Raw genomic sequence first — 57671 nt, 5'->3', positions numbered from 1 at the left:
GACCAATGGATTAAACAGTATGTATGATGCACGGTGCCGCAGGCATGTTCACGGCCAGCCTGCGGCGTCTCCGCTCTTATGCCTCTTTGGTTTTCAGCGACGGCAGTTTTGATACCAGACGCAGTGAGACAGTCAGTCCTTCCAGTTGATAATGCGGACGCAGGAAGAATTTCGCGGTGTAATAACCGGGGTTATCTTCAATCTCCTGCACCTGCACTTCGGCGGCGGCCAGCGGTTTGCGCGCTTTGGTCTCCTGAGAGGAGTTTGCCGGGTCGCCATCGACATAGTTCATTACCCAGTCGTTCAGCCAGCGCTCCATTTCATCACGCTCGCGGAAAGAGCCGATTTTGTCGCGCACAATGCACTTGAGATAGTGCGCAAAACGGCAGCAGGCGAAGAGGTACGGCAAACGCGAGGCCAGACGCGCGTTTGCGGTCGCATCGGCGTCATGGTATTCCGTCGGTTTTTGCAGCGACTGGGCACCGATAAAGGCGGCAAAGTCAGAGTTTTTGCGGTGAATCAGCGGCATAAAGCCATTTTTCGCCAGCTCGGCTTCACGACGGTCGCTGATGGCGATTTCAGTCGGGCACTTCATGTCCACGCCGCCGTCATCGCTCGGGAAGGTGTGGCATGGCAGGTTTTCCACCGCCCCGCCGGATTCGACACCGCGAATCGAGGTACACCAGCCATACTCTTTGAAGGAGCGGTTGATGTTCGTCGCCATCGCATACGCCGCGTTCGCCCACGAGTAGTTGCTGTGGTTAGCGCCATCGGTCTCTTCTTCAAAGTCGAAGCTATCAACCGGGTTAGTGCGAATACCGTACGGCAGACGTGACAGGAAGCGCGGCATCACCAGCCCCAGGTAGCGGGAGTCTTCCGATTCACGCAGCGAACGCCAGGCGGCGTACTCGGTGTTCTGGAAAATTTTGGTCAGGTCGCGCGGGTTCGCCAGCTCCTGCCAGGATTCCATCTGCATCACACTCGGTGCGGTACCGGTAATAAACGGACAGTGCGCCGCCGCGCCGATACGCGCCATCTCGCCCAGCAGTTCCACATCCTGCGGACTGTGATCAAAATAGTAGTCGCCAACCAGGCAGCCAAAGGGTTCGCCACCGAACTGACCGTACTCTTCTTCGTAGATTTTTTTGAAGATAGGGCTCTGGTCCCAGCCGACACCTTTGTAGCGTTTCAGAACGCGGCCCAGTTCCGGCTTCGAAATGCTCATAAAGCGGATTTTCAGCATTTCGTCGGTTTCAGTGTTGTTGACCAGATAGCTCAGCCCACGCCAGGCGCTTTCCAGTTTCTGAAACTCTTCGTGGTGAATAATCTCATTGACCTGTTGAGAGAGTTTTTCATCAATCCCGGCAATCAGATTCTGAATCGTGCGATAAGTGTCCGAGGAGAAGGTGACGGTGTTAGCCAGCGCCTGCTGGGCCAGCGTCTGTACCGCAGACTCGACCGCTGAACGCGCCTGTTCCGTTTTCGGGCGAAACTCTTTGCTGAGCAGCGCGCTAAACTCGTCCTGGCTGAATGTTTCGCCCTGCGGCAAGTCTTGCTGTTGGGTTACATTGCTCATGATTTACTCCTCTTTACCTGACGTGCTATCGCGGTTGTCCGGCATCTGGCTCAGCGATTTCAGCAGTGTCGGATCTTTCAGGATTTTAGCAATCAGCTCTTCCGCGCCGTTTTTACCGTCCATATAGGTCAGCAGGTTGGAGAGCTGAGTACGGGCTTCGAGCAGGGAATTCAGCGGCTCGACTTTGCGTGCCACCGCATCCGGCAGGAAATCTTCCATGCTGTCGAAGGTCAGATCGACGTTCAATTTGCCTTCCCCGGTCAGCGTGTTGTCCACCTGGAAAGCCACGCGCGGTTTCAGCGCTTTCATGCGTTCATCGAAGTTGTCGATATCGATATCAAGGAACTTACGTTCGTCAACAGAGGGCAGATTCTCAACCGGTTTACCCACCAGGTCGGCCATCACCCCCATCACAAACGGAAGCTGAATTTTGCGCTCCGCGCCATACACTTCCACGTCGTATTCAATCTGAACGCGTGGCGCGCGGTTACGCGCGATAAATTTTTGTCCACTGTTACTCGTTGCCATGATGTTCTCCATCGAAGATGCGCGGTGACGCTATCGGGATTGTTTCACCCTGTCGTCAAAGGTTATGGGTGACGCCCAAATATGTTTTCCAGTTGCTGCACGCCATCCGGCGCCAGATCGCGAACGATCGCCATAAAATCCAGTTCGATCAGCCGCTGTACGCGGTCAATCATCAGCGGGGCGGGATGGCTTGGTTCATGCTGAGCAAAATAGAGCTTCACTTTTTCCAGCATTAGTTGCGCATCGGCGCGGCTGTTAAGCTGCACGCTCCGCCAGTCCGTGTGATTGACAGGCGCTGCGGCGGGTGTCGTCGCCGTCGCCTGAGGAATAGAAGTTGTTGCTGTCTCGTCGGGCTGCGCCTCGTCGCCTGCACGACCTGCGCGGTTAATCAAGGTTGCGGTCTTAATGAGTTGTTCCATTTCCGGCGCACCACTCTCCCCAAGACGTTCCACCAGCCAGCTACGGATGGTGAGCAACCGTCCCTCGATTTGCATCATGACGCTGGTGGCCTCTTTTCCGGCGCGCGCCAGTTCGTCAACCAGCCGTACGCGTCCGCCCGGAAAATTGGGGTACTCTGTTTTGCTGCCGTCGAGTAGCGCCTGAGCGTCGCGGACTGTCAGCTCATCGCCATTGCTACGCAGTAAAATGGACTGGCGCAGTGTGGCGGTGAGTGTGGATTTATCACTGAGTTCTGCCAGCGCGTTAATACGGTAAAACGGATCTTCTTCACCGTTTTCTGTCAACGCGGGCCACAGATCATCCCAGTAGAGGGCCAGTGCCTGGCCGATAAGTGAAAGCCCGTCTGCATACCCTTCCAGACCACGGCGACGCGTCCAGGCATGGGTCAGCGCCAGCATGACGCGCAGATCTTTGGTGCGTGACAGCAGCGCGGTGGCAAGCTTTTCAACACGCGTCCAGTCTGCCGGCTCCGCGGGAATAATGGTGTCACCAAATTGCTGTTCCGCTTTGCCCTGGCTTGCCTGTTCCAGCGCCTGAAACTCAGCGTCATACTCCAGGTTTTCACCACAGGGCTGCGTCGGGCTGATGGGTTCAAGTAAGGTTTCAAGAGTCATACACAGATTCGCTTAATCAAACATCGGAGGATAAAGACCATGGCGCCCCGGTCGTGCACCGCCTGCCGGATCGAACAGCATGGTAAAAAGCTGCCCGGTGAAATTGCCGCTGTGCACATGCGTATAGAGCGGATAGCCATCGCTACGGTTGGTCCACCAGAAACTGGTCTGGCGCAGCGGGTCAAAACATTCTGCGGCCTGACGCCAGCTCAACGTCGGCGCCGCGTCGCCTTCGTAACCGATAACATCGAGGATTTCCGAGCGGTTTTCTTCTACCACGGGCTGCGGCGTGGGAATCGACAGCAGCGCCTGATCAAGTTGTTCTGCGGAGTAACTGTTGCGGATCGCATGCAGCAGGGTTCGCCCCAGTTGCTCATACCAGTCCCCCGACTGCGCCAGTTGGCGTGGAGACCACTCCAGCGGGTTTATCGCCAGCAGTGCGCACAGCGGATATTGCCGCCCGACGCTGTCGCGACCGGGTAACAAACAGCCCATCTGCACCTGCTGGCCACCTAACATTGGCGGAACGACAAAATTCCATATCGGCGCATTGCCGAATTGCCTGTCCGCCGCACGCTCTTGCTCTTTTTGCCAGTTCAGTAGCCCCACCTGAAACCAGTGGGACCATTGACGCTGGAGCGCGTCCGGGAAACGTCGCTGTAAGAAGTCGCCGGCACTGGGCAATTTTCCATACCAGCTAATTGCACTCGTCGTAGTCATTCGACTTTCCTTGCGGTTAAGGGCATGCGAAACGGGGAAGCTGAAACGGGTTGCGAATGCTGCCAGGGATGAACTCAAGCGTGACCTGGTGTCCATCAACATTGTAGGTTGCCTGGCGGCTCAGGCTACTGCTGCCCGGTGTCACACGCGCCTTGTCAACAAAGCGGTTCAGCGCCCATGCTCCATTGGTCACCAGCGTCGAGGTGGTGCCGTTCGTCAGCCCAAGCTGCATCCGTACCTGGTTGGTTCCGCCCGGCCCTGGCCAGTTCACCAGTTGCACCGCCTGTGGACCGTGGCTGTAACGGAGAATCTGCCCATCCACATCCAGCGTGAGGTTCAAAATCGCGTTGTCCATGCTCACGGTACGCACCGTCACACGGTAAGAGGGCGTCGTGCTTCCCCCGGCAAAAAACGCATCACGAATAGATTGCGCCTGTTGAAACGGCGCCAGTAATCCTTCGCTACCTGGCAAGGTCTTACCATCAATGCCCGGCATAAAGCGCCAGGGTGACTGGGTGGTATCCACTTTGCTGGTCAGGTTGTCACGAAAGAAACTGTCCATCAGGCCGGTGCCCGGGGCAAACATGCGCGCCAGGTCGTCTGGCGTCACTTCACTGCTGGCGTTCCGAACCAGCGGGTAGCGACCGGCGATGGCCTGGCGGCAAAAACCGCCCACTTCGACGCTGATGCGCTTGCGGACATTTTCCAGCTCGCGGCTTTGCGTATCGCTGCTGGCGCCCACCGCCATATTGCTGAACATGGACTGCAACCCGCCGGGCAGACGCCCTGCGCTGGCCTGCAGGCGACTGATGGCTTCACCGCCGGGGGCAGGCATGCCGCTGTTGGCCGCATCCTGTACCGCTGTCAGATAGCGATAAAGTTCATCAACCTGCTTTAAAAAATCATCAAACACGATGGTTTTGCCGCCTTTTTCCAGCGGCTGAGCCAGTTCGATAATCGGCGCGTAGTGTTCCGTTACCCGCTGTTCCGGCGTCTGCGCCGTAGCGGCGGCAGGCGCAGCGTTCGTGTTATCACGATTGCCAAACAACACGTTGAGTGTGCGGCTGGTGCTGTTGCCCTCCTCCGGCTTTTTTTCGCCCTCTTCCGGGGTTTCACGGGTCAGCGTCAATACCTGGCTTAAATTGACCACCAACTGACGCAGCGGCGAACTGTTGCCCGAGAGCAGCCGTGCTGTATTAATACGCTGTGAAAGATTGGCACTGTTGTTGAGCGCGATATCACTCAGGAAGCTGTCCCACTGGCTGATAAAATCCCGCGCGTAAAGCTGGCGTACCGCGTTATCCGTCTGCTGCTGATCTTCTTGTTTGACGGTGGAACCGAGTACCCAGGCATCATCGGTATGCAGCGCGTTGGTCACAGTGCCAATCTGCTTATCGAAATGCTGCCAGTAACCGTCCGGGGTATATAAACCGGGGATACCGTCATTAAGCGACTTACCGCTCTTGCGCGAGAACACCAGCTCACTTTGCGGGCCACCCAGCGAGGCCAGCGAAACCGGCTTGAGGTTTTCATCCGCCGCGAGCAGACGTTTCAGGCGTCCGTAGACGCGCGCCGCGAGCGGTTGCTGGTTGATTAACGCCTGCTCCCTGGCAATCAGCGCTTCATCTTTGGCAAACGGCGACGACTGAATTTGCGGCTCCAGCAGTTGGGTCAAATGCCATTCCAGACGACGAAGCTGGGCCTGCGTCATGTTCTGCGGCAGATTGCGTTCCAGGTTGAGCATGACCCACTGATGCAGGAACTTGCCGTCATAATGTTTCGGCTGGTAGAGCATCTGATACGCTTTTAACGCTTCGTAGCTGTATTCCACATCGCTGCCGTTATCATTTCGCAGCCAGGTGGTGATGCGTGACGCCACATCCGGTAACAGCAACTCCTGCAACGCTTTTTGGTACAACGCCTGCGATGCGTCAGAGACGTCATAGCCACGATACAGCCCCATACGGCGGGTCAGTGGCGGGCTGTTAACGTCAAAGTCCTCACTTTGCGGCAGCGCCGCGAGGCTGTTTAGCAGCGGCAGTAAGGCAAAGACATCGCCTTGCGGACGCTCGCGCAGCGCTTTAATCTCCTGGCTGATACCAGGCACTTTGGCTTCGACTTCCTGCAAATAGGTTTTGTTGTTGCTGTAACTTGTCAGCCACAGACCGCTAATCACCACCAGCAGAACCAGCAGCGCGGCATAACCGGCCCACATGACCGCCCGGTTGCGCATTTCCCACCAGCGATTCTGCCCGGCAATACCGGCTTCCTGAAAAATAACGTTTTGCAGCAGGTTTTTGATAAAGAAGCTTTGTCCTTTACCGCCGGGTACCGGCTCCTCTTTGCTGACGCTATCCCAACTGTCACCGGTATTACCACGAGGAAGCGAGAGCGAACGTCCCAGTTCTCCCATCACCCGGTCAAACGGCAACCCTTCCTGGGTACCGCTCGCCAGATAGATACCGCGCGGTGAAAATTCGGTTTCAAAGTTCGAGCGGGCAAACAGCGTTTGCAGATAATCGGCCAGTAGCGGACGCAGCGCGGCAAATTCCTGAGGGAACAGGTAGCTTTCGGCTCTCGCTTTCGGATCGCTCTCGTGCAGTAAAATATCCGGTAAGGCCGCATCGAGGCGCTGTTGCAGTAACGCGTACTCCTGGGTAAAACGCCCCATCAGGTCAAAATCGGCCTGCTTGCCCTCCTGCCAGGGGAAGGTAAAACCCCAGATCTGGTCACGCTGGGCTTTATCGAACCCGGCAAAATAGGCACGAAAGCCTTTCAGGAGATCCGCTTTCGTCACCAGCACATAGACCGGAAAACGGATGCCCAGTTGCTCATGCAGTTCAGTCAGGCGTTTGCGTAAATTAAGCGCCTGTTCGCGTGAGGCATCGCCTGACTGGGTGAGCAGGTCGGCAACGCTCACGGTGACAATCACCCCGTTGATGGGCTGACGGCGACGGTATTTTTGCAGAAGGCCGAGGAATTTCAGCCATTCGCTGGCATCCTGCGCCTGCTCGCTCTCCTGGGTGCTGTAACGCCCGGCGGTATCCAGCAGAACCGCTTCATTGGTAAACCACCAGTCACAGTTGCGCGTACCGCCAATCCCACGCAGCGCCGTTTTACCAAATTTGTCGGCCAGCGGAAATTGCAGCCCGGAGTTGACCAGCGCGGTGGTTTTCCCGGCGCCCGGCGCACCAATGACGACATACCAGGGCAACTGATACAGGTACTGCGTGCTGAAACGCTGGGTCCATTGCCCGCCACGCTGACCCGGCTGGTTGAAATGCGCTTTTTTCAGCACCTGAGACGCTTCTTCAAAACGGTCAGCAAGGATTTGCTCTTCGCTGTTCAACCGTTTGTGATCCGCCGTCTCTTTCGGCGCATTGTCGCTTTTCAGGTTGTCCATCAGTTTGCGGTTCAGCCACGCGTTGTAAAGACGCGGAATAATGTGGCTTTGCACCCAGATGAAATACATCACCGCGATGGTGATAATTCGGTTTTGTTCAGATTCCAGCGGGCGTGAATCAACGACAGAGAGCAGCGGACCTATCATCCATATCACCGCTGCCAGCGCTGTCATCCCAAGAAAACCCCACAATATGCGGTTCGTCAGAATTGAAAGCAGACTATTCATCCTTAGTTTCCTTGTGGCAATCCGTTCAGTTCGGCTGCCGTATTACCCGGCGAAACCAGTAACGTTATCTCCACGCGGCGGTTGCGGGCGCGGTTTTCCGCCGTATTGTTCGGCGCGATGGGGTTCATTTCACCCCGCCCTTCCGCTTTCACGCGATCCGGCTGACTTAAATGTTTTTGCAACAGCGACTGTACGGAGCGCGCGCGTTCGAGGGACAGTTCATAGTTGGAAGCAAAGCGTGCGCTGCGGATCGGCACGTTATCGCTGTAGCCCACCACCAGAATTTTGCCGCTGACGTTGTTCATGGCCTGCGCGACGCGATCAATCACCGGCGCGTAGTTTTCACGTGCCACCGTTGACCCCGACGCAAACAGTCCGTCGCCTTTTAGGGTGACAACGCTGCGATCCGTTTCATCGCGCACCGCGACAAGCCCGGCGTCGATCTCCGGTTTCAGGAAGCCGCGCAGGTTAAGCACAGGCGGCAACGATGGCGCAGGTTGGGCAATGGACGCTTCTGGCAATGTGGTCTGGTAAATTTTTGCCAGTACCGGGTTCGTGTTATCGCCAAGTCGCCAGTTAAGAACGATATAAAACAGGCAGGCAAGAAACCCGGCCAGCGCCACACAGGCCCACAGCGGGATCATTGGGCGCCAGAGTTTGCGCAGCACCGGCTGATCTTCCGGATGCGGCGACAACGGCGGCGGATAATTTCCCCGTACGCCGCGAATCATCTGCCACAAACGCTGCTTGATGGTTTCAAGCTGGGTTCGGCCATTGTCCATGACCCGATAGCGACCTTCGAAGCCCAGCAACAGGCAAAAATTAATCAGCTCCAGCAGGACGATATGCTCACGCGGGTTTTGCGACAGGCGCGCCAGCAACTGGAAAAATTTCTCGCCACCCCAGGTTTCGTTGTGAAAGGTCACCAGCAGGCCGCTGCCGGACCAGACGCCACGGCTTCCCCAGGGTGTCAGCGCCGCCGCTTCATCCAGCGCGGTACACAGGCAATAACGCGCCCCGACAATCACTTCATACGCAAGACCCGATTGCTGGCAGCGCACTTCAAAACGGCGAATTTCATCAATCAGTTGCTGGCGCAGACCGGCCTGGTCGTCGTGTGAAACAGAGTGGCGAATCTGCGGTATCGCGTTAAGCAGCGGGTTAGCGGCGGTCACCAGAGGGTTGTTACCCCCCGCGCCCGCAACATCGGCATCACGGCCGTTAGCGTATTGTTCCTGCATATCTTGCGCTCGCTATTAATCTTTCGGGCTACGGACGGCCCAAAATTCCATGTCCAGTCCTGGAAATTCACCTGCCAGATGCAGCGCAAAGGCGCCGGATTTCTCCATTTCGCTCCACAGCTCGCCCCCTTTTTCCAGTTCGAAGTAGTTGTAGCCCGCATGCCAGGGAATTTGCGGCGGCGCGACGGGCATTGCCCGCAGCTTCATACCGGGAAGCTGGAGTTGCACCAGATCGCGGATTTTGGTGACCGGGGCGACTTTCATCTGCGCCGGGAAATGGGTTTGCAGCATCTCGCCCGGCACATTGGCTTTCACCGCCAGGACAAAACCAAACTCCCGCGCCATGCTGGTGGACGGCAGCGTCGCGACATTGAGTCCGTGGGTGCGTTCGGTAAGCGGCAGTTGAATGGCATGCTCTTCCAGCACCAGCGACAGCCCCTGACGTAACATCAGCACCAGACGGCTAAAGCAGCCGGCGAGGTTGTCGTGGTCATAAACCGGTAGTACCTCTTCCGGCGCACGCGCGGATGTCCAGGTGGTTAATTCGGTGGCAAAGGCCAGCCATTCGCGCCACAGCTCTTCCGGGTGCAGCAGCGGCAAGGTTTTCAGATGCGAAATCAAGCCGACGTGGTGATTGATCAACGCCAGCAGAGAGAATTCGACCATCTCCGTGGTATTGAAGCGGCCAGGCTGGCGCAGACGCTGGGCAAACTGCTGGCTACGCTGGGAGAGCAGGCTTTGCAGGTCGTTGATCATCGCGTACAGCGGCGCGCTGTTGGTGGCGTTGAGCATCGGCGGAATATAGGCCGAATCATGACGAATGTGATTATCGTTTCGCTTTTCCAGTATCTGAACCACACCCATCGCCGTCCACTCGGCGGTCAGATCTTTTTCCAGCATCAGTTTCAGGCGTAAACGACCAAACTGCACGGCCGCCGGGCCAACGGAAATGGCGTTGTCATCATCCACTTCGGCTTCCCAGGCCACGTAGCGCGCCAGTGACTCTTTATCTTCGCTGAAGATAACTTCTTCACGCCCACCCCGGCGGGCAGGTAAGGCCAGCACGACACGCTCATTGGTCACGTTATCCCCAATGGCTAATGGCGCGGGCGCATGGCGCGGATCGTGAAAGGAAAAAAAGGTGCCATCCGGTAGCAGACCGCTGGCATAACTCAGCGCGATACAGCCCTGGCGCAACATTGCGTCATCCAGTTCAAGGTCCAGAAAGCCCCATAGCCAGGGCCGTTGTAACGCCCCCCATTCGCGAATGTGGCTATGCAGGTGGCTTTCCGCACGTTGAAAATGATGAGGACGCAGAAACATACCCTCGGTCCAGACGACCTTTTCTGCTTTGTTCATGCTGTTTTCCTGTTAAGACTGGGCGCTATCTGGAAACGACGCGGATCCCGTTCACGTCGAGAAAAACGCTGGCTTCAAGTGAGTCAGACGACCATTTCCAGAATTCATAAAAGCGACTTTCACCCTGCACGGGAAGCGGAATGGAGATCCGCCATTTTTTGCCATCCAGCGCCTGATACTCCGCCATCACGCCGATATAGCGTGCTTCCGGGGTAGCCTGGCCGGTGAGTGTTTTTGTCAGTTGACCGGGCAGTAAGAAGAACTCATCGCTGTTGAGCAGGTTACCCCCAAGGGTGTTTCCCGCATTGTTTTGTAGCGACCAGAAATCGGCGGACATAAATGTCGCGTCGGATTTCAACAGCAAAACCCTGACTTTGAGCGGCGCGGATGCGTTGACCTGCGGGTGCGCCTGGAACTGAAGGGTGTAACTGGCAGGTACGCTATGTGAAGTCGATCCACAACCGCTGACCAGGGTGGTCAGCGTAAGGAAAAACGCCAGGATGAGCTGGCGTACCACGAAGTTAGTTTTCATATCCATCGCTCATGATGGCGAATTAGTTAAGAATCCAGGTACCTGAGTTGCTGTTTTTACACGCTTTGCTGCTACCATCAACCGACACGCAGGTCTGTTTCTGGCGGGTTCTCAGGCGCGGGGTTTGCTTGCGTACCGTTTCGTCGTACAACTCGCTTTTCACCACAGCACGCATCGGGACATAACCAATCAACTCTTCCTGACCTTCATCGGCCAGAGCCATCCAGAAGTGTTCAACCTGGCCCAGTACAATGTAGGTTTTACCGGTTTGCAGTTGACGGATCATTTTGCCGCCGTAATCCGGCGTGCTCATCAGCGACGCAGGATAGAGTGCACGGTAGTTCTCTTTGATGGGTTGAAACTCTTTCGGTGGTTTTACCGCATAGCGGTGGGTAAGCGTGGTGCCATTCACCTCGCTGGTCACAATCGTGTCGTCTGTGGGCGTCGCCGGCGGTGGTGCTTTACATGCGGAGAGTGCAAAAACAAACAGAAGGGCTAATACATTTCGCATTTTCATAACGGTGATTTCCATTGCAAATATATTACTGTGTGGAACTGGAACGTTTAGGAAAGAACTTTTTCATTCTTTCAAAATAAGTCTCTCCCTTACCCTGCAAACCGATCAAATAATGAATTAAAGGCATAGCTACCGCACGAGCCGTTGCACCAGCAAGGCAGCGAAATATGACTTCATCAATGATAATCGTGTCTAAATTTTACAGACGAGACGATACAATTCAATATCATCTCAGCCTTAATGAAAAATGAATATTTAAAATTTATCTAAATTAAGATAATTCTCAAGAAACAATTTCACTTAGGTCTTCTGATAGTAGAAATCATAGCCAGGCAGAGCCGAAAGCCCCTTCGAATGAAGATCAAGCCACTGTATTTAATGATTTTATCCATCAAACCGCAGTGAGAACATATCAAACCCTCCCTGTTATCAGATAAATCCTAAAAAGCTAATTTTGCATATTTAACCCCTCATTATTAGTAGCCAAAAAGCCACATTTACTGTGCGGAATATTGAATGACGCCTGATAAGTCAAGACCCGTCAGGTCGATAAAGTGAAATATTAAAACCGTGCAAAGTGAATATTATTCACCTGGTCTGACCATAGCGAAATAATCAACTGCGAAAATATTTTATCCCCGCTAAATAAATTGTTTTCAGTGCGACACTATTTAGCATCGCTAACTCAATGTGAACGGCCAGTAAATGAATCAATTCAGCTTATTTGATGCAAAACAAATATGACAATTCGTTTTCAATAAGAAAAACTGATCAATCACCGTTATTTTATTTGACGGAAATCTTATTTATTTGCGGAAATACCTGTTTTCTACCTAATTTGAGTTAAATAAATGATCAAAATGCGTGCAAAGAGCTATTAAGGCATAATTTTTACTTATAGGGATGGGCAACAAGGTAAATTGTCTGGAAGGGCGGAAAATGCCACACAGGGCACGCCGTTCGACTGATATTCGACTAAGGTTTTCACAAGGTTGGCTACTGCGGCCTCGCTTTTCACCCGCTAAGGAGAACATTTAATGACAAGACCAGATTTGCGCCGTCAGCGCACCTTGTATCTTGCTATGCATATCGCACTGGGTGGCGCCCTGCTTTCACTTATCCCGTCGGCTCTGGCGGCAGATGCGCCCAACACCCCACAGTCGCCGGATATCCTGCTCGGCCCTTTGTTTAGCGATGTGCAAAGCGCCAAACTCTTTCCCGATCAAAAAACCTTCGCCGATGCCGTTCCCAAGGGTGACCCCTTGATGATCCTTGCGGATTACCGTATGCAGCGAAACCAGACCAGCTTTGATCTTCGCCACTTTGTTAACGTCAACTTTGATCTGCCAAAAGAAGGGGAAAAGTATGTTCCCCCGGAAGGGCAAAACCTGCGTGAGCATATTGATGGCCTGTGGCCCGTGCTGACGCGCACGACGGACAAAGCCGGTAAGTGGGACTCTCTCCTCCCCCTGCCGAAACCTTATGTGGTGCCGGGAGGCCGTTTTCGCGAGGTCTACTACTGGGACAGTTATTTCACCATGCTGGGCCTGGCGGAGAGCGGACACTGGGACAAAATTGAAGATATGGTGGCTAACTTCGCCTATGAAATTGATACCTGGGGCCACATTCCCAACGGCAACCGTAGTTACTATCTGAGCCGCTCCCAACCGCCTTTCTTTGCATTTATGGTTGAATTACTGGCATCCCATGACGGTGATGACGTGCTCAAGACCTACCTGCCAGAGATGGAAAAAGAGTACCACTACTGGATGGACGGGCTGGAGGGGCTGCAAAACGGTCAGGCCAGCAAGCGGGTCGTTAAGCTTGATGACGGTTCGGTGCTGAACCGCTACTGGGATGATAAAGACACTCCGCGCCCGGAATCCTGGCTGGATGACGTTACCACCGCGAAGAACAACCCCAATCGTCCGGCAACAGAGATCTACCGGGATCTGCGCTCCGCTGCGGCATCGGGCTGGGATTTCAGCTCACGCTGGATGGATAACCCCGAACAACTGGGGACTATCCGCACCACCAGCATCGTACCGGTGGATTTGAATGCGCTGATGTTCAAGCTGGAAAAAATGATCGCCCGCGCCAGCCAGGCATCCGGCGACAGCGCTAAAGCGAGCCAGTATGAAGCGCTGGCCTCGGCCCGCCAGAAAGCCATAGAAGCCAACCTGTGGAATGATAAAGAGGGCTGGTATGCCGATTACGACCTGAAAACCAAAAAGGTTCGTAATCAGTTGACGGCGGCCGCCCTCTTCCCACTGTATGTGAATGCGGCGGCGAAAGATCGCGCGACGAAAGTAGCGGCAGCCACGCAGTCGCGGCTGTTGAAACCAGGCGGGATCTCCACAACCACCGTCAACAGTGGTCAACAATGGGATGCACCAAATGGCTGGGCGCCCCTGCAATGGGTCGCGGTCGCCGGTTTGCAAAACTACGACCAGAAAAAACTGTCGATGGATGTCACATGGCGCTTCCTGTCAAACGTTCAACATACCTATGACCGCGAGAAAAAGCTGGTTGAGAAGTATGATGTCAGCAGCACCGGGACAGGTGGCGGCGGCGGAGAATACCCGTTGCAGGATGGTTTCGGCTGGACAAACGGCGTGACGCTGAAAATGCTCGATCTGGTCTGTCCGAAAGAGCAGCCTTGTGACAGTCTGCCTGCCAGTCAGCCGGTTACCCAGACGGCAGCCGAACCGCAAAAAGCGGCGGCACAGTAACACAATAAAAGCATAATAAAAGAAAAGGCCGGTGAACAAACTCACCGGCCTTATTCATTTACGGAAACAATTAACCCCGCCGTAACAGCCTAAAGACAGCCAGTACAATGATGGCACCCACCACCGCAACCAGGAAGCTATGAAGGTTGAAACCCGTTACATCGCCGCCAAAATTAAAGCGGGTCGCCAGCCAACCACCGACTACCGCCCCCACTATCCCAAGTAGACAGGTCAAAATGAATCCGCCGCCATCCCGGCCAGGCATGATTAATTTTGCGATAACCCCTGCAATCAGACCAAAAACAATCCACGCGATGATGCCCATTTACTTTTCTCCTGCTACAACGTCATATGTACGTATCGTGCATAATTCCCGCACGTTGACTAGAGTATAGGCGATAGTGTGAAAAGCATTTTCATCTCACGGACTTAATTGCAATTCCTCAGAATATTTTTATGAATTTGTATTAAGAATTCTCCGGAATTGCCGATAGTGCATCAAGACTGTCTGTCAGTGATCAAGGAGCCTTTCGGCGTGAGTAAGTACAGTGAGCAGTTCCTGAAAAATAGTCCATTAGCCGTACTCGGCGTCTTGCGTGATTTGCAAAAGAGCCAGGTACCTGTGTGCATTGCGTGGTCGAGCGGGCAATTCATCAGTAAGATCCTCGAAGTGAACCCCGAAGAACTGATCATGGACTTTGGTAGTCAGGAGTTTGATAACACAGCAGTGCAACGCGCCACAAAAGTGACCATCACCGCCGAAACCCAGGGTGCCAAAGTCGAATTTACCCTTCCCACACTGCACAGCGGCGATTATCAGGCTTTGCCCGCTTTCATTTCTGAACTGCCAGAAAGCCTCTATTTCATTCAGCGTCGCGAATACTTTCGCATCAACGCCCCGCTGCACCCCGCCTATTTCTGTAAAGCCAAAATGCCGGACAAGAAGACGGAGCTGCGTTTCCGCCTGTTCGACCTTTCACTCGGCGGTATGGGCGCGTTACTGGATGGCACTGTTCCGGAAGGATTGCAGGCAGGTATGCGCTTTTCCCAGATAGAGCTGGATATGGCCTCATGGGGACAGTTCTATTTTGACGCACAGCTTATCGCCATCGGTGAGCGAAAAGTGGTAGACGGCAAAAACGAAACCATTACCACGCCGCGTCTGAGTTTTCGCTTTCTTAACGTCAGCCCCGGCGTTGAGCGTGAACTCCAGCGTATTATCTTTGCGCTCGAACGCGAGGCCCGCGAACGCGCCAGCCGCGTACGCTAAAAAAAAGACCCGCTTATCCAGGCGGGTCTTTTCACAGTGATATGGCGTTTACATGGCGTTCATCGCCTTCTGTACTTTCCAGATGTAGCGCGGCGCCTGTGGTGCCGGGTGGTTTTCTACCACGTGTTCAAAAAAGCCGTCAGCGCTCAGGTCGTTAATCTTGTCGATCGCTTTTTTCCGGTCGGATGAGAATGTCCGCAGCAGCGCGCCTGCGCCGTTCACATAGGAGACCACCAGCGCATATTGCATCACTTGCGGATCTTTTATTCCCGCCAGTACACCGTGCTCCATAATGCTCAAATACGCTGCCCCCATGGAGATATTGCGCTCCGGGTTTTTCAGCTCGCTGGTTGTAGGTTCACCGCTCCAGCCCATATAGCGATACACTTCGCGCCCGGAGGTGGAAGCTTTTAACTGCATCAGCCCAACGGCGTTTGATTTACTGACAAGGTTGGGGTTGCCGCCTGACTCAACCGCAATCATCGCGGTAATCAGACGCGGACTGACGCCCCACGCCGCCCCCGCTTTTTCACTGACTGGCATCCACTGCATGGCCCGTTTTACCGGGACTTCCGGGTTCCAGTCCGGGTTACGGTAGTCCGTGCGTTTCGAGCTACAACCCGCCAGAAGCACAATTAAAAAAGCAAACCATCTCAATTTCACACGCAATCCTTCTTTGGTGAACGCATCACTATGGATGACAACAAACAGGGTTAGCGGCATGATAACCGTTTCCAATTAGATGTCAGCAAGGAATTGCCATGTCGAGGTTTCATTTGATTGCGCCCTCCGGTTACTGCATTAATCAGCAGGCCGCAGCGCTTGGGGTTCAACGGCTGGAGTTACAGGGACATCAGGTGGATAACCGTGGTGTCATTACCCGCCGCGACCAACGCTTTGCGGGTCAGGAGAGCGAACGTCTTCATGACCTTAACGCCCTGGTCGCGCTCGAAGGCGCGGATATTATCGTTCTCCCCGTTCGCGGCGGCTATGGCGCAAGCCGCCTGCTGGAAGATATCGACTGGCAGGGCCTTATTCGCCGACAACAATCCCAGCCGTTACTTATCTGTGGACACAGCGATTTTACGGTGGTGCAGATGGGCTTATTAGCCCGTGGCGGCGTGATCACCTTTAGCGGCCCGATGTTGGCCGGCAATTTCGGCGCACCAACACTGAATGAATTTACCGAGCGTTATTTCTGGCAGGCGCTGCGCCAGCGTGAACTGACCGTCGAGTGGCGCGGCGAAGGCCCACGTTGTCACACCCAGGGCACGTTATGGGGGGGGAATCTGGCAATGCTGGTTTCGCTTATCGGCACGCCGTGGCTGCCGGATATTGAGGATGGCATTCTGGTGGTTGAGGATATCAATGAGCATCCTTTCCGCGTGGAACGTATGCTGTTGCAGTTGCTGCATTGCGGCATTCTCGCGCGTCAGAAGGCGCTGGTACTGGGCAGTTTCACCAGCGCCGATCCCAATGAATACGATGCGGGCTACAATCTTAATACGATGGTGGAATACTTGCGAAGCAGGCTCTCGATCCCGGTGATAACGGGGCTTGCATTTGGTCACGAGCAAGAGACCGTCACGCTGCCTCTCGGCGCGCATGCGGTACTAGAGCATAATGAGCGCTCACGACTGACTATTTCCGGTCATCCCGTATTGGGCGCATAAAAAAACATTTAACCGACTGATTAAATCTGTATTTCTGCCGTTAATATATATCGGGTTTTTAAACCATAACTGCTCAGCGTATTCAGGCACTGAGCGGTTATGGGTTTCACCATTTTCCGGGTAAGAGGAGACGCACGACATTGGATGCAGAGGCGGTAATTAGTCTGTTTATTTTGGGTTCAGTACTTGTAACCTGCAGTATTTTATTAAGTTCTTTCTCCTCCCGTCTTGGTATCCCGATCCTCGTTATCTTTCTCGCCATTGGCATGCTGGCAGGCATTGACGGTATTGGCGGCATTCCGTTCGACAATTATCCGTTCGCCTATATGGTCAGTAACCTCGCGCTGGCGGTGATTTTGCTGGATGGCGGGATGCGAACCCAGGCGAGTTCCTTTCGCGTGGCGCTGTGGCCCGCCCTCTCTCTGGCGACGGTGGGAGTGCTTATCACGTCCGGGCTGACCGGGATGATGGCGGCCTGGCTGTTCCACCTCGATATCATGGAAGGGTTGCTGATCGGCGCGATTGTTGGCTCGACGGACGCGGCTGCGGTGTTCTCACTGCTTGGCGGGAAAGGGCTGAACGAGCGTGTCGGTTCAACGCTGGAAATTGAGTCCGGCAGCAACGATCCGATGGCGGTCTTTTTGACCATCACACTGATTGAGATGATTCAGCAGCATCATGCGGGCTTGAGCTGGATGTTTGTCGTGCACATTATTCAGCAGTTTGGGCTGGGTATCGTGTTAGGCCTAGCGGGCGGCTATTTGCTGCAACAGATGATCAATCGCATCTCCCTGCCCGCCGGTCTCTATCCTCTGCTGGCGCTGAGCGGCGGCATTCTGGTGTTCGCGGTGACCACCGCCATTGAAGGCAGCGGAATACTGGCGGTCTATCTGTGTGGTTTTGTGCTGGGCAATCGTCCGATACGCAATCGTTACGCCATTCAGCAAAACTTCGATGGTCTGGCCTGGCTGGCGCAAATCGGCATGTTCCTTGTCCTGGGGCTGCTGGTCACGCCATCTGATTTGCTGCCGATTGCCATTCCGGCGCTGATCCTCTCGGCGTGGATGATCTTTTTCGCCCGTCCGCTGTCAGTTTTCGCCGGGCTGCTGCCGTTTCGCGGTTTCAATCTGCGCGAGCGCATTTTCATCAGTTGGGTGGGGCTGCGGGGCGCGGTGCCGATCATTCTTGCCGTCTTCCCGATGATGGCCGGTCTGGACAATGCGCGGCTGTTTTTTAATGTCGCCTTCTTTGTGGTGCTGATTTCGCTGTTATTCCAGGGGACATCGCTGTCGTGGGCAGCTAAAAAAGCCAGAGTCGTGGTACCACCCGTGGGCTGGCCGGTTTCCCGCGTCGGGCTGGATATCCATCCGGAAAATCCGTGGGAGCAGTTTGTCTACCAGTTGAGCGCCGATAAATGGTGCGTGGGCGCCGCCCTTCGCGACCTGCATATGCCTTCCGAAACGCGTATTGCCGCCCTGTTTCGTGATAATTCGCTGCTCCATCCGACCGGTAGCACGCGACTGCGTGAAGGTGATGTGCTGTGCGTGATTGGTCGTGAACGCGATCTGCCAGCGCTGGGTAAGTTGTTTAGCCGGTCTCCTCCTGTCTCGCTGGATCAGCGTTTCTTTGGGGATTTTATCCTCGAAGCCGATGCGAAGTTTGCCGATGTGGCGCTGATTTATGGTCTGGAAGAGGGACTGGAGTACCGTGATAAACAACAAACACTCGGTGAGATTGTTCAGCAACTGCTCGGGGCTGCGCCCGTGGTAGGCGATCAGGTGGAGTTTGCCGGCATGATCTGGACGGTTGCAGAGAAAGAAGAGGACGCGGTGCGTAAGGTCGGCGTCCGGGTCGCGGATGACGAGGCGGAGTGACCGCCTCGCCATAGTTACACTGTCACAACGGGGACGCGCGGTGCGAGTGCGCACATTAATTCATAGCCAACCGTCCCTGCGCACGCGGCCACTTCATCAATTTTGATCTCGTTACCCCAAAGTTCAACTGGCGTACCGATGCCCGCTTGCGGGCACGGCGTCAGGTCAACCGTCAGCATGTCCATCGAAATGGCTCCTACCGTACCGGTGCGAATACCGTCCACCAGTACGGGTGTACCGGTTCGGGCGAGACGCGGATAACCGTCCGCATAACCGCAGGCTACGATGCCGATACGTTGCTCCTGTGAGGCGCGATAGCGGCTGCCATAACCCACACAGTCCCCCGCACGCAGCGTTTGCACGGCAATAATCTGGCTTGTCAGGCTCATGACCGGTTTGATGCCACTGCCAGCCACATCCTGCCACTCCCCGGACGGAGACGCGCCATACAACACGATGCCAGGGCGCACCCAATCACCGTGGGCTTCCGGGTGCCAGAGCGTGGCGGCGGAGTTGGACAGCGAACGCGGGCAATCAAGCCCCTCCGACGCATGGTTAATGCGTGTCATCGCCCCGGCAATCCCGTCCGGTTTTTCCGCATCGGCAAAATGGGCCATCAGGGTGATATCGCCCACATTGCTCAACTCCCGCAGTTGCCGCCAGAGGGTTTGTACACGCTCAGGCTGAAAGCCCAGCCGGTTCATGCCACTGTTCATTTTCAGGTAAACATCCAGCGGCGCGTGTAGCCGGGCATCCTGCAAGGCTTTAACCTGCCAGTTGCTGTGCACGCTGGTGGTCAGGCGATATTTATCAAACAGCGGCAGCTCGTCGGCGTGGAAAAAGCCTTCCAGCATCAGAATCGGCCCTTTCCAGCCGCGTTCGCGCAGGAGGATCGCCTCCTCCAGATTAAGCAGCGCGAAACCGTCGGTGCCTTCCAGCGCACGCCAGATACGATCGATTCCATGACCGTAGGCGTTAGCCTTCACCACTGACCAGACGCGGCAGTGTGGTGCGGCGCGCCTGACTACCTGCAGGTTCTGCCGAAGTGCGTGTAAGTCGACAGTCGCCTGGACAGGACGCGACATACGTTCTCCTTGTTTTAAGGTGGAGGTTTAGTTGTGAACACCGTGCAAATGTTGCGGCCGCGATGGGGTAAAACCCGGCTGGTAGCGCGCCACACTCAAATCCTCAAAGGGAATGGCGGGCGTGCGGCCGGAAATCAGGTCGCTCAACAATTGCCCTGAGCCACAGGCCATCGTCCAGCCCAGCGTGCCATGCCCGGTATTCAGCCATAAGTTTTTAAACGGAGCACGCCCCACTACCGGCGTACCGTCTGGCGTCATCGGACGCAGCCCGGTCCAGAAGGTTGCCTGCTCCACATGTCCGCCGCGCGGAAAGAGATCTTTGACCACCATCTCCAGCGTGGCGCGGCGTGGTTTAAGAAGCTCGGTATTAAAGCCAACGATCTCCGCCATTCCACCGACACGAATACGGTTATCAAAACGGGTAATCGCAATCTTGTAGGTTTCATCGAGGATAGTCGAAACCGGCGCGCCCGCCTCCTCCGCAATGGGTATAGTCAGCGAATAACCTTTCAGGGGGTAGACCGGGATATCGACAATTCCTTTCAGCATTGCCGTGGAATAGGAACCAAACGCCATCACGTAAGCATCGGCTTTCACCACTTCATCGCCACATTTGACGCCGTAAATTTGCTCGCCCTCGTACAGGAGCCTGTCGACCGGGGTGTTGAAGCGGAATGTGACGCCCGCCTGCGCCGCCATCTGCGCCAGTTGCTGAGTAAAGAGCTGGCAGTCGCCGGTTTCATCGTTTGGCAAACGCAGACCACCACTGAGTTTGTGTGCAACCTGCGCCAGTGCCGGTTCCACTTCTGCCAGCCGGGCCGATTCCAGCAGTTGATAAGGCACCCCGGCGTCTTCCAGTACGGCAATATCCCGTGTGGCGTTTTCGTACTGCTCTGGGGTACGGAACAGTTGTAGTGTCCCGCCCTGACGCCCTTCGTACTGAATTTGGGTGGTTTCACGCAACAGCTTTAAACAGTCGCGGCTGTACTCTGCAAGCCGCACCATGCGGCCTTTGTTTTCCATATAATGGCGGGTGTCGCAGTTACGCAGCATCTGCCACATCCATTTGAGTTGAGTGGAGGTGCCATCGAGACTAATTGCCAGCGGCGCATGGCGCTGGAACATCCATTTAATCGCTTTCAACGGTACGCCTGGTGCCGCCCAGGGCGCTGCGTAACCAGGCGAGATTTGCCCTGCGTTCGCCGCACTGGTCTCCAGCGCCGGGCCAGATTCCCTGTCAATGACCGTCACCTCATGTCCCGCCTGACTCAGATACCAGGCACTGGTAACCCCTACCACGCCACTTCCCAGTACAACGACTCGCATAACCTGCTCCCATGTGTAAAGCACAATCATCTGATTACAAATTGATAACTCAGATGAAAATGTTATTCAACATATGGCTTTTTTATGGTGACACCCCTCACACCTTTCCGTAAATAAAGGCATCAGGATATTTAGAATCTCCTGCTGCGCGACATTTCGCCGCAGAATAAAATTCTGCAAAAGAGGCTTTTCACCCCTCTCTTGAAAGGTGTTATCGCGAAGAAAAAAAGCGACGTCACGTACAGTTTTTATTGTGTGTTCTATGCTTGAAATGAGACTCTCCATACAGAGAGAGTTGCTAACAACGAGGGCGCGCTAATGGCTACGATTGATTCCATGAATAAGGACACCATACGTCTCAGTGATGGACCTGACTGGACCTTCGATCTACTGGATGTGTATCTCGCAGAGATCGACCGGGTGGCGAAACTTTACCGCCTGGATACCTACCCGCACCAAATCGAAGTCATCACCTCGGAACAGATGATGGACGCCTACTCAAGTGTCGGGATGCCCATTAACTACCCCCACTGGTCATTCGGTAAAAAATTTATTGAAACCGAGCGACTTTATAAGCATGGACAGCAAGGTCTGGCCTACGAGATTGTCATTAACTCCAATCCCTGTATCGCCTATTTGATGGAAGAGAACACCATCACCATGCAAGCGCTGGTCATGGCGCATGCCTGCTATGGGCATAACTCTTTCTTTAAGAATAATTATTTGTTCCGTAGCTGGACGGATGCCAGCTCGATTGTCGATTACCTGATTTTCGCCCGTAACTACATCACCGATTGTGAAGAGCGCTACGGTGTGGAAGAGGTGGAAAAACTGCTCGATTCCTGCCACGCGCTGATGAATTACGGCGTTGACCGTTATAAACGTCCGCAAAAGATCTCCCTGCAGGAGGAGAAAGCCCGCCAGAAAAGCCGTGAGGAGTACCTGCAAAGCCAGGTCAACACGCTATGGCGCACCCTGCCAAAACGTGAAGAAGAGAAAGCCGTTGTCGAAGCGCGCCGCTACCCTTCTGAGCCGCAGGAAAACCTGCTCTATTTTATGGAGAAAAACGCCCCGCTGCTGGAGCCATGGCAGCGTGAGATTTTGCGCATCGTGCGTAAAGTCAGTCAGTATTTTTATCCGCAGAAACAGACCCAGGTGATGAATGAAGGCTGGGCCACTTTCTGGCACTACACCATTCTCAATCATTTGTACGACGAAGGGAAAGTGACAGACCGCTTTATGCTGGAATTCCTGCACAGCCACACTAACGTGGTGTTCCAGCCGCCTTACAACAGTCCGTGGTATAGCGGCATTAACCCGTATGCCCTTGGGTTTGCGATGTTCCAGGATATTAAACGGATTTGTCAGTCTCCGACGGAGGAAGACAAATACTGGTTCCCGGACATTGCCGGTTCCGACTGGCTGGAAACGCTGCACTTCGCCATGCGCGATTTTAAAGATGAAAGCTTTATCAGCCAGTTTATGTCGCCAAAAATCATGCGTGATTTCCGCTTCTTTACCGTGCTGGATGACGATCGCAATAATTATCTGGAGATTGCGGCGATTCATAACGAAGAGGGCTATCGTGAGATCCGCTCGAAATTGTCATCTCAATACAACCTGAGCAACCTGGAGCCCAATATCCAGGTATGGAATGTGGATTTGCGCGGCGATCGTTCTCTGACGCTACGTTATATTCCGCACAATCGCGCCCCGCTGGACAAAGGCCGCCGGGAAGTGCTCAAACATGTGCATCGGCTGTGGGGGTTTGATGTACTGCTGGAACAGCAAAACGAAGATGGCAGTGTAGAACTGCTGGACCGCTGCCCTGCCCGCAGCAATACCCTCTGATAGCAAAAAGCCCCTCCGCCGGAGGGGCTTCGCTTTGCTTAACGCCCGTTGATGGACAAGTCCCCAGGCAGTGTTTTATGCATGCGCTGCCAGATCTCACCACTGTCATGCCCATAACGACGCACGGTTTCGTACACCTGGTCATGCAAACCTTGCTCACAGATTTCTGCCAGACGGTGGTAAAAACCGAGCGCCAGGCTGCGTGCTTCCGGGCTTGCGAAGTAATGACGCCCAATGCGGGTATACAACCCTTTCATACCGTTGAGGATCAGGCCGTAAATCGGGTTGCCGGAGGCAAAAGCCAGTCCACGGAAAATGTTGTAGTCCAGTTCAGCAAACGCATCGCCGTGATCTTCCACTTCGCGCGCGCTGGCCAGCACGGCTAAGGCGTCTTCTGGATGCTGGCGGAATGCGGTGCGGATGAAAATGGTCGCGATATTGGTACGCACCGACAGTAGGTTATCGATGAGTTGTGGAACGCTCTCATGGTCCAGACGCGCCAGTGTTTCCAGAATATTGAGCCCGGACGTTTCCCAAAAGTTGTTTACTTTTGTGGGCTTACCGTGCTGAATGGTAAGCCAGCCATCGCGGGCCAGACGCTGTAACACTTCACGCAAGGTAGTACGAGTGACGCCAATCAGTTCGGAGAGTTCGCGCTCTGCTGGAAGTATCGACCCTGGAGGGAAACGGTTATTCCAGATACTTTCAATGATGTATTCTTCCGCGAAACCCGCCGGGCTCTGCGCCTTTATAACCATAGTGAGATTTCCATTATACAACTAAGCAAAGATCACTCATCATACCAGACCACTTCGGGGGCAGATAGCAGGCGAAATGAAGAAAAAGGGGATCGCCGATCCAATTTGAAAGATTCACCCGATGTGCGGTTTACTCCCCATTTTATTCACGACTGTTCCCTTTTTACTGAAAGTCATTTACCACATTTATCATAAATGCTTTTCCTGTTAGCGCTTTGCTTACATTCCTGACAGCAAGATTTGACTTTTCGCATGATAAACATCCGATTACGTATTATTTTCTTATGCAATAGTGGCTTGCTAAGTGATTTCGTTTACACTGCTGTGTCTACGCATGTCCCAGGGAAATGATTATGTTGCGATATTTAAACAAGTGCTCTCGCGGGCGCGGCGCATGGCTATTAATGGCGTTCACCGCACTGGCACTTGAATTAGTGGCGTTGTGGTTCCAGCACGTCATGCTGCTGAAACCCTGTGTCCTGTGTATTTATGAGCGTTCTGCCCTTTTTGGTGTGATGGGTGCGGGTATCGTCGGTGCGATTGCGCCGAAGACGCCGTTGCGCTACGTCGCCATCTTAATTTGGTTGTATAGCGCCTGGCGCGGTATCCAACTGGCGTATGAACACACCATGATCCAGCTTCACCCTTCTCCTTTTATGACCTGCGACTTTGCTGCGCGTTTCCCTTCGTGGCTGCCACTGGATAAGTGGCTTCCGCAGGTCTTTGTTGCTTCGGGCGATTGTGCTGAAAAACAGTGGCAGTTCCTGTCGCTGGAAATGCCGCAATGGCTGTTAGGTATCTTTGTCGCTTACTTTGTTGTTGCGGCGCTGGTGCTCATCGCACAGCCCTTCAAACCAAAAAAACGCGACCTCTTTGGTCGTTAACAGAACGCTCCTTCGGGAGCGTTTTTTTATTGCCGCAAAATTGCATACGCTTCCCGTAAGTGTTACTTCACCGAGCGGCGCGATACACCCTTGAGAAGACTGGCCTAATACACCCCGTTATAGCCATCCAGATACGTTGCCGATAATTCATTGCCTATCGAATCGGCATCTTTCGAATCCGCCTGTACCGTATCGCCAGACCTGTCATATGTTTCGGTGAGATGACGGCTGGCCTGCTCTCTGAGTATCCCGGCATACTTAATGGCGTAATGCACATCATGACCCACAATGCGGTCCAATTTTCCTTTATCGTACGCTTGTTCAAAGGCGGGAATGATGTTGCGATATGTACCACTTGCCGAGAACCGGACACCACCGTCCGTTGAGCTGTGATTTTCCGTAAAAGCGATAGCGTGCCGCTGTGGAGAGGGTTTAGACGCCGTACATCCTGCGAGCAGAACACCTGCCGCTACCAGCACAATGAATTTACTCATTACAGACCCCATTGATGTTTTAGCTTATTTAAGACATGCAAACATTTTAGAGTCTTGTTTTAAATCACTTTTTAATCATCTCAGGCAATTCGCGGTATAACAAAAGAGATTATTGCGCCCAATCTGGCTTGTTGAGGATATGATCCTGCCAGTCGCGGACTTCGGACTCTTTTACCGCAATATGGCGAACCGTGATGCGCTGTTTGTGCATCATCTCCTTCGAACCGGTACGCAGAGGATGCCACACTGGCAGTGCCTTCCCTTCAGCCAGCAGACGATAAGCGCAAGTGGGCGGCAACCATTCAAAGGTGGGTAAATTATCGCGCGTCAGCTTGATGCAGTCCGGCTCATACTCAAAGCGACGCTCATAGTTACGACACTGGCAGGTTTTGATGTTCAACTGGCGGCAGGCCACATTGGTGAAATAGATCTCGTCAGAATCTTCATCCATTAGCTTATGCAGGCAGCACTGACCGCAGCCGTCACACAGCGATTCCCACTCCGCGTCCGTCATTTGTTCAAGAGTTTTGCTTTGCCAGAAAGGTGTGTCGCTCATAAATCAGTTCGCCATTTAAAACCAGGGAGCACCTTATAACCAGTCTGGCATGGGGATGCAAGTTTTGCCGCCGTTCAGGCGGCAAATCGACTTATAATACGCGGGTCTTCAACGAGAGGCCGTTGAAGCTCACCTCCAGTTCGTCCCCGCCATGCAGCGGACCAACACCTTCCGGCGTACCGGTCAGAATGACATCCCCGGCTTTGAGCGTGAAGAAGCGGCTCATGTAAGCAATCAGCGGCACAATTTTGTGGATCATATCGGCAGTGGTCCCCTGCTGGCGGACTTCACCGTTGATGCTGAGCCCAAGCGTTGTGTTCTGCGGATCGCTGGTAAACTCTGCCGCCGGAATAAAACCGGAGATCGGGCAGGAATTATCAAAGCCTTTCGCTTTTTCCCACGGCTGACCCGCCTTTTTCATTTTGGCCTGCAGATCGCGAAGCGTGAGATCCAGCGCCACACCATAACCGGCAATGGCTTTTCGTACATGCTCTTCGGTAGCCTGACGCAGCGTTGCCCCAATGAGCACGGCCAGTTCAACTTCGTGATGCACGGAACCGAAATCCTGTGGCAGCGCCAGCGGCTGGCGAAGGTCGCACAATGCGGTTTCCGGTTTAATAAACAGCACCGGCTCTTCCGGCGTGGCGCTGCCCATTTCTTTAATATGTTTCGCATAGTTACTGCCAACGCACACGACTTTACTCACCGGGTAATCCAGGAGTGCGCCCTGCCAGTTATGATGTTGGTACATGTCTTTCCCCTAAGTAACGCATTGAACAAGTGCGAAAAATGACTATCCGCGCCATATGGCGGTTTGTCAAATAGCAAACTTTGTCATTCAATGCGTATGCAGGAGGAAAGCAAATGGCGGAATCGATCCGCCACTTTGCCCGACGGGGATAGCTATCTTTCGCTGTCTAAATGTTGTTTCAGCAAATTTTCTGGCGGCGGTGGAATCTGTAAATAATATCCCTGCGTACGTAATGCCTCTTTTACTTTTTCCAGATCCGCACTGGCCAGTTTTTTACGTCCGTCGAGGGGCAATAACATGGCTAACTGAGGCTGGCCAAAGCTTTTCATTAATTCTTCCGGCACGCGTGAAAAATCGTCTTTTTTTTCGACATACAGATAAGTCTGTTCACGTCGGGAACTTCGGTAGATCACACAAAACATACTTTTGCTCTGAATTAAGGGGTGGTTACTTGCCTGAATATAATAGTGACTATAACATGCTTGATAGTCTTCGGAATATCGCTCACTCATGAGTGATAATAGCAAAATGAGTAAGGTCAGGATGTCAAACACGCCCATCGAGCTAAAAGGCAGTAGTTTTACCTTATCTGTGGTTCACTTGCATGATGCAAAACCCGAGGTTATTCGCCAGGCGTTAGAAGACAAAATCGCTCAGGCTCCCGCTTTTTTAAAACATGCTCCTGTTGTTATTAATGTTTCTGACCTTGAGGGCCCGGTCAACTGGTCGCCGATTCAACAGACTATTCTGGCGACAGGGTTACGGGTTGTCGGTATCAGCGGCTGTAAAGACAGCGAACTGAAAGCCGACATCGAACGTGCCGGGTTGCCGCTTCTGACAGAAGGCAAAGAAAAGCCGCAACGTCAGGTTGCTGTTCCTGTCCCTGAGGCCCCCATTGTTACTCCAGTCACAAAAACACGCTTGATTGATCTTCCTGTTCGTTCCGGGCAGCGTGTTTATGCGCCAAACTGTGATCTGATTGTCACCAGTCACGTCAGCGCAGGCGCAGAGTTGATTGCCGACGGCAATATCCATGTTTACGGCATGATGCGTGGCCGCGCGCTGGCTGGCGCAAGCGGCGACAAGGATGCGCAAATATTTTGTACTCACCTCACGGCGGAGCTGGTATCCATCGCAGGGGAATACTGGCTGAGCGATCGAATCCCGGCCGATTTTTATGGCAAAGCGGCGCGCTTACGTTTAGCGAATAACGCTTTGACTATTCAACCGTTAGATTAAGCCCTTTTAACAAGGAACTCCTATGGCACGCATTATTGTTGTTACTTCGGGTAAAGGGGGCGTGGGTAAGACCACCTCCAGCGCGGCCATCGCAACCGGTTTGGCCCAGAAGGGAAAGAAAACCGTCGTTATTGATTTTGATATCGGCCTGCGTAACCTCGACCTCATTATGGGCTGTGAACGTCGCGTCGTGTACGACTTCGTGAACGTCATTCAGGGCGATGCGACGCTGAATCAGGCGCTGATTAAAGATAAACGTACGGAAAATCTTTATATTCTCCCGGCTTCGCAGACGCGCGACAAAGACGCGTTAACGCGTGAAGGCGTAGAGAAGGTGCTTGATGAACTGCAGAAAATGGAGTTCGACTTTGTTATTTGCGACTCACCGGCGGGGATTGAAACCGGCGCGCTGATGGCCCTCTATTTCGCGGATGAAGCGATCATCACCACCAACCCGGAAGTCTCTTCCGTCCGTGACTCTGACCGTATCCTCGGCATCCTGGCGTCCAAATCGCGCCGCGCCGAAAACGGCCAGGAACCGATTAAAGAACACCTGTTGTTGACCCGCTATAACCCGGGGCGCGTTAATAAAGGTGATATGCTCAGCATGGAAGACGTGCTGGAGATCCTGCGCATTAAGCTGGTTGGCGTGATCCCCGAAGATCAGTCAGTCCTTCGCGCATCCAACCAGGGGGAGCCGGTTATTCTGGATACCACTGCCGATGCAGGCAAAGCGTATGCAGATACCGTTGAACGTCTACTGGGAGAAGATCGTCCTTTCCGCTTCATTGATGAAGAGAAGAAAGGTTTCCTCAAACGCCTGTTCGGAGGATAAGTTATGGCATTACTCGACTTTTTTCTCTCCAGAAAAAAGAACACCGCCAGCATTGCCAAAGAGCGACTGCAAATTATTGTTGCGGAACGCCGTCGCAGTGACGCTGAACCCCATTATTTACCGCAGCTAAAGCGGGATATTCTGGAGGTGATTTGTAAATATGTTCAAATCGATCCGGAAATGGTTTCAGTCCAACTGGAACAACGTGGTGACGATATTTCCATTCTGGAACTCAACGTTACCTTGCCAGAACCAGAAGAGACGAAATAATCCGGCAGTTGATCGCTGCGCCAGGAGTAATAAAAAAGGCAGAAACCCTCTGCCTTTTTCTTTTATTAACGCTTAACCCCTGTTTTTATATACAGGGATTAATGCGGATATTCCGTTAATAATGCGTTGAGCCGCTCAGCCATCAATTCCGCACGCCAGCCACTGATTAATTCCGGTAAATTTGTCTGCGGTTTTAATTGCCAGTGCCAGTTAAGTAACTGATTAATTTGCCGACGAGAAGCAATTAATTCTGCGCTCAGTCCTTTGCTTTCGCTAACGTCCTGCACCAGTGCCTTGATAGCTTTAAAGGCTTTGCGATAGCCGGGCATATCCACCAGGTTCAACAGCGGCTCCGGCAGCGCGTCTTCCGGCAGTGCCTGCGCCTGTGCAACCAGAGACAGCAGCGTTTTACCGTGAAAACGGATTTCGCTGCCAGAGAGGCCAATGCTGTCGAGCTCACCCATGCTGCCCGGCATATAACGCGCCACGGCCCACAGATTCTCTTCACGAACAACGAAATTGACCGCCAGGTCACGCTCGCGGGCTTTACGCAGACGCCAGTCCGCCAGCAAACGCAGGCATGCCAGTTGGCGGGTACGTAACTGCCAGGCGTTGCTGATGTCACGCCATGCCTCTTCCGGCGCCAGAATTTCGCCACGACGTTGCATCATCAGGCGGCATTCGTCCAGCGCGGCATTGAGCCAACCAGCTTCTTCGGTTTCAGCCAGCAATTTTCGCGCGATAGGCAGCAGATACCAGACATCGGCCGCCGCATAATCGCACTGACGTGTCGTTAACGGACGGGCCAGCCAGTCAGTGCGCGACTCGCTTTTATCCAGCGCCACACCGGTGTACTGCTCCACCATTGCCGCAAAACCCCAGGAGAGCGCACGCCCGGAGAAGGCCGCGAGAATTTGAGTATCGATCATCGGCTGCGGCATGGCGCCGAAAGCGTTGAGGAAGACTTCGAGATCTTCACTACCGGCGTGGAGGAATTTTGTTACCTGAGTATTGGTAATCAGATCGCGGAACGGTGCCCAGTCAGTGATGGTTAACGGGTCGATTAACGCCACATTCTCCCCGTCATAAAGCTGGATTAAACCAAGCTGGGGATAATAGGTACGGGTGCGGACAAATTCAGTATCAAGCGCAATAGCATCGGTGCCAGCCGCAGCTTCACACAGCGCTGCCAACGCCTCGTTCGTCGTGATCATCTGGTAATTCAAATCGTCTTCTCTTTAGTTTGCGCCCACAAAAAACGCCGGATTAACCGGCGTTCTGGCGACTAACGCATAGCTCAGGCTTTATTGTCTACTTTGCCGCGCGCTTCGTCACGCAATTCTCGTCGTAAAATTTTACCGACGTTGGATTTCGGTAGCTCAGCGCGGAATTCCACCCGTTTCGGCACTTTGTAACCTGTTAACTGGCGGCGACAAAACGCGATAAGCGCTTCTTCGGTCAGTGAGTCGTCTTTTTTCACCACAAAAATTTTAACCGCTTCGCCGCTGGCATCGGAAGGCACGCCTACGGCCGCCACTTCCTTAACGCCTTCATGCTGCATTACGACATCTTCAATTTCGTTCGGATAGACGTTAAAGCCGGAGACCAGGATCATGTCTTTTTTGCGATCGACAATACGCATAAATCCTTCGCCATCCATCACCGCGATATCGCCGGTGTACAGCCAGCCATCTTTGATGATTTCATCGGTCGCCGCCGGGCGCTGCCAGTAACCCAGCATGACCTGCGGGCCTTTCACGCACAATTCACCCGGTTCACCCGGTGGAACTTCATTGCCGGCATCGTCCACCAGCTTCACTTCTGTCGACGGGACCGGCAAGCCGATACTGCCACTGTGGTAGTCAATATCATGCGGATTGACGCTCACCAACGGCGAGCATTCTGTCAGACCGTAGCCTTCCAGCAGGTATTCGCCGGTAAGTTTCACCCAGCGCTCGGCAACGGCCTGCTGTACGGGCATGCCGCCGCCCGCAGAAAGGTGCAGCGAGGAAAAATCGAGTTTGTGGAAATCGTCGTTGTTGAGCAATGCGTTAAACAGAGTGTTTACCCCGGTCATGGCGGTGAAAGGGTATTTCGCCAGCTCTTTGACCAGCCCCGGAATATCGCGCGGGTTGGTAATGAGCAGGTTCTGTCCGCCCAGTTCTATAAACAGCAGGCAGTTCATGGTCAGGGCGAAAATGTGGTAGAGCGGCAACGCGGTGACCACCAGCTCTTTACCGCGATGCAGCAAAGGACCGTAGGTTGCATTCACCTGTTCCAGGTTGGCCAGCATGTTGCGGTGCGTCAGCATCGCCCCTTTGGCTACCCCCGTCGTCCCGCCGGTATATTGCAGAAACGCCAGATCGTCGGTCGTGACTTCCGGCTTGATATACTGCAAACGGTAGCCCGCCTGCAGCGCACGGCGAAACGAGATAGCATCCGGAAGATGGTATTTCGGCACCAGGCGCTTCACATATTTGACGACAAAGTTAACCAGCGTGCCCTTCGCCGGAGAGAGCTGATCCCCCATGCGGGTCAGGATCACATGGCGAACCTGCGTCTTGTCGACCACTTTTTCCAGCGTGTGGGCGAAGTTGGAGACGATCACAATGGCGGATGCGCCGCTGTCGTTAAGCTGATGTTCCAGTTCGCGCGGTGTGTACAGCGGGTTGACGTTCACGACTATCATGCCCGCGCGCAGAATACCGAACAGCGCCACCGGATATTGCAGAAGATTCGGCATCATCAACGCCACACGATCGCCCTTTTGCAACCCTAAGCCCTGTTGCAGGTATGCGGCAAAAGCGCGGCTACGCTCTTCCAGCTTGCGGAAGGTCATCACCTCCCCCATGTTGACGAACGCAGGTTGGTCGGCGTATCGCGCCGTCGCGTGTTCAAAGAGTTCAACCAGGGATTGATAACGATCGGGATTAATATCCGCAGGCACATCGGCGGGATAACGGTTTAGCCAAACCTTCTTCAATGCATCACCTCTAAACTGTGTATTTTTCGTCATCACAACCCCTGTTAATAAACAAGTCGTTAACATTATATTAACTCAGCGTACCAGTTTATTAATTGTTCGAATTGAAGGTTGCGAAGCGCATCACTAATTATTTTTGTTATGGTTTTTCAAAATAAAGAAACAGCGGACCAGCCGCTGTTTCGTTTTTCATGCAGAACAGAGCGTTACTCCGTTACAACACTCTGTTCATAGGCGGGGCCAGGATTATACCAGCCCCAACCGCCGTACCCGCGATGCCACGGGTGTGGCCCCATCATCCACGGATCCATTGGTTGCGGCGGCAGCACGACCTGCTTTGTGATATGCCAGCGTTTATAGCCATCAGCACGGATCACCGCGAATTTATAGGCAGCGCCGCCCACCTGACCGTCATAGATACCGGTAATCGGTCCGACGACGGTCACCAGTTGGTTCTGGAAGTCCACCGGGTCGAGGAAGCCATTCACGTCGGCCATAATACGCCCGACAGAGGTTGCGCCCAGGATCGGTCTCGCCCCGTCATCTAACGGCACGGTGGCTATCTCAAGGCGGGTTTTCCCTTGCTGATTCTCAATTTTCACCACTTTGCCGCCGAAACGGGCTTCCTGACCGATATAGAGATTTGGCGCATTCATCACGCGCACCAGATCATCCTGCGGCGTCGGACTGGTTCCTTTGATCGCGTCAGGCACAGAAACACACCCACTTAACGCTGCGGCGACCATACCCACCAGTAACCAGCGCATACCTCTTTTTTGACTCGCCATGATGCGACTCCTTCACTCAGCCTTGTAATTACTGAGATTCATTCCCGGCCCGGAAGTTTCTTCCAGGCCACTTCGTTACGCAAATAAACCGGCTCGGCATGCTCAACGGCAACGGTATGCCCCAGCGAGAGCTGATGGTGCGCGATAGGCAGCATATCTTGTGCTTCCGGCAACGATACGCCGCCGTCTGTCAGCGTCAGGCCGGTATCTTTTGCCATATCCGGCCACGCTTGCCAGCCGGTGCCGACGGTTGCCCACTCGCCGGAAAGCGCATTGAGGCGCGCGGTCACCGCGTCCGGTTTGAGGACCGCTTCGGTCTCTTCACCGTGCCAGACGCCGTCGGTGTCACGCTGATATTCCGCCCAGTAGACTTCGCCCATACGGGCATCAATGGCTGCCAGCACACGGGTGGCCCCCGACTTACGCCAGGCGCCTTCTGCCATCGTTGCAAGCGTAGAGACGCCAATCATTGGCAACTCCGCGCCCAGCGCCAGCCCTTGTGCAATACCAATACCAATGCGCACGCCGGTAAAGCTCCCCGGACCACGGCCAAAGGCCAGCGCATCCAGTTCAGACAGCGCAACGCCGCCCTCGGTGAGAACATCCTTCACCAGCGGCAGGATACGTTGCGTGTGTTCACGTGGGCAGAGTTCGAAATGAGCAAAGAGGGTTCCGTCGTTGTTCAGCGCGACGGAACAGGCTTCTGTGGCGGTATCAATGGCCAGAATTCGCATGGGTAATCGCAGTCCCGGTAAAACAAAATGGCGCGCATATTAACACAGTCTGCGCCAAATTACTCCGTCACAGAGGCCGCAAGAAACGCAACCGCGCGGCGAATATCCCTCGTACGCGGCGCAGGCGGCAGGCTTGCGAGGAACACCGCGCCGTAAGGGCGCATCACCAGACGGTTATCGCAAATAACCAGCACGCCCCGGTCATCAACGTCACGAATCAGGCGCCCCACCCCCTGTTTGAGGGTAATCACCGCATCCGGAAGCTGGACTTCATCAAACGGATCGCCACCGCGCAGGCGGCAATCTTCCATCCGGGCTTTGAGCAGCGGATCGTCCGGCGAGGTAAACGGTAGTTTGTCGATAATGACCAGCGACAGCGTGTCGCCACGCACATCCACCCCTTCCCAGAAACTGCTGGTCGCAACCAGCAAGGCATTTCCTGCGGTGATGAATTGCTGCAACAACTGCCCTTTGCTGGTCTCTCCCTGCAGCAAAACGGGCAACGTCATGGTGGCGCGGAACTGCTCAGCGAGATCACGCATCATGGCGTGAGAAGTACAGAGCATAAAGCAGCGACCATTGTTCGCTTCAATGATCGGTTTGAGCATTGCCGCCAGTTGGCGGGCCGCTCCTGGTTGATTCGCCTGCGGCAGGTTTCGTGGCACACAAAGCAGTGTCTGGCGGGCGTAATCGAACGGGCTTGGCAACAGCAGCGTTTGCGCTTCTTCGATGCCGAGCCGCGCAGTAAAGTGGTGCAGATCATCGTTCACCGAGAGCGTTGCCGAGGTAAAAATCCAGCTACCGCTTTTCTGCGCCATCACCTCTTTGAATTTGTCCGCCACGGTAAGCGGCGTCAGCGCCAGGGTAAAATGGCGCGAGGTGCACTCATACCAGTAACTAAAACCGGGCTGATTGATCTCTTTTAGCCGTTTGAGCCGTGCGCGGTACAACGTTGCGCGCTCAAACGCCGCGTCGAGGAGGGCCGAACGTCCAAGCGACAGTTTTGCCACGTCATAACAAAGTTCCAGCGCGTCATCGAGTAGCAGCAACGCCCGCTGGATATGGGCATCGGCCAGCAGTTCTCGCAGGTTGCCGCGATACCCCGGTTCACCCAATTGCAGGCGGAAATCCTGTGCGCTCTGCGCCAGCCTGTCGGCGCATTTTTGCAACTGCTGGGTATCACGTAACTCGGTGCGGTAGGCAATGGTGAAATCTTTGGCTAAATCCAGTAACTGGCGGCTGGAGATAGACTGGCCAAAATACTGGCTGGCGATATCCGGAAGCTGATGCGCTTCATCGAAGATCATCACTTCGGCTTGCGGGATAAGCTCGCCAAAACCGCTCTCTTTCACCACCATGTCTGCCAGGAACAGGTGATGGTTGACCACCACCACATCGGCATCCATCGCTTTTTTGCGCGCTTTTACCACGAAGCAGTCTTTGTACATCGGACAGTCGCTGCCCAGACAGTTGTCATTGGTGCTGGTCACCAGCGGCCAGACGGCAGAATCTTCCGCCACGCTGACACAGGTGCTGATGTCGCCATCTTTGGTCTGATTTGACCAGGAGCGTAATAAAATGACGTCACTGAGGGTTTGCACCGGCAGATCGCCCCCCGCCAGCGCCTGCTGTTCCAGTCGCTCAATGCAGAGGTAGTTTGAACGTCCTTTAAGCAACGCGGTATGGCCGGTGAATTTGAGCGCGTTTGCCACCGTCGGTAAATCACGGCTGTATAGCTGATCCTGTAGGGCTTTTGATCCCGTTGAGATGATCACTTTTTTGCCGGCGCGCAACGCCGGAGCCAGATAGGCATAAGTTTTCCCGGTCCCGGTGCCCGCCTCTACCACCAGCGGCTGTGTGCGGGCAATTGCGTCACTGACGGCATGGGCCATCTGACGTTGTGGTTCACGGGGTTTAAAACCCGGTATCGCTTTGGCCAACTGACCGTCTGTTGCAAAATCGTCCGTCACACTGCCCCCACACTGGATAAATCGCCAGCGATTATGTCAGGGCATTGGGTTTTGCGCCAGTCTGTGGCAGTCTTGCCCGCAATCATAAGGAAAACCATGAGGAATAAAATATGACCATTACCCGCATTGATGCCGACGCCCGCTGGTCAGACGCAGTTATCCATAACCAGACGCTCTACTACACGGGTGTGCCGGAAAATCTTGATGCCGACGCCTTTGAACAAACCGCCAACACCCTGGCGCAGATTGACGCCGTGCTGGCCAGACAGGGTAGCGATAAGACGCGCATTCTGGATGCGACAATCTTTCTGGTGGATAAAAGTGATTTCGCGGCGATGAACAAAGCCTGGGACGCGTGGGTTGTCGCCGGTCATGCGCCTGTACGCTGCACCGTTCAGGCCGGGTTGATGAACCCGAAGTACAAAGTCGAAATTAAAATTGTTGCCGCCGTCTGACAGGACACAATCCGGCGCGCATCCCGCGCCGGAATTTATTCCATATCCAAAAAGTCGTCGTACTCAAGGTAATGGTTGAGTGCGCGGATAATTTCACTGTCGCAGGCGTCAGGCTTTTGCTGGATCGCCAGTTCCACGACGGACTGAAAATGTTCGCCCATACAGGCAAAGTGGTGGTATCGCCCCGTTGCTGCCGCGGCTTCGGCGTCATCGCTGGCAACCACATAAAGCGCATCGCCTGCCTGAAAAGCCCCGTCGTGTGTTGAATACACATCATAGTAGAGCGATTTACCCTGCCCGGCCTTCACGCAGGCAATCAGCGCGTCGATGCCAAGCGCCATATTTAACCGCAGAGTTTCCAGCACCGGGCCCGCAGGCGCAAAAGTAACATGTGCGCCAGTGGCCTGTAATTCGCGCTCCAGTGGGCGCAAGCGCAGGCGGAAATCCTCCCCCACACAAATCGGCGGGCTGGCGACAAAACTCAGCGCGTCAGCCAGCGGTAAATTCAGCGCTTTTCTGAGGACATGAACCACTTTGAGTTTCTGCGGGCCGATATCGGTAATGAGCAGACGCCCCGCCTGCCAGTCCTGCGGATCAACGTCAGGGACGTTATCGTCGTCGCCATCGTCTGCCTGGCGCGCTTCCCGAAGCTCAAGCCAGAATGGACTGTCCGCTTCGGTATGCGCGTCAAGTAACGCCTGCGTGGTCGCCTCATCAGCATGGCATAGCTGACGTAAAAAGGACTGGAAGGCGTGCAAACCGGGTGCGATGCGTTCTGCCTGCCAGCGGCCCGCGCCGTGTGCGGCATAATAGACCGGGTAGCCGTCTGCCGCTTCGTTCAAATCGATAAAGAACGGATCGTCCAGACCATTAAGGGCTATCAAATACCATCCGGGTTGCCACATCCCGGGCGTGTCAGCCACCAGGCTTTCCCCGGTGACGCCGTGCCAGCGAAAACCGCAATGCCACGCGTGCCATTGCTCTGGCTGTGGGTAGTGAAAAGGAAGCGTGAGATCGCCGGGGATAACGGCCGCGGTGATAAACGCAAGGATCGCATCCGGTACTGTCTCAGGCATCACGTTTTCCATTCACCGCCTCCACACTCAGGGTTTACTCATCTTCGTCTTCAAAGCGCGCCACAATCCGTTCGCCTTTATGGCTGGCGCGTAATTCATCCGCCACCTGAGAGATGGCCTGACCGCTGCTCATGCCCTGTGACATTAATTCCTGAATACGCTCGACGGCTTTTTGCTGCTGTTCGTGGCTGAGGGAAGGTAAACCTGCAAACATCGTGAACTCCTGCTAAATTATTCGCGCTAATTATTTCATGCGCCGTGGCTATGCGCCAGCGATCGCGTAAAGAGCCAGGACTAATGAAGACGTTTTCCCCCACTGTCATACCGTTACCGTGGCATCCCGATGCCGCAGAGCACTATTTTTCCCTGATAAATCATCTACCATGGGCGATGTTGCTGCACTCTGGTCACGCGGACCATGCCTGCAACCGTTTTGATATCCTGGTTGCCGATCCTCTCTCAACACTTGTCACCCGGAGTGAACAGACCACCATCGCCGATGCGGATGGCGCGCGCGAGTCCACAGAGGATCCGTTTAGCCTGGTGAAGCAGGCCATCAACAAGGCCGGGATCCGCCCACAGACTAACAACGATCTGCCGTTTCAGGGCGGGGCACTCGGACTGTTCGGTTACGATTTAGGACGTCGCTTTGAAAAACTGCCCGCATTCGCGCAAAAAGACATTTTACTGCCGGATATGGCGATCGGTATTTATGACTGGGCCGTGGTGGTAGATCACCATAAACAGCACGTCACGCTGCTGAGCTACCGGGATCCGAAGGCGCGTCTGGCCTGGCTTAACGCCCAAACGCCGCCGTCCGTCTCCCCGTTTAGCCTGACCTCCCCCTGGCAGGCAAATATGACGCGCTCTGAATATGGTGCGAAATTTCGTCAGGTACAGGCCTGGCTGCACAGCGGCGATTGTTATCAGGTTAATCTGGCACAGCGCTTTCAGGCGCATTATATCGGTGATGAATGGCAGGCTTTTTGCCGCCTGAACCGCTCGAATCGCGCTCCGTTCAGTGCTTTTTTGCGCCTGGAAGAGGGTGCGATTTTAAGCCTGTCGCCGGAGCGGTTTATTCAGCTACAGGATGATGTTATCGAGACGCGCCCCATTAAAGGCACGCTCCCGCGCCTGCCTGACGCCCTGGACGATGCGCAACAGGCGCAAAAACTGGCCGCATCAACGAAAGACCGGGCCGAGAATCTGATGATTGTCGACCTGATGCGCAATGATATTGGTCGGGTGGCTGTGCCCGGCTCCGTACGCGTGCCGACGCTGTTTGCCGTTGAACCCTTTCCGGCGGTTCACCATCTGGTCAGTACGGTGACAGCAAAGCTGCCTGCCACATTGCATGCCAGTGATGTGCTACGCGCCGCGTTTCCGGGTGGGTCGATTACCGGTGCGCCCAAAATTCGCGCCATGGCGATTATTGATGAACTGGAACCGCAACGGCGTAATGCCTGGTGCGGCAGCATTGGGTACATCAGTTTTTGCGGCGCCATGGATACCAGCATCACCATTCGTACCCTGACGGCGTGGGCGGGGCAAATCTTCTGCTCAGCGGGGGGCGGCATCGTGGCGGACAGCTACGAAGAGGCTGAATATCAGGAAACATTTGATAAAGTTAACCGTATCTTGCAGCAACTGGAGAGCTAAACCGTGGCGCAGCCAAACTTAACCCTGGATGATTTTCTCTCGCGTTTTCAGCTTTTACGCCCCCAGCTACACCCCACCGCCGCAAATGCGCGGCAGGCGGCAGTGCTGGTGCCGGTGGTGCGGCGCGAGCAGCCTGGGTTACTGTTGACACAGCGCTCGCCACGATTACGAAAACACGCCGGGCAGGTCGCCTTTCCCGGCGGTGCCGTTGATGATACCGATGCCTCGCTGATTGCCGCGGCCCTGCGCGAAGCGCAAGAAGAGGTCGCCATCCCACCCGACTCCGTCGAGGTTATCGGTGTGCTCCCGCCGGTTGACAGCGTCACCGGGTTTCGCGTGACGCCCGTTGTGGGGATCATTCCCCCTGACCTGCACTACCATGCCAGCGAAGATGAGGTGGCTTCGGTGTTTGAAATGCCGCTTGCCGAGGCGCTACGCCTGGGGCGCTATCATCCACTGGACATTCACCGTCAGGGCAACGCGCACCGGGTTTGGCTCTCCTGGTATCAGCATTATTTTGTCTGGGGCATGACCGCGGGCATAATTCGTGAGCTGGCGCTGCAGGTGGGGCTTCGCCCTTGACTATACTTAGCATGAAGCATTTTTAAGACAGCGGAATGTGGCCGCGCGCTATTAGTAAAATCGAGGTTAGGCATTAGTTTAATTCATGTGAATAATTAAGCTGCCCGCACACTTCCCTCTTACACTATGCGCAGTTATTACATCGTTACTGGAACCCCCGGTAACCCTGTCAGGAGTGTTAATGTGATTAGTATATTCGACATGTTTAAGGTGGGTATTGGTCCCTCTTCCTCCCACACTGTTGGCCCGATGAAAGCCGGGAAACAGTTCGTCGATGACCTGGTCGAAAAAGGATTACTGGAAAGCGTTACCCGCGTCGCGGTGGACGTTTATGGCTCACTGTCGCTGACAGGTAAAGGCCACCATACCGATATCGCCATTATTATGGGTCTGGCTGGCAATGAGCCGGCCACGGTAGACATTGATTCCATCCCTGCGTTTATTCGCGATGTGGAAAACCGGGGCCGCCTGTTGCTGGCGCAGGGCCGCCGGGAAGTCGATTTCCCACAGGATAACGGCATGCGTTTTCACAGCGACAACCTGCCGCTACACGAAAATGCCATGAGCATCCACGCGTGGAATGGTGAGCGCGAAGTCTACAGCAAGACCTATTACTCCATCGGTGGCGGTTTTGTTGTCGATGAAGAGCATTTTGGTAAAGAAGTGCTCAACGAAGTGACCGTTCCCTACCCGTTCAAATCCGCCAGCGATATGCTGACTTATTGCAAAGAGACCGGCCTGTCACTCTCTGGCATGGTGATGCAAAACGAACTGGCACTGCATAGCAGGCAGGAGATCGAAGCGTACTTTGGTCATGTCTGGGCGACCATGCGTGCCTGTATCGACCGCGGGATGAATACAGAAGGCGTGCTGCCTGGCCCATTGCGCGTTCCACGTCGCGCCTCGGCGCTGCGCCGTATGCTGGTTGCCAGCGATAAACTATCCAGTGATCCAATGAATGTGATCGATTGGGTCAATATGTTCGCGCTGGCAGTGAATGAAGAGAACGCTGCCGGAGGGCGTGTGGTGACAGCGCCAACAAACGGGGCCTGTGGTATTGTCCCGGCAGTGCTGGCCTATTATGACCACTTTATCGAGTCCGTCAGCCCGGACATTTATATCCGCTATTTCCTTGCCGCAGGCGCAATTGGCGCACTGTACAAAATGAACGCATCGATTTCCGGTGCCGAAGTGGGTTGCCAGGGTGAAGTGGGTGTCGCCTGTTCAATGGCGGCGGCGGGCCTTGCGGAGTTACTGGGCGCCAGCCCGGAACAGGTGTGCGTGGCGGCGGAAATCGGCATGGAGCATAACCTTGGCCTCACCTGTGATCCGGTAGCCGGTCAGGTACAGGTGCCCTGCATTGAGCGTAATGCTATCGCCTCCGTCAAAGCCATTAATGCCTCCCGTATGGCCATGCGCCGTACCAGCGCCCCCCGGGTCTCACTGGATAAGGTTATCGAAACCATGTACGAGACCGGCAAAGATATGAATGCGAAGTATCGCGAAACCTCTCGTGGCGGCCTCGCCATTAAGGTTCAGTGCGACTAATACTCTTTTCCAGCCCTTCTACGACGGAAGGGCTAAATTCCGTGCCTTTTCTCATCGCATTCCCGCTTTCCCAACTACACTTTCTTTGTTCTGGCGGAAATTCCAGGCCAGTGGCTTTTAAGGCGGTCACGGCATGCAAACAGCACAGCGAATTATTAAAAGCTATCTGCGCAAGCGCTTAGCAATTTGCGTAGCCCTGGCAATGGTGACGCTCATTTCCACTCTCGCCATTCTCTTTATTTCGGAGCGCAATGTTAATCAGCAGAAAATTGTCGCTTTCACCGCACATGCTGTTGAATCATTCGATAAATTACTCTTACCCCTTGAACACAAACGTGACGTGATTCTGCCCCTCGTCGGGACATCTTGCGTCAATGCCCACCTGCAATTGCGCACTCAGGCCGCCAGTTTGCAGACCGTGCGTGACATCGGGCTTATAAAAGACGGGATCCTGTACTGCTCGAGCATATTTGGTTATCGGGATGTGCCTATTAAGCAACTGCAACCCGCGTTACCGTCGACAAAATCAGTCATGATGCTTTCCACCGATCAGTCGCTTTTAAAAAACAGCCCGGTGATGATCATGTGGTATCCCGCCGCCACCGACGGTCAGAGCGGCATTATCGAGGTTGTTAATATCGATTTGCTGAGCAATTTAATGCTGGAACCTGATGAGCCCTTGATTACCTCCGCCAGCCTGAGCATGAATGACCGTCATCTGACCTATGGTAGCGGCGTCAGTAATCGTCTGCCGGAACTGAATAATGAAGAGCGTTATCAACAGGAATCAGAACATTTTCCTTTTATCATCAGCGTGACCGGACCGGGAGCAGGCGCGCTGGCATGGCGTCATTTGCCGTCGCAATTACCGCTGGGGCTGCTGCTGAGTTTACTGATTGGTTATATTGCCTGGCTGGCCACGGCCAGCCGTATGAGTTTTTCCGGCGAGATCAATCTGGGCCTTGCCGCACGGGAATTTGAGCTATTTTGCCAGCCGCTTCTGGAGGCGAACAATAACACCTGCATCGGCGTCGAAATACTGTTGCGGTGGAACAACCCTCGTCAGGGCTGGATCCCTCCCGATGTTTTTATTCCCATCGCTGAACAGCACAATTTAATCGCCCCACTGACACGCTATGTGATGGCGGAAACCCAGCGTCAGCTTGGGCTTTTCCCGGCGGACAGTACGTTTCAGATTGGTATCAATGTCGCGCCGAGCCACTTGCGCCATGGCATGTTGCTCCAGGATCTTAATCGCCTCTGGTATCACGCGAACCCGGTGCAACAATTAACCATAGAGCTTACCGAGCGCGACGCGCTGCATGACGTGGATTACCGTATGGTGCGCGAGCTTCATCGCAGGGGGGCCAAAATCGCGATTGACGATTTTGGTACGGGCAACAGTTCACTGTCCTGGCTGGAGAGACTGCGCCCGGATGTCTTAAAAATTGATAAGTCCTTCACCATGGCTATTGGTACGGATGCGGTGAACTCGACGGTGACGGATATGATTATCGCCCTTGGGCAACGTCTGAATATTGAACTGGTGGCGGAAGGGGTAGAAAACCCCCGTCAGGCGCAGCATCTGCGGCAACGGGGGGTCCATATATTACAAGGATTTCTGTACGCGAAGCCTATGCCAATTAAAGAGTTTCCGCGTTGGCTGGCAGGGTGGACTTCCCCGCCAGCACGGCGTAAAGGGCTAATGATGCCGCTTATGCCATAGGGAAATTACTCTTCTTCGTCGTGAAGCGGTCGCTCTTTAACAACACGTACCAGGTCGACGCGATAGTCATTGGCTTCGATAACGCTGATATGCAATGGCGCAAGCTCCAGCTTGTCACCCGGACGGGGGATCTGACCATTAATGGCGATCACCAGGCCCGCAACGGTGGCGATATCCTCGTTTTCGTTGACTAAAGTGTCCAGGCCCAGAGTATGTTGCAGAGCATGCAAATCGGTGGCGCCTTTAACCAGCCAGCCATCGCCGTCAGCGACGATTTCCGGCGTTTCGTCAGCATCCGGGAACTCACCGGCAATCGCCTCCAGCACATCCAGCGGTGTTACCAGCCCCTGCACCACGCCAAATTCATTGGTGACGATGACGAAGCTACCACGGGCACGGCGCAATACGGCCAGCAGTTTTATCGGGTCCAGCGTTTCCGGCACGACGATCGCCGGCGAGGCCGACGCCATTGCTGCAACGTCCATCCCCTCTTCCAGCGCCACCAGCATCTCTTTCGCGCGAACAATACCCAGCACCTCATCCAGTTCACCACGACAGACCGGGAACAGGCTGTGCGGCGAGGAAAGAAGCTGCTGGCGGATCTCTTCCACACTCAGGTTAGCGTCGACCCAACTGATTTCACCGCGCGGCGTCATGATGCTACGCAACGAGCGGGAAGCCAGCGTTAACACGCCATTGATCATGTAACGTTCTTCTTCGGCAAACGCGCCTTCCGGCACCGATACCGGCGACTGACTGTCTGTATCCTGCGTCTGGCTGGCCTGACGTTTGCCGCCCATCAGCCGCAAAATCGCATCGGCGGTACGCGCACGCAGCGGCAGCGTTGACTGATGACGAATAAAGTTGCGACGGGCAATCTGGTTGAACAGCTCGATAATGATTGAAAAACCAATCGCCGCGTACAGGTAGCCTTTCGGAATATGGAAACCAAAACCTTCCGCGACCAGGCTCAGACCAATCATCAGCAGGAAGCTCAGACAGAGCACCACTACCGTGGGATGCTGGTTGACGAAGCGGGTCAGCGGTTTGGATGCCAACAGCATCACCGCCATGGCAATGACCACAGCTGCCATCATGACCGGCAAATGGTTCACCATTCCGACCGCTGTGATCACCGCATCAAGCGAGAAGACGGCATCAAGAATAACAATCTGTACCACCACCACCCAGAAACTGGCATATCCTTTACCCTGTCCTTCGTCGTGCTGACGATTCTCCAGCCTTTCATGTAGCTCGGTCGTCGCTTTAAAGAGCAGGAATATCCCCCCGAGGAGCATGATCAAATCACGGCCAGAGAAGGTGAAATCCATGACGGAGAAGAGCGGTTTTGTCAGCGTGACCATCCAGGAGATCAGAGACAACAGGCCTAAACGCATCACCAGCGCCAGAGAGAGGCCAATCAGGCGCGCTTTATCTCGCTGCTTTGGCGGCAATTTATCGGCGAGGATGGCGATAAATACCAGGTTATCAATACCAAGAACAATTTCCAGAACAACAAGTGTCAACAACCCCGCCCATATTGAGGGGTCCATTAAGAATTCCATGGCAAGCTCCTGCTAAAGGCATGATGAGTCCGCGCGTAGGTGTGCGCAGGCATGATGACAACAAGGGGGTTCAAGGTTAAAGAATGGCTGGCGCAAACAGGCCAAAGGGGGAACTGGCGTCGGTGACGGTCCATACGGCGGGCTGATGCCCTGTACTCCTGATAATGTAAACGGATGTTAAACATATCAGAGAGACTTTGGGTTTTGCAAAGATTTACCTGAATTTGCATTTTGAGAGATATTTTTCGCTCCGAAATTTCCCGTACGCTAAAGCTAAATTACGGATGTTCATCACATAAATTATTTTTTCACTATCTAAAATAATTCCCGGAAGTCTTAGTTTTTTCTTTCTAAGCCCTGTCTGAATCGATTCGGGCTGTCAGAGAGATTCAGAACGCATCAGTTAATGATGCGTTAACGACAAAAACGAAGGAGGTAGCAAGTGACCATTGCTATTGTGATAGGCACACATGGTTGGGCTGCGGAACAGTTACTCAAAACCGCCGAAATGCTATTGGGCGAGCAAGAGAACGTCGGTTGGATCGATTTCGTTCCAGGTGAAAACGCCGAGACGTTAATCGAGAAATACAACGCGCAGTTGGAAAAGCTCGATACACATCAGGGCGTGCTATTTCTCGTTGATACATGGGGTGGTAGCCCGTTCAATGCTGCCAGCCGCATTGTCGTCGATAAAGAGCATTATGAAGTGGTGGCTGGCGTCAATATTCCTATGCTCGTGGAAACACTGATGGCGCGAGACGACAACCCAACCTTTGATGAACTGGTAGCTGTCGCGGTGGAAACAGGACGCGAAGGCGTGAAAGCGCTGAAAGCCAAACCTGTGGCAAAACCGACGCCCGTTGCGCCCCCTAAACCTGCGGCTCCAGTAAAACCGATGGGACCGAATGACTATATGGTTATTGGTCTTGCCCGTATTGATGACCGCTTGATCCATGGTCAGGTCGCAACACGCTGGACCAAAGAAACAAACGTGACGCGCATTATCGTCGTCAGTGATGAAGTTGCAGCCGATAACGTACGTAAGACGCTGCTCACACAGGTTGCGCCTCCCGGGGTGACGGCGCACGTGGTGGACGTTGCCAAGATGATCCGTGTTTACAACAACCCGAAATACGCGGGTGAGCGGGTGATGCTGTTGTTTACCAACCCAACTGACGTACTGCGCATTGTTGAAGAGGGTGTGAAAATCACCACCGTCAATATCGGCGGTATGGCCTATCGGCAGGGGAAAACTCAGGTGAACAACGCGGTTTCGGTGGATGAAAAAGACATTGCGGCCTTCAAAAAGCTCAACGAACGCAATATCGAGCTGGAAGTTCGCAAAGTTTCTAATGACCCGAAACTGAAAATGATGGATTTGATCAATAAGGTCGCGAAGTAACCGCGCCGGGTTGGTTGACTCAGTTTCACACTTACGTTTGTTTAGCATAGGAGAAGTACAATGGAGATTACCACTCTTCAGATTGTGCTGGTGTTCGTCGTCGCGTGTATTGCCGGTATGGAATCGGTACTCGATGAATTTCAGTTTCACCGTCCGTTAGTGGCCTGTACGCTGGTGGGTATCGTCCTGGGGGATATGAAAACCGGTATTATCATCGGCGGCACCCTGGAGATGATTGCGCTGGGCTGGATGAACATCGGTGCGGCGGTCGCGCCCGATGCCGCGCTCGCCTCTATTATCTCAACCGTCCTGGTTATCGCTGGTCATCAAAGTATCGGCGCTGGTATCGCGCTGGCTATCCCACTGGCAGCAGCAGGCCAGGTACTGACCATTATCGTGCGTACCATCACCGTGGCCTTCCAGCACGCGGCGGATAAGGCGGCAAACAACGGCAACCTCACGGCGTTGTCCTGGATCCATGTCTCTTCCCTGTTCCTTCAGGCCATGCGTATCGCTATCCCGGCCGTTATCGTTGCTATCTCCGTCGGGACCAGTGAAGTTCAGGGTATGCTGAACGCCATTCCGGAAGTCGTAACCAGTGGTCTGAACATCGCTGGCGGCATGATCGTGGTGGTTGGTTATGCGATGGTTATCAATATGATGCGCGCAGGCTACCTGATGCCGTTCTTCTACCTTGGTTTCGTGACGGCGGCGTTTACTAACTTCAACCTCGTTGCGCTGGGTGTGATTGGTGCCGTGATGGCCATCCTTTATATCCAACTGAGCCCGAAATATAACCGCTCTGCTGGCGGGCCTGCACAGGCTGCTGGTAATAACGATCTCGATAACGAACTGGACTAACAGGTGAGCGAAATGGTTGATATGACGACTAAAACTACCACTGAGAAAAAACTCACTCCGGGTGATATTCGTGGCGTGTTCATCCGTTCTAACCTGTTTCAGGGTTCATGGAACTTCGAACGTATGCAGGCGCTGGGTTTCTGCTTCTCGATGGTACCGGCTATCAGACGCCTGTATCCGGAGAACAACGACGCGCGTAAACAAGCTATCAAGCGTCACCTGGAATTCTTTAATACCCATCCTTATGTTGCAGCGCCGGTACTGGGTGTAACGCTGGCGATGGAAGAACAGCGTGCGAACGGGGCAGAGATTGACGATGGTGCCATCAACGGTATCAAAGTGGGTCTGATGGGGCCGCTGGCGGGCGTGGGTGACCCCATTTTCTGGGGTACCGTACGTCCGGTATTTGCAGCGCTTGGTGCGGGTATTGCCATGAGCGGCAGCCTGCTTGGGCCACTGTTGTTCTTCTTCCTGTTTAACCTGGTGCGCCTGGCAACCCGCTATTACGGTGTAGCCTATGGTTATCGTAAGGGTATTGATATCGTTCAGGATATGGGCGGCGGTTTCCTGCAGAAACTGACAGAAGGGGCATCCATTCTCGGCCTCTTTGTCATGGGGGCGCTGGTTAATAAGTGGACACACGTTAACATTCCGCTGGTGGTCTCGCGTATTACCGACCAGACCGGTAAACAAAATGTCACGACTGTGCAAACCATCCTCGATCAGTTGATGCCAGGCCTGGTTCCGCTACTGCTGACTTTCGCCTGTATGTGGCTGTTACGTAAGAAAGTGAACCCGCTGTGGATCATCGTTGGCTTCTTCGTCATCGGGATCGTAGGGTATGCGGTTGGCCTGTTAGGTCTGTAATCCGTTGTGTTATAACCGGGGCCTTGCCCCGGTTTTTTATTATCAGGAGGAACCATGACGCTCACGGACAGCATACTGATGTTGTTTATCGCCACCCTGCTGGCATTTGCCATTTACGATGAACTTATCCTGCCCCGCCGTCACGGCGATACCCTGCTTGCCCTCCCCTTGCTGCGTCGCAGCCGTGTTGATGCGGCTATTTTTGTTGGCCTGTTGGTTATCCTTATTTACAACAATGTCACAAATAACGGTACGCCATTAACCACATGGTTATTATCCGCGCTGGCATTATTAGCCATTTATCTTTTTTGGATTCGCACACCTAAGATCATCTTCAAATCGCGGGGGTTTTTCTTTTCCAGCGTATGGATAGAATATAACCGAATTAAGGAGATGAACTTATCTGAGGATGGCGTGCTGGTGATGCAATTAGAACAAAGGCGCTTGCTTATCCGGGTAAAAAATATTGATGATCTGGAAAGGATATATAAATTAATGATTAAAATTCAATAATTTAAATGCAAACACCCACATCTCCAATGTATATTAAATAAGCACACTTATAGCCTTTGCTATATTTCCCACGGGAAAGTGCTTAATCTTTTTAACGTTATATTCACTTATAAATCTAAATGTTAATCGTTATCAATTGGTAAAAGGATTAATAATTCTCTGTTGTTGTTTTATATTCTCAAAATATGTTAATGTTGCGCCCGTCGTTGGGGAGTAGCCGATTTCCATTTGCTGGAAATGTACGTGTCAACATACTCGTTGCAAAACGTGGCACGTACGGACTGAGAGTTATCCAGTCAGGCGAGACCATTGACACATCAACTGCTGTTTACTGGGGGCAGTGGTGTGTTATATGGAACTCCCGGTCAGGACGCTCGCATGAATTTATCCGCCACAATTCTTCTCGCCTTTGGCATGTCGATGGATGCCTTCGCTGCATCAATCGGTAAAGGGGCGACCCTGCATAAACCCAAATTCTCCGAAGCCCTCCGCACTGGCCTGATTTTTGGCGTTATTGAAACGCTGACGCCGCTTATTGGCTGGGGTCTGGGGATGCTTGCCAGCCAGTTTGTGCTGGAGTGGAATCACTGGATTGCCTTCATCTTACTGATGTTCCTTGGCGGCAGAATGGTGCTGGAAGGTTTTCGCGCAGAGACGGATGACACAGGGGAAGCACCGCATCGCCACGGTTTCTGGTTGTTGGTCACTACCGCGATTGCGACCAGTCTTGATGCGATGGCCGTAGGGGTGGGTCTGGCATTCTTGCAGGTGAATATTCTGACGACCGCGCTGGCGATTGGTTGCGCCACACTGGTGATGTCCACACTCGGCATGATGATTGGTCGGTATATTGGCCCGCTGCTAGGCAAGCGGGCAGAAATTCTTGGCGGTATCGTTCTTATCGGGATCGGTATTGAGATCCTCTGGTCACACTTCGCGCCTTAATCAACGCGCTGCAGACAATGCAGGGTAAAATCGGTCTGACAGTTAAAGCGCGCTTTCGCTGCCAGTGTCTCCCGGACATCCGGTTTTGCCCGCCACGCAAAGGGCGTCATTTGCAGTAACGCGACGGCCCCGGCACCGGTTAATTCCATCTGATAGCTCAGTGATTGCTGCTCTACGACGCGAAACCCTTCTATCTCGCCATTATCAGGCGCATGTAACTGCACTTCGCGGTAAATTAACTCTTTCAGTTCCATCAAGTGGCGTGGCCCAGGCGCTGCGGTAATGACCCATCCCCCCGGTTTTACCACACGTACCAGTTCTTCTGCTTTGCAGGGTGCGTAAATGCGTACGACAGCGTCAATGCTGTCATTCTGGAAAGGCAGGCGATGGCTGGAGGCAACGCAAAACATCACCTCCGGGTAACGTTTCGCGGCTGCCCGAATGGCGGCTTTTGAAACATCGAGGCCAAACGTCCGGGCCTCTTTACGCTGCGCGACCTCAGCAAAGGACTGAGTGTAGTACCCTTCCCCACAGCCAATATCCAGTATCGCCTCTGCGTGCGCAGGGAGGCGCGTCTGTAGCTGTAAAGCGATCGCATCGCGCAGCTGCTGGTAGTGTCCGGCATCAAGAAACGCACGGCGTGCCTGCATCATTTCCGCACTGTCACCCGGATCCCGCGAACGCTTATGCTGCACGGGCAATAAATTGACGTACCCTTCTTTCGCGATGTCGTACTGATGGCGTTGTGGACAGGAAAAGCTCTGTTCGGAACGCGTCAAGGGGGCGTGACAAAGTGGGCAACTGAAGGGCATGGCAACTCCGGGACTCTTTAAAGGACGCAAGTTTACCGCCATTCGGCGCATCGGGGAATGCGAAGCCTGAAATTAAAAAGCCCCGCACGGTGGCGAGGCTTTTCGCTGACATTGATACGCCAGTGGCGTCTCAAGTACCAGTGGTTTTGAAATTAGATAGCAGTTACGTTAACAGCTGCCGGGCCTTTCTGGCCGTCCTGAATTTCAAACTCAACGTTCTGGCCTTCGGCCAGAGTTTTGAAGCCGTTACCCTGGATTGCAGAGAAGTGAACGAACACATCTTTGCTGCCATCAGCAGGAGTAATGAAACCAAAACCTTTGGACTCGTTGAACCACTTAACTTGACCTTTAATCTTTGCCATTTGCAATATTCCTTAATGTATATACTTCGCCCGTAGGCATTAACTGAGATAAAACTGAGACATTACTGCTTGAGGCACTAATATAAGGTTCGGCAGAGAAGCGGTATTCAACGATAACGTGTTTACTCAGGACTTCTTTACTGAAAATGCCACACATAAACAGAACTGTACCTCGTTTGACCCAAAACGTGTTATCACACACAACGTAAATTATGGCAAGCCATTTTTAAAAAGGCCTGGATCCGTCGCACAAATTCTAAGGTTATCAATACAACCGATGCACATTTATGCATACAAGATAACCTCGTAACGACAGGCAGCCCGCCTTCTGGCTCCGTTTGATAACCCATCTTTTTTACCATAGCTCAATGAGTTCCATTCGTCCACGTGGGGGGATAAAAATATTCCGGCATACCTTATATCAGTAACAGCATTAACGCATACCTATGCCCTTTTTCGCTAATCAGGAAGGTCTGAAATGCGCCCCTCTTGTAACTAATCAAATGTGTTGGTTTACCATCGAATATTTGTTGTGCAATTAAGCAGGAGTGTGCACCAAAATAATGAAAGTCTGATGACAGTGCCTCATTAAAAGGCAATAAAAACGTTTCGATAAAAATAAAAAATATTTAACTTCTTCTAAATAATAAATTAGTACCAGTGCTACTCGTCCTTATTTTGCAAAGAAAAAGACTGACCCATTTTCAGCGTCATGAAGCTCGTAATGTCATCTGCCGTTTCGCTTAATGCGTCATGCAACTCGCGCAGCGGCTCATCCAGTGATTCATCCGCCAGTTCAAAAACGCCCCAGTGAATAGGAAACGTTAGCGGTTTGCCCAACTGCTGCCATAACGTTACCGCCTGCTGCGGATCCATATGGTTGTAGGCCATGAACCAACGAGGAGCGTATGCACCAATAGGGAGCGCTGCCAGGCTGAGCGGCCCTAAACGTTGGGGAATAGTCAATAACGCCTCGCAGTAACCCGTGTCTCCCGGAAACCAGAAACGATGTGCACTATTTTCCACAACCCAACCACACCATAAGGCGTTATTGCGATCCCAGGGGGTGCGCATGCTCCAGTGCTGAGCTGGCACAGCCGTATACACAAGCCCCTGGAATACCACGCTTTGCCACCAGTCCAGTTCCGTCACATTGCACGCCCCCAAACGACGGCACCAGTTTCCCAGCCCGAGGGGGACAAAAATCGTCACGTGCGGAAAACGTTGGATAAGTGCGCGCATCGTTCTGGCATCAAGATGATCGTAGTGATTGTGTGAGATAAGGATAGTGTCGAGCGAAGGGAGTTCGGAAATGGTCAGTGCAGGCGGTGTTCGTCGCTGCGGTCCGGCAAAGCGTAGTGGCGATGCCCGATCTGAGAATACCGGATCGGTCAAAATATACTGTCCCATCAGGCGCAACAGAATGGACGAGTGGCCTAACCACCACACCCTGTCATCGTCGCCCTTAATTTCTGCATGCTGCCACCACTGGGCAGTAAAACTGGCATAGCCCTCTGCGGGTGGACGGGGTAATCCTGCGGCTTTGCGCTCCTGCCGCCAACGCTTTACATCGCCAGGCGCATGACCACCTGGCGTGAGATTAGTAAATCCGTCGGGACGATGGTGAGGAAGTGCGGCATTAAACCAGAGATTTTTACGCGCCATACCCCCCCCACGAAATTAACGCTCGGCAACCAGACGAATAAATTCGTCGTCTTTGCCTTCTTCCTCAACAACCGGCGCCGGAGCAGCGACTTCTTTTTCCGGTTCGTTCGATTCGCACAAACGACGCAACAATGCGGTCTGACGCTTTTGCTGATCTAACACTGCTTCGAGCAATTCGATTTGCTCATTCGTCCGCGAGCTTGCACGATTGATAAAGAACCACAGCACCAGCCCAACCAGCAACACCACCACCGAAACGACAAAAGACGCGATATTAAGCGCGCCTGAATTCATTAATTCGTTCATTTTACCACCTCAACCAAAGAGGTACATTTTACCACTGGCAAGACGGAAGGACATCATTAACGACAAAAAAGCCCCTACCAGGGGATATATTTATTGATGACGCAAATGCCGCTGAAAAACTGAACATCCTGGTCGCACATCACATTTAGCATTTGAGTCCAGAGCAACAGGCAGACCACCAGTACGGCGATCAGTATTAGCCATCTAAACTTTTTCACTCCACTCTCCGATACTCCACTCTATGTTACCAGGTTAGCATTAGTTCCTTAAACCGCGACTAACTGTATCTCTAATCGGAGTTTTTAGGAATGCTCGGGTGTGCGGTATACCGCCAAAACGGTAGCCTGAGAACAGTATCCAAACGCAAGGAATGAAAATGCGCACTCTTATTCGGGCAATTATTATCGTGGCACTGGTCTGGGTTGGTATTTTACTAAGTGGATATGGCGTACTGATTGGCAGCCATGAAAATGCCGCAGGTCTGGGATTACAGTGTAAATATCTGACGGCCCGGGGCGTCAGCACAGCACAATATGTTCACTCAAGCAGCGGTATTATCGGACTCACGCAATGTCCGATACTGCGCAAAAGCGAAACCGTCGTCGATAATGGATAAACAAACGCCGCCATCAAGGCGGCGTTCTCACACTCAGAACGGGTAATCGTTATAACCCATCTGTTCAGAAATCTTACGCGCAGCATGGTGGAGCATACTGACATACTCATGCAGGCGTTCCTCGGAGAAACGCAGCGTCGGGAAGGAGATACTCAGCCCGGCAATGACGACGCCGAAACGGTCAAAGACTGGCACACCAATGCAACGTAACCCTTCTTCCTGCTCTTCATTATCTTCGCCGTAACCCTGCTGGCGGACGATATCAAGCATCGGTAATAAATCCTCGGTACTGGTTATGGTGCGCTCAGTGCTGCGTTTGTACTCTACGCCTTCAAGGATCTGCACAACCTCTTCCTTGTCACGCCACGCCAGCAATACTTTACCAATCGCGGTGCTATACAGCGGGTTGCGGCGACCAATGCGTGAATACATACGCAGGTTATACATAGAGTCAATTTTATGGATGTAGACAATACTGTCTTCATCCAGCGCGCCCAGGTGGATAGTCTCTTTGGTCAGGCGAGAGAGTTCACGCATCTGAATGTCGGCACTGCGGATCAGGTCTACGTTTTGCAGCGCCCGTGCACCGAGTTCGAACAGTTTAAGGGTGAGAGAGTATTTCTCTGACTCCCCTTCCTGAGCAACATAGCCCAGTGATTTCATCGTCTGCAAAAAGCGATATACGGTGCTTTTTGACATCATGACGCGCTGCGAAAGTTCGGTGATCCCGATCTCACGTTCTTCGCCAAGCGCCTGCAGAATGCCAAATACCTTCAGTACAGAAGACACAGAGTCTGGCTGTTTATCCAAATCTGCAATAGCCATTAGTCACCTCATCGCCCGTGTTTTATAAAAATCAGAATAGTTTTTTATTATAAATTTCTCGCCTGCCCGTCGCAATCCGAGTTTGGTCACTTCGTTACAAATCTGCGATATAAAACCGAAATGCGGGTGATAGAATCATTATACAAATCATTGAACAAGCAAAACCCAGCTTTTCCCATGAATAAATCCACACCAGACGGCTTACCAGTCCCACAACGCTACGGGGCAATTTTAACGATTGTTATTGGCATTACTATGGCCGTACTCGACGGCGCTATTGCGAATGTTGCACTGCCTACAATTGCGCGGGATCTGCACGCCTCACCAGCCAGCTCAATATGGGTCGTTAACGCCTATCAGATAGCGATTGTCATTTCCCTGCTGACGTTGTCCTTCCTCGGCGACATGTTCGGCTACCGTCGCGTCTACCAGTGCGGGCTGGTGCTTTTTACATTGACGTCCCTGTTATGCGCGCTGTCAGATTCGTTACTCACGCTGACGCTTGCTCGTGTCGCGCAAGGTTTCGGTGGCGCGGCGCTAATGAGTGTGAATACTGCATTAATTCGCCTGATTTACCCCCAGCGTCAACTGGGACGCGGGATGGGAATCAACTCATTCGTGGTTGCTGTCTCCTCGGCGGCAGGCCCGACGATTGCCGCGGCCATTCTCTCTGTCGCCTCCTGGCAGTGGCTGTTTTTGATTAATGTGCCACTGGGCATACTCTCGCTGGTCCTGGCGCTGCGCTATTTGCCCGCCAATGGCTCACGCAGTGCAATGCCGAAATTCGATCTTCCAAGCGCAGTGATGAACGCGCTAACGTTTGGTTTACTGATAACCGCGATGAGTGGCTTCGCCCAGGGGCAATCCACCACACTGGTGCTCGCTGAAATCGCCGCCATACTGGTGATCGGCACCTTCTTTGTACGTCGGCAACTGCGTTTGCCGGTGCCTCTGTTACCCGTCGACCTGTTGCGTATCCCGCTGTTCTCATTATCGATCTGTACATCAATCTGCTCTTTTTGCGCACAAATGCTGGCTCTCGTTTCCCTCCCCTTCTTTATGCAATCGGTGCTTGGGCGCAGCGAAGTGGAAACCGGTCTGTTGTTAACCCCGTGGCCGTTAGCGACCATGGTGATGGCACCATTAGCGGGTTATCTGATTGAACGTGTCCATGCCGGGTTATTGGGCGCGCTTGGGCTGGCCATGATGGCGTGCGGCTTGTTTGCGCTTGCGATGCTACCCACAGCCCCTGCCGATGCGGATATTATCTGGCGAATGGCCCTTTGTGGGGCGGGGTTTGGTCTGTTCCAGTCGCCCAATAACCATACGATTATCAGCTCCGCGCCGCGTCAACGTAGCGGTGGCGCCAGCGGTATGCTCGGTACCGCGCGTCTCTTAGGGCAGAGTTCCGGGGCGGCACTGGTGGCGTTACTCTTCAACCTGTTTGATAAGAGCGGGACGCATACATCACTCCTGCTGGCAGGCATACTGGCGACCGTCGCCGCTATTGTCAGTGGTTTGCGGATCACACAGCCGCGTACGGTATAAAAAAAGCGCGTCATATGACGCGCTTTTTCATTTCAGGCGTACGCCTTATTTGAGATAAGCCCCGCTACGCAGCGCTTCGATACGTTTGTCCAGCGGCGGGTGGGTCATAAACAACTCGCTTAACGACTTGCCTTTACCGTTGATGCAAAATGCCATCATGCTGCTGGCTTCCTGCGGCTCATAGCTGGTTTTCAGACGCTGGAGAGCGGCAATCATTTTTTCACGGCCAACGAGTTTTGCAGAACCCGCATCAGCATGGAATTCACGGTGACGCGAGAACCACATCGTGATAATACTGGCCAGAATACCAAAAACCAGCTCCAGCACGGTCGCTACCGCAAAGTAAATCAACGGGTTACCGTTACTCTCTTCGCCATCATCTCGGTTGCCGCTAAGAAAGCCTGATGCAATCTGCGCGAGAATACGCGAGATGAAGATAACGAAGGTGTTCACCACCCCCTGAATCAGGGTCATCGTGACCATGTCGCCGTTTGCAATATGGCTAATTTCGTGGGCAATAACCGCTTCGGCTTCATCACGGCTCATATTCTGCAAAAGCCCGGTACTGACAGCAACCAGCGATGCGTCACGGCGGGCACCTGTCGCAAATGCGTTGATATCCGGCGCATGGTAGATAGCCACCTGCGGCATAGCGATACCCGCCTGGCGAGCCTGAGTAGCAACGGTATTCATCAGCCAGCGTTCCATGTCGTTACGCGGCTGTTCAATAACCTCACCGCCTACGGACTTCAGTGCCATCCATTTCGACATCAGCAGTGAAACAAAAGAGCCGCCAAAACCAAACAGCAGCGCCATAATCAATAATCCCTGCACGCTGCTCGACTGAATGCCCGTCAGGCTAAGCACCAGGCCGAAGACAAGCATGACGGCAAGGTTAGTCAACAGGAAGAGCGCGATACGCATCATAATTTTCTTTTAACCTCTAATTAACAAAACGCACTATGCGATTACCCACATCGTATGGTTAATCCGGCTATTTTCAAGCATCAGAGAGCCGTAAGTGACCAGAAAGACACAACTTTACATTTTGTAGCACAATGCTTACGCCATGTGGAGCTTGTTAAAAAAACAGGCACAATTTCTTGTGCCTGTTGGAGGGTTATTTTGCGGGAGCGGGGTCAGCCGCCGGGGAATCTTTTTCAAGATGGGCAAGGTCCAGCGCGATATGGACGGTCTCATCCAGATAGGGATCCGGCTCCTGGTAATCTTTCGGCAGATCTTCCAGTTTCTTCAGCTGCGGTTTGCCTTCACGTTTGAAGCGATCGTTGAGGCGACTGAGACGAATAGCATCGTCTTCGGTGTTCTCTTTTTCACGCTGCGCATAGTTCAGTGACACGATATTCTTTTTATCTTTCAGGGCATTGAAGCGAGCAATGTCCTTCATGATGTACTGGAATTCCGGGTCTTTCGCAATACGCTCATCATGTTCCTGCAGCAGCTGCGGACCAAACGGCTTCATGTCTCCATACTTCGTAAAGTTAGCCGCATTGATGCTATCCCACGGCAGGGCGTTATCTTCAAATTTCTCGCCCGTTTCCGTCACTTGCGTACCCGTCGGCATGATGATGTCCGGTGTAACGCCTTTACGCTGTGTACTGCCGCCATTGACACGGTAGAACTTCTGGATCGTGTACTGCACTGAACCCAGCGCAGGCCATTCCGGACGCAACATCTGGTCGTAAATACGGTTCAGCGAACGATACTGCTGAACGGTACCTTTACCGAAGGTGGGTTCACCCACGATCAACGCACGGCCATAATCCTGCATCGCCGCAGCAAATATTTCAGATGCCGAGGCACTGAAGCGGTCAACCAGCACCACCAGCGGGCCTTTATAATAGACCACGCCATCGGTATCGCTGTCTTCACGGACTTTGCCATTATTGTCGCGAACCTGAACCACAGGACCTGACGGAATAAACAGACCGGAAAGGGAAACCGCTTCCGTTAATGCTCCGCCACCGTTGGTGCGCAGATCAATCACAACGCTGCTAACGTTCTGTTTTTCGAGCTTCTGCAACTGAACCTTGACGTCATCCGTCAGACCCACATAGAAGCCAGGAATATCCAGTACGCCAACTTTTTCTTTGCCGACCGTTTTCACCGACATTTTCACTGCACGGTCTTCAAGACGAATACGTTCACGCGTCAGCGTTACAATCCGCGTCTTCGTTCCTTTACCCGCAGGCAGAATTTCGAGGCGAACTTTGCTGCCTTTCGGACCTTTGATCAGCGCAACTACGTCATCGAGACGCCAGCCAATGACATCGACCATATTCTGGCCCGTCTGACCAACGCCAACGATACGATCGCCCACGCTGATGGCTTTGCTCTTCGACGCCGGACCACCCGCTACCATCGAATTGATAACCGTGTAGTCGTCATCCATTTGCAGAACGGCACCGATACCTTCCAGAGAAAGGCTCATCTCAGTGTTGAACTGTTCCGTATTGCGTGGCGACAGATAGTTAGTATGCGGATCAATTTCGCGGGCAAACGAGGTCATCGCCAGCGAGAACACATCTTCACTGTTGGTTTGCACCAGGCGGCGAATGGCAAACTTATAACGACGCGTCAGAGTATCGCGGATCTCTTTGTCATCTTTACCAGTAAGTTTGAGACTCAACTCGTCATATTTGACTTTGCCGTCCCACAGAGCATTAAGCTCAGACTCATCCTTCGGCCATGGCGATTTACTGCGGTCAAGGTTGAAAGTGTCGTTGCCAGAGAAATCCATCGGGCGCTCCAGCACTTTCAGTGCGTACTGGTAGCGTTCGAAACGGCGTTTTTGCGCGAGATTGTAGAGATCGTAGAAAACATCGAGTTTGCCGGTGCGGAGTTCATCACCTAACTGCGTTTTTTTCTGCGCGAATTGTGCAACATCGCTGGCCAGAAGCACGTTATGGCTGTAGTCCAGCAAATTGAGGTAACGATCGAAGATCTTTGCCGAAAAGGCTTGATCCAAATCGAATTGACGGTAGTGAGAACGGGTAAACCGCGAGGTCACACGTTCACTCACTGTCGCGTGCTGAGCCTCTTCCTTTAACACCGGAATTTGATCGGCACG

Annotated in this window: 55 protein-coding genes, 1 pseudogene and 1 riboswitch (1 of these 57 cut by a window edge); of the genes and pseudogenes, 21 read left to right on the top strand and 35 right to left on the bottom strand. The window is 53.5% G+C overall.

Annotation, left to right across the window (positions count from 1 at the left end; translation table 11 throughout):
• Positions 1-76 precede the first annotated feature (76 nt).
• The 9 genes from tssC to IP582_RS09725 all read right to left on the bottom strand — a co-directional run bounded on the left by tssC (position 77) and on the right by IP582_RS09725 (position 11177).
• Entirely contained in the window at positions 77-1576 is a 1500-nt protein-coding gene (tssC, locus tag IP582_RS09765) for a type VI secretion system contractile sheath large subunit (protein WP_039079486.1), read from the bottom strand.
• A 3-nt stretch (positions 1577-1579) separates the two neighbouring features.
• The gene (tssB, locus tag IP582_RS09760; RefSeq protein WP_039079487.1) at positions 1580-2104 is read right to left on the bottom strand and encodes a type VI secretion system contractile sheath small subunit; all 525 of its coding nucleotides are present in this window, start codon (positions 2102-2104) and stop codon (positions 1580-1582) included.
• A gap of 62 nt (positions 2105-2166) precedes the next feature.
• Positions 2167-3177, bottom strand: coding sequence for a type VI secretion system protein TssA (gene tssA / locus IP582_RS09755; RefSeq protein WP_193795782.1), 1011 nt, complete (start codon positions 3175-3177; stop codon positions 2167-2169).
• A gap of 12 nt (positions 3178-3189) precedes the next feature.
• On the bottom strand, positions 3190-3897 hold the full coding sequence (tagF, locus tag IP582_RS09750) for a type VI secretion system-associated protein TagF (protein WP_039079489.1): 708 nt from the start codon (positions 3895-3897) through the stop codon (positions 3190-3192).
• Between the two features lie 16 nt (positions 3898-3913).
• Entirely contained in the window at positions 3914-7528 is a 3615-nt protein-coding gene (gene tssM, locus IP582_RS09745; RefSeq protein WP_193795781.1) for a type VI secretion system membrane subunit TssM, read from the bottom strand.
• A 2-nt stretch (positions 7529-7530) separates the two neighbouring features.
• Positions 7531-8769, bottom strand: coding sequence for a DotU family type VI secretion system protein (locus IP582_RS09740; RefSeq protein ID WP_039079491.1), 1239 nt, complete (start codon positions 8767-8769; stop codon positions 7531-7533).
• Between the two features lie 15 nt (positions 8770-8784).
• A complete protein-coding gene (gene tssK, locus IP582_RS09735) occupies positions 8785-10128 on the bottom strand; it encodes a type VI secretion system baseplate subunit TssK (protein WP_039079492.1) in 1344 nt (447 codons plus the stop codon).
• A gap of 25 nt (positions 10129-10153) precedes the next feature.
• Positions 10154-10660 (bottom strand): type VI secretion system lipoprotein TssJ, encoded by a 507-nt coding sequence (gene tssJ / locus IP582_RS09730; protein ID WP_039079493.1) that lies wholly within the window; start codon positions 10658-10660, stop codon positions 10154-10156.
• A 22-nt stretch (positions 10661-10682) separates the two neighbouring features.
• Positions 10683-11177: a hypothetical protein gene (locus IP582_RS09725; protein WP_108701537.1), complete on the bottom strand. Its 495-nt coding sequence runs from the start codon at positions 11175-11177 to the stop codon at positions 10683-10685.
• A gap of 1037 nt (positions 11178-12214) precedes the next feature.
• On the opposite strand from IP582_RS09725, the gene IP582_RS09720 reads away from it, so the two are divergent.
• The gene (locus IP582_RS09720) at positions 12215-13909 is read left to right on the top strand and encodes an alpha,alpha-trehalase (protein WP_071195223.1); all 1695 of its coding nucleotides are present in this window, start codon (positions 12215-12217) and stop codon (positions 13907-13909) included.
• A gap of 70 nt (positions 13910-13979) precedes the next feature.
• Here the strand turns inward: IP582_RS09720 and IP582_RS09715 are convergent, their stop codons facing one another.
• Positions 13980-14234: a GlsB/YeaQ/YmgE family stress response membrane protein gene (locus IP582_RS09715; protein WP_039079496.1), complete on the bottom strand. Its 255-nt coding sequence runs from the start codon at positions 14232-14234 to the stop codon at positions 13980-13982.
• A 210-nt stretch (positions 14235-14444) separates the two neighbouring features.
• On the opposite strand from IP582_RS09715, the gene IP582_RS09710 reads away from it, so the two are divergent.
• Positions 14445-15179 (top strand): flagellar brake protein, encoded by a 735-nt coding sequence (locus IP582_RS09710; RefSeq protein WP_039079497.1) that lies wholly within the window; start codon positions 14445-14447, stop codon positions 15177-15179.
• 48 nt (positions 15180-15227) lie between these two features.
• On the opposite strand, the gene emtA is transcribed toward IP582_RS09710, so the two are convergent.
• On the bottom strand, positions 15228-15842 hold the full coding sequence (emtA, locus tag IP582_RS09705; RefSeq protein WP_039079519.1) for a membrane-bound lytic murein transglycosylase EmtA: 615 nt from the start codon (positions 15840-15842) through the stop codon (positions 15228-15230).
• A 98-nt stretch (positions 15843-15940) separates the two neighbouring features.
• On the opposite strand from emtA, the gene ldcA reads away from it, so the two are divergent.
• Positions 15941-16852 (top strand): muramoyltetrapeptide carboxypeptidase, encoded by a 912-nt coding sequence (gene ldcA / locus IP582_RS09700; protein WP_193795780.1) that lies wholly within the window; start codon positions 15941-15943, stop codon positions 16850-16852.
• A gap of 140 nt (positions 16853-16992) precedes the next feature.
• Positions 16993-18726, top strand: a complete 1734-nt coding sequence (locus tag IP582_RS09695; RefSeq protein ID WP_193795779.1) for a potassium/proton antiporter — start codon at positions 16993-16995, stop codon at positions 18724-18726.
• Between the two features lie 14 nt (positions 18727-18740).
• On the opposite strand, the gene dadX is transcribed toward IP582_RS09695, so the two are convergent.
• Together dadX and IP582_RS09685 are read right to left on the bottom strand one after the other, a co-directional pair.
• Positions 18741-19811: a catabolic alanine racemase DadX gene (gene dadX, locus IP582_RS09690; protein WP_193795778.1), complete on the bottom strand. Its 1071-nt coding sequence runs from the start codon at positions 19809-19811 to the stop codon at positions 18741-18743.
• Positions 19812-19838: 27 nt separating this feature from the next.
• The gene (locus tag IP582_RS09685) at positions 19839-21137 is read right to left on the bottom strand and encodes a D-amino acid dehydrogenase (protein ID WP_193795777.1); all 1299 of its coding nucleotides are present in this window, start codon (positions 21135-21137) and stop codon (positions 19839-19841) included.
• A gap of 318 nt (positions 21138-21455) precedes the next feature.
• On the opposite strand from IP582_RS09685, the gene IP582_RS09680 reads away from it, so the two are divergent.
• Positions 21456-22988: a SpoVR family protein gene (locus IP582_RS09680; protein WP_039079502.1), complete on the top strand. Its 1533-nt coding sequence runs from the start codon at positions 21456-21458 to the stop codon at positions 22986-22988.
• A gap of 38 nt (positions 22989-23026) precedes the next feature.
• Here IP582_RS09680 and fadR read toward each other — a convergent pair whose 3' ends face one another.
• Positions 23027-23746 carry a fatty acid metabolism transcriptional regulator FadR gene (fadR, locus tag IP582_RS09675; protein ID WP_071195219.1) on the bottom strand — a complete coding sequence of 240 codons (720 nt, stop codon included), beginning with the start codon at positions 23744-23746 and terminating at the stop codon, positions 23027-23029.
• 353 nt (positions 23747-24099) lie between these two features.
• Here fadR and dsbB point away from each other — a divergent pair, with 353 nt between their 5' ends.
• Positions 24100-24630 carry a disulfide bond formation protein DsbB gene (dsbB, locus tag IP582_RS09670; protein WP_193795776.1) on the top strand — a complete coding sequence of 177 codons (531 nt, stop codon included), beginning with the start codon at positions 24100-24102 and terminating at the stop codon, positions 24628-24630.
• 104 nt (positions 24631-24734) lie between these two features.
• Here dsbB and IP582_RS09665 read toward each other — a convergent pair whose 3' ends face one another.
• The 4 genes from IP582_RS09665 to IP582_RS09650 form a co-directional block, all read right to left on the bottom strand.
• Positions 24735-25124, bottom strand: coding sequence for an Exc2 family lipoprotein (locus IP582_RS09665; RefSeq protein WP_193795775.1), 390 nt, complete (start codon positions 25122-25124; stop codon positions 24735-24737).
• 109 nt (positions 25125-25233) lie between these two features.
• A complete protein-coding gene (locus tag IP582_RS09660; protein WP_039079506.1) occupies positions 25234-25680 on the bottom strand; it encodes a YcgN family cysteine cluster protein in 447 nt (148 codons plus the stop codon).
• 91 nt (positions 25681-25771) lie between these two features.
• Positions 25772-26431: a fumarylacetoacetate hydrolase family protein gene (locus IP582_RS09655; RefSeq protein WP_193795774.1), complete on the bottom strand. Its 660-nt coding sequence runs from the start codon at positions 26429-26431 to the stop codon at positions 25772-25774.
• A gap of 152 nt (positions 26432-26583) precedes the next feature.
• Positions 26584-26853: a YcgL domain-containing protein gene (locus IP582_RS09650; protein ID WP_039079508.1), complete on the bottom strand. Its 270-nt coding sequence runs from the start codon at positions 26851-26853 to the stop codon at positions 26584-26586.
• Between the two features lie 121 nt (positions 26854-26974).
• Here IP582_RS09650 and minC point away from each other — a divergent pair, with 121 nt between their 5' ends.
• Genes minC through minE form a run of 3 tightly spaced genes read left to right on the top strand, consistent with a single transcriptional unit; the run spans position 26975 to position 28775 of the window.
• Positions 26975-27670 (top strand): septum site-determining protein MinC, encoded by a 696-nt coding sequence (gene minC, locus IP582_RS09645; RefSeq protein ID WP_039079509.1) that lies wholly within the window; start codon positions 26975-26977, stop codon positions 27668-27670.
• A gap of 22 nt (positions 27671-27692) precedes the next feature.
• Positions 27693-28505 carry a septum site-determining protein MinD gene (gene minD, locus IP582_RS09640; RefSeq protein ID WP_039079510.1) on the top strand — a complete coding sequence of 271 codons (813 nt, stop codon included), beginning with the start codon at positions 27693-27695 and terminating at the stop codon, positions 28503-28505.
• Positions 28506-28508: 3 nt separating this feature from the next.
• Positions 28509-28775: a cell division topological specificity factor MinE gene (gene minE, locus IP582_RS09635; RefSeq protein ID WP_039079511.1), complete on the top strand. Its 267-nt coding sequence runs from the start codon at positions 28509-28511 to the stop codon at positions 28773-28775.
• Between the two features lie 98 nt (positions 28776-28873).
• Here minE and rnd read toward each other — a convergent pair whose 3' ends face one another.
• The 5 genes from rnd to IP582_RS09610 form a co-directional block, all read right to left on the bottom strand.
• The gene (gene rnd / locus IP582_RS09630; protein ID WP_193795773.1) at positions 28874-30001 is read right to left on the bottom strand and encodes a ribonuclease D; all 1128 of its coding nucleotides are present in this window, start codon (positions 29999-30001) and stop codon (positions 28874-28876) included.
• A 71-nt stretch (positions 30002-30072) separates the two neighbouring features.
• Entirely contained in the window at positions 30073-31758 is a 1686-nt protein-coding gene (gene fadD, locus IP582_RS09625; RefSeq protein ID WP_125125698.1) for a long-chain-fatty-acid--CoA ligase FadD, read from the bottom strand.
• Positions 31759-31964: 206 nt separating this feature from the next.
• Positions 31965-32546, bottom strand: a complete 582-nt coding sequence (locus tag IP582_RS09620; protein ID WP_079496708.1) for a Slp family lipoprotein — start codon at positions 32544-32546, stop codon at positions 31965-31967.
• Positions 32547-32584: 38 nt separating this feature from the next.
• Positions 32585-33280 carry a tRNA (adenosine(37)-N6)-threonylcarbamoyltransferase complex dimerization subunit type 1 TsaB gene (tsaB, locus tag IP582_RS09615; RefSeq protein WP_193795772.1) on the bottom strand — a complete coding sequence of 232 codons (696 nt, stop codon included), beginning with the start codon at positions 33278-33280 and terminating at the stop codon, positions 32585-32587.
• Positions 33281-33339: 59 nt separating this feature from the next.
• Positions 33340-35250: an ATP-dependent DNA helicase gene (locus IP582_RS09610; RefSeq protein ID WP_039079522.1), complete on the bottom strand. Its 1911-nt coding sequence runs from the start codon at positions 35248-35250 to the stop codon at positions 33340-33342.
• Positions 35251-35360: 110 nt separating this feature from the next.
• On the opposite strand from IP582_RS09610, the gene IP582_RS09605 reads away from it, so the two are divergent.
• The gene (locus tag IP582_RS09605) at positions 35361-35705 is read left to right on the top strand and encodes a RidA family protein (RefSeq protein WP_039079523.1); all 345 of its coding nucleotides are present in this window, start codon (positions 35361-35363) and stop codon (positions 35703-35705) included.
• Positions 35706-35740: 35 nt separating this feature from the next.
• Here IP582_RS09605 and IP582_RS09600 read toward each other — a convergent pair whose 3' ends face one another.
• The gene (locus tag IP582_RS09600) at positions 35741-36781 is read right to left on the bottom strand and encodes an SMI1/KNR4 family protein (RefSeq protein ID WP_193795771.1); all 1041 of its coding nucleotides are present in this window, start codon (positions 36779-36781) and stop codon (positions 35741-35743) included.
• 34 nt (positions 36782-36815) lie between these two features.
• Positions 36816-36995, bottom strand: coding sequence for a YoaH family protein (locus IP582_RS09595; RefSeq protein WP_193795770.1), 180 nt, complete (start codon positions 36993-36995; stop codon positions 36816-36818).
• Positions 36996-37078: 83 nt separating this feature from the next.
• On the opposite strand from IP582_RS09595, the gene pabB reads away from it, so the two are divergent.
• The 4 genes from pabB to IP582_RS09575 all read left to right on the top strand — a co-directional run bounded on the left by pabB (position 37079) and on the right by IP582_RS09575 (position 42296).
• Positions 37079-38440, top strand: coding sequence for an aminodeoxychorismate synthase component 1 (pabB, locus tag IP582_RS09590; protein ID WP_193795769.1), 1362 nt, complete (start codon positions 37079-37081; stop codon positions 38438-38440).
• Positions 38441-38443: 3 nt separating this feature from the next.
• Positions 38444-39022: a CoA pyrophosphatase gene (locus tag IP582_RS09585; RefSeq protein ID WP_193795768.1), complete on the top strand. Its 579-nt coding sequence runs from the start codon at positions 38444-38446 to the stop codon at positions 39020-39022.
• A gap of 183 nt (positions 39023-39205) precedes the next feature.
• Positions 39206-40570, top strand: a complete 1365-nt coding sequence (gene sdaA / locus IP582_RS09580; protein ID WP_193795767.1) for an L-serine ammonia-lyase — start codon at positions 39206-39208, stop codon at positions 40568-40570.
• A 133-nt stretch (positions 40571-40703) separates the two neighbouring features.
• Positions 40704-42296: an EAL domain-containing protein gene (locus IP582_RS09575; RefSeq protein WP_193795766.1), complete on the top strand. Its 1593-nt coding sequence runs from the start codon at positions 40704-40706 to the stop codon at positions 42294-42296.
• Positions 42297-42301: 5 nt separating this feature from the next.
• On the opposite strand, the gene yoaE is transcribed toward IP582_RS09575, so the two are convergent.
• Positions 42302-43861, bottom strand: coding sequence for a CNNM family cation transport protein YoaE (gene yoaE / locus IP582_RS09570; RefSeq protein WP_193795765.1), 1560 nt, complete (start codon positions 43859-43861; stop codon positions 42302-42304).
• A gap of 442 nt (positions 43862-44303) precedes the next feature.
• Here yoaE and manX point away from each other — a divergent pair, with 442 nt between their 5' ends.
• From manX to mntP, 5 genes are all read left to right on the top strand, one after another.
• The gene (gene manX, locus IP582_RS09565) at positions 44304-45263 is read left to right on the top strand and encodes a PTS mannose transporter subunit IIAB (RefSeq protein ID WP_193795764.1); all 960 of its coding nucleotides are present in this window, start codon (positions 44304-44306) and stop codon (positions 45261-45263) included.
• A gap of 60 nt (positions 45264-45323) precedes the next feature.
• On the top strand, positions 45324-46124 hold the full coding sequence (manY, locus tag IP582_RS09560) for a PTS mannose transporter subunit IIC (RefSeq protein WP_039079531.1): 801 nt from the start codon (positions 45324-45326) through the stop codon (positions 46122-46124).
• A 12-nt stretch (positions 46125-46136) separates the two neighbouring features.
• Positions 46137-46991: a PTS mannose transporter subunit IID gene (locus IP582_RS09555; RefSeq protein ID WP_039079532.1), complete on the top strand. Its 855-nt coding sequence runs from the start codon at positions 46137-46139 to the stop codon at positions 46989-46991.
• 54 nt (positions 46992-47045) lie between these two features.
• Positions 47046-47504 carry a DUF986 family protein gene (locus tag IP582_RS09550; RefSeq protein ID WP_193795763.1) on the top strand — a complete coding sequence of 153 codons (459 nt, stop codon included), beginning with the start codon at positions 47046-47048 and terminating at the stop codon, positions 47502-47504.
• 196 nt (positions 47505-47700) lie between these two features.
• Positions 47701-47876, top strand: a riboswitch (yybP-ykoY riboswitch).
• Positions 47877-47882: 6 nt separating this feature from the next.
• On the top strand, positions 47883-48449 hold the full coding sequence (gene mntP / locus IP582_RS09545) for a manganese efflux pump MntP (protein ID WP_193795762.1): 567 nt from the start codon (positions 47883-47885) through the stop codon (positions 48447-48449).
• Here mntP and rlmA read toward each other — a convergent pair.
• The 6 genes and pseudogenes from rlmA to mgrB all read right to left on the bottom strand — a co-directional run bounded on the left by rlmA (position 48446) and on the right by mgrB (position 51812).
• Positions 48446-49261 carry a 23S rRNA (guanine(745)-N(1))-methyltransferase gene (rlmA, locus tag IP582_RS09540; RefSeq protein ID WP_193795761.1) on the bottom strand — a complete coding sequence of 272 codons (816 nt, stop codon included), beginning with the start codon at positions 49259-49261 and terminating at the stop codon, positions 48446-48448. The two genes, mntP and rlmA, sit on opposite strands and share 4 nt — an antisense overlap.
• A gap of 152 nt (positions 49262-49413) precedes the next feature.
• Positions 49414-49623 (bottom strand): transcription antiterminator/RNA stability regulator CspE, encoded by a 210-nt coding sequence (cspE, locus tag IP582_RS09535; RefSeq protein WP_001062678.1) that lies wholly within the window; start codon positions 49621-49623, stop codon positions 49414-49416.
• Between the two features lie 12 nt (positions 49624-49635).
• Positions 49636-49780: pseudogene (locus IP582_RS09530) on the bottom strand (DUF2627 domain-containing protein).
• Between the two features lie 506 nt (positions 49781-50286).
• Complete coding sequence (locus IP582_RS09525) at positions 50287-51288, bottom strand: MBL fold metallo-hydrolase (RefSeq protein WP_193795760.1); 1002 nt, start codon at positions 51286-51288, stop codon at positions 50287-50289.
• A 15-nt stretch (positions 51289-51303) separates the two neighbouring features.
• Positions 51304-51594 carry a YebO family protein gene (locus tag IP582_RS09520; RefSeq protein WP_039079537.1) on the bottom strand — a complete coding sequence of 97 codons (291 nt, stop codon included), beginning with the start codon at positions 51592-51594 and terminating at the stop codon, positions 51304-51306.
• Positions 51595-51668: 74 nt separating this feature from the next.
• Positions 51669-51812 carry a PhoP/PhoQ regulator MgrB gene (mgrB, locus tag IP582_RS09515; protein ID WP_072039749.1) on the bottom strand — a complete coding sequence of 48 codons (144 nt, stop codon included), beginning with the start codon at positions 51810-51812 and terminating at the stop codon, positions 51669-51671.
• A 158-nt stretch (positions 51813-51970) separates the two neighbouring features.
• On the opposite strand from mgrB, the gene IP582_RS09510 reads away from it, so the two are divergent.
• Entirely contained in the window at positions 51971-52210 is a 240-nt protein-coding gene (locus IP582_RS09510; RefSeq protein WP_193795759.1) for a YobH family protein, read from the top strand.
• Positions 52211-52243: 33 nt separating this feature from the next.
• On the opposite strand, the gene kdgR is transcribed toward IP582_RS09510, so the two are convergent.
• The gene (kdgR, locus tag IP582_RS09505) at positions 52244-53035 is read right to left on the bottom strand and encodes a DNA-binding transcriptional regulator KdgR (RefSeq protein WP_039079539.1); all 792 of its coding nucleotides are present in this window, start codon (positions 53033-53035) and stop codon (positions 52244-52246) included.
• 177 nt (positions 53036-53212) lie between these two features.
• On the opposite strand from kdgR, the gene IP582_RS09500 reads away from it, so the two are divergent.
• Positions 53213-54583 carry an MFS transporter gene (locus IP582_RS09500; protein ID WP_193795758.1) on the top strand — a complete coding sequence of 457 codons (1371 nt, stop codon included), beginning with the start codon at positions 53213-53215 and terminating at the stop codon, positions 54581-54583.
• A gap of 45 nt (positions 54584-54628) precedes the next feature.
• Here the strand turns inward: IP582_RS09500 and htpX are convergent, their stop codons facing one another.
• Entirely contained in the window at positions 54629-55510 is an 882-nt protein-coding gene (gene htpX, locus IP582_RS09495) for a protease HtpX (RefSeq protein WP_039079541.1), read from the bottom strand.
• 193 nt (positions 55511-55703) lie between these two features.
• A protein-coding gene (gene prc / locus IP582_RS09490) for a carboxy terminal-processing peptidase (protein ID WP_193795757.1) crosses the window boundary here: on the bottom strand, positions 55704-57671 show its 3' portion. 81 nt of this gene lie beyond the right edge of the window; the window shows 1968 of its 2049 coding nt (coding positions 82-2049); its start codon lies beyond the right edge, outside the window; its stop codon occupies positions 55704-55706.

This window comes from Citrobacter sp. BDA59-3 (assembly GCF_015167655.1).
Taxonomy (GTDB): Bacteria; Pseudomonadota; Gammaproteobacteria; order Enterobacterales; family Enterobacteriaceae; genus Phytobacter; species Phytobacter diazotrophicus.
This window is presented reverse-complemented; position numbering and strand designations above follow the sequence as displayed.

Coding starts and splice junctions, on each gene's coding strand:
- IP582_RS09575 (WP_193795766.1), top strand. CDS start 40,704: ATGCAAACAGCACAGCGAATTATTAAAAGCTATCTGCGCAAGCGCTTA.
- fadR (WP_071195219.1), bottom strand. CDS start 23,746: ATGGTTATAAAGGCGCAGAGCCCGGCGGGTTTCGCGGAAGAATACATC.
- IP582_RS09650 (WP_039079508.1), bottom strand. CDS start 26,853: ATGTTTTGTGTGATCTACCGAAGTTCCCGACGTGAACAGACTTATCTG.
- tssK (WP_039079492.1), bottom strand. CDS start 10,128: ATGAACAAAGCAGAAAAGGTCGTCTGGACCGAGGGTATGTTTCTGCGT.
- IP582_RS09550 (WP_193795763.1), top strand. CDS start 47,046: ATGACGCTCACGGACAGCATACTGATGTTGTTTATCGCCACCCTGCTG.
- tssC (WP_039079486.1), bottom strand. CDS start 1,576: ATGAGCAATGTAACCCAACAGCAAGACTTGCCGCAGGGCGAAACATTC.
- IP582_RS09740 (WP_039079491.1), bottom strand. CDS start 8,769: ATGCAGGAACAATACGCTAACGGCCGTGATGCCGATGTTGCGGGCGCG.
- manY (WP_039079531.1), top strand. CDS start 45,324: ATGGAGATTACCACTCTTCAGATTGTGCTGGTGTTCGTCGTCGCGTGT.
- IP582_RS09655 (WP_193795774.1), bottom strand. CDS start 26,431: ATGTACCAACATCATAACTGGCAGGGCGCACTCCTGGATTACCCGGTG.
- IP582_RS09500 (WP_193795758.1), top strand. CDS start 53,213: ATGAATAAATCCACACCAGACGGCTTACCAGTCCCACAACGCTACGGG.
- IP582_RS09620 (WP_079496708.1), bottom strand. CDS start 32,546: ATGGCGAGTCAAAAAAGAGGTATGCGCTGGTTACTGGTGGGTATGGTC.
- dsbB (WP_193795776.1), top strand. CDS start 24,100: ATGTTGCGATATTTAAACAAGTGCTCTCGCGGGCGCGGCGCATGGCTA.
- cspE (WP_001062678.1), bottom strand. CDS start 49,623: ATGGCAAAGATTAAAGGTCAAGTTAAGTGGTTCAACGAGTCCAAAGGT.
- tssM (WP_193795781.1), bottom strand. CDS start 7,528: ATGAATAGTCTGCTTTCAATTCTGACGAACCGCATATTGTGGGGTTTT.
- IP582_RS09720 (WP_071195223.1), top strand. CDS start 12,215: ATGACAAGACCAGATTTGCGCCGTCAGCGCACCTTGTATCTTGCTATG.
- IP582_RS09555 (WP_039079532.1), top strand. CDS start 46,137: ATGGTTGATATGACGACTAAAACTACCACTGAGAAAAAACTCACTCCG.
- IP582_RS09725 (WP_108701537.1), bottom strand. CDS start 11,177: ATGAAAATGCGAAATGTATTAGCCCTTCTGTTTGTTTTTGCACTCTCC.
- IP582_RS09595 (WP_193795770.1), bottom strand. CDS start 36,995: ATGTTTGCAGGTTTACCTTCCCTCAGCCACGAACAGCAGCAAAAAGCC.
- minE (WP_039079511.1), top strand. CDS start 28,509: ATGGCATTACTCGACTTTTTTCTCTCCAGAAAAAAGAACACCGCCAGC.
- IP582_RS09680 (WP_039079502.1), top strand. CDS start 21,456: ATGGCTACGATTGATTCCATGAATAAGGACACCATACGTCTCAGTGAT.
- minC (WP_039079509.1), top strand. CDS start 26,975: ATGTCAAACACGCCCATCGAGCTAAAAGGCAGTAGTTTTACCTTATCT.
- IP582_RS09660 (WP_039079506.1), bottom strand. CDS start 25,680: ATGAGCGACACACCTTTCTGGCAAAGCAAAACTCTTGAACAAATGACG.
- yoaE (WP_193795765.1), bottom strand. CDS start 43,861: ATGGAATTCTTAATGGACCCCTCAATATGGGCGGGGTTGTTGACACTT.
- mntP (WP_193795762.1), top strand. CDS start 47,883: ATGAATTTATCCGCCACAATTCTTCTCGCCTTTGGCATGTCGATGGAT.
- pabB (WP_193795769.1), top strand. CDS start 37,079: ATGAAGACGTTTTCCCCCACTGTCATACCGTTACCGTGGCATCCCGAT.
- minD (WP_039079510.1), top strand. CDS start 27,693: ATGGCACGCATTATTGTTGTTACTTCGGGTAAAGGGGGCGTGGGTAAG.
- IP582_RS09665 (WP_193795775.1), bottom strand. CDS start 25,124: ATGAGTAAATTCATTGTGCTGGTAGCGGCAGGTGTTCTGCTCGCAGGA.
- ldcA (WP_193795780.1), top strand. CDS start 15,941: ATGTCGAGGTTTCATTTGATTGCGCCCTCCGGTTACTGCATTAATCAG.
- dadX (WP_193795778.1), bottom strand. CDS start 19,811: ATGTCGCGTCCTGTCCAGGCGACTGTCGACTTACACGCACTTCGGCAG.
- htpX (WP_039079541.1), bottom strand. CDS start 55,510: ATGATGCGTATCGCGCTCTTCCTGTTGACTAACCTTGCCGTCATGCTT.
- tssA (WP_193795782.1), bottom strand. CDS start 3,177: ATGACTCTTGAAACCTTACTTGAACCCATCAGCCCGACGCAGCCCTGT.
- IP582_RS09510 (WP_193795759.1), top strand. CDS start 51,971: ATGCGCACTCTTATTCGGGCAATTATTATCGTGGCACTGGTCTGGGTT.
- tsaB (WP_193795772.1), bottom strand. CDS start 33,280: ATGCGAATTCTGGCCATTGATACCGCCACAGAAGCCTGTTCCGTCGCG.
- IP582_RS09600 (WP_193795771.1), bottom strand. CDS start 36,781: ATGCCTGAGACAGTACCGGATGCGATCCTTGCGTTTATCACCGCGGCC.
- IP582_RS09520 (WP_039079537.1), bottom strand. CDS start 51,594: ATGAACGAATTAATGAATTCAGGCGCGCTTAATATCGCGTCTTTTGTC.
- rlmA (WP_193795761.1), bottom strand. CDS start 49,261: ATGCCCTTCAGTTGCCCACTTTGTCACGCCCCCTTGACGCGTTCCGAA.
- kdgR (WP_039079539.1), bottom strand. CDS start 53,035: ATGGCTATTGCAGATTTGGATAAACAGCCAGACTCTGTGTCTTCTGTA.
- IP582_RS09685 (WP_193795777.1), bottom strand. CDS start 21,137: ATGCGAGTCGTTGTACTGGGAAGTGGCGTGGTAGGGGTTACCAGTGCC.
- IP582_RS09605 (WP_039079523.1), top strand. CDS start 35,361: ATGACCATTACCCGCATTGATGCCGACGCCCGCTGGTCAGACGCAGTT.
- IP582_RS09525 (WP_193795760.1), bottom strand. CDS start 51,288: ATGGCGCGTAAAAATCTCTGGTTTAATGCCGCACTTCCTCACCATCGT.
- tagF (WP_039079489.1), bottom strand. CDS start 3,897: ATGACTACGACGAGTGCAATTAGCTGGTATGGAAAATTGCCCAGTGCC.
- IP582_RS09715 (WP_039079496.1), bottom strand. CDS start 14,234: ATGGGCATCATCGCGTGGATTGTTTTTGGTCTGATTGCAGGGGTTATC.
- tssB (WP_039079487.1), bottom strand. CDS start 2,104: ATGGCAACGAGTAACAGTGGACAAAAATTTATCGCGCGTAACCGCGCG.
- tssJ (WP_039079493.1), bottom strand. CDS start 10,660: ATGAAAACTAACTTCGTGGTACGCCAGCTCATCCTGGCGTTTTTCCTT.